Origin of the sequence: Streptomyces sp. NPDC059452 (assembly GCF_042750035.1) — a bacterium.
Classification (GTDB): Bacteria; Actinomycetota; Actinomycetes; order Streptomycetales; family Streptomycetaceae; genus Streptomyces.
In genome coordinates this window covers 37327-91950 of the sequence record NZ_JBHYVE010000027.1, presented here as the reverse complement: position 1 = coordinate 91950, position 54624 = coordinate 37327, and the positions used below count along the sequence as shown (strand labels likewise).

At 72.2% G+C, this 54624-nt stretch carries 56 protein-coding genes and 1 pseudogene (1 of these 57 only partly in view); 18 read left to right on the top strand and 39 right to left on the bottom strand.

The window, feature by feature from the left end; all coding sequences use genetic code 11:
- Together groES and ACFW9Z_RS29245 are read right to left on the bottom strand one after the other, a co-directional pair.
- On the bottom strand, nt 1-102 hold the start of the coding sequence (gene groES, locus ACFW9Z_RS29250) for a co-chaperone GroES (protein ID WP_003966899.1). It extends 207 nt beyond the left edge of the window; 102 of the gene's 309 nt are visible here — the first part of the coding sequence; it begins with the start codon at nt 100-102; its stop codon lies off the left edge, out of view.
- A gap of 291 nt (nt 103-393) precedes the next feature.
- Entirely contained in the window at nt 394-1314 is a 921-nt protein-coding gene (locus ACFW9Z_RS29245) for a polysaccharide deacetylase family protein (protein ID WP_384645575.1), read from the bottom strand.
- Nucleotides 1315-1518: 204 nt separating this feature from the next.
- Here ACFW9Z_RS29245 and ACFW9Z_RS29240 point away from each other — a divergent pair, with 204 nt between their 5' ends.
- The gene (locus ACFW9Z_RS29240) at nt 1519-2784 is read left to right on the top strand and encodes a methyltransferase domain-containing protein (protein ID WP_384645574.1); all 1266 of its coding nucleotides are present in this window, start codon (nt 1519-1521) and stop codon (nt 2782-2784) included.
- A 767-nt stretch (nt 2785-3551) separates the two neighbouring features.
- On the top strand, nt 3552-5627 hold the full coding sequence (locus ACFW9Z_RS29235; RefSeq protein ID WP_384645573.1) for a serine/threonine-protein kinase: 2076 nt from the start codon (nt 3552-3554) through the stop codon (nt 5625-5627).
- A gap of 73 nt (nt 5628-5700) precedes the next feature.
- Here the strand turns inward: ACFW9Z_RS29235 and ACFW9Z_RS29230 are convergent, their stop codons facing one another.
- Nucleotides 5701-6165, bottom strand: coding sequence for a VOC family protein (locus ACFW9Z_RS29230; protein ID WP_384645572.1), 465 nt, complete (start codon nt 6163-6165; stop codon nt 5701-5703).
- 90 nt (nt 6166-6255) lie between these two features.
- A complete protein-coding gene (locus ACFW9Z_RS29225; RefSeq protein ID WP_384645571.1) occupies nt 6256-7767 on the bottom strand; it encodes an MFS transporter in 1512 nt (503 codons plus the stop codon).
- Nucleotides 7768-7881: 114 nt separating this feature from the next.
- Here ACFW9Z_RS29225 and ACFW9Z_RS29220 point away from each other — a divergent pair, with 114 nt between their 5' ends.
- A complete protein-coding gene (locus ACFW9Z_RS29220; RefSeq protein ID WP_384645570.1) occupies nt 7882-8583 on the top strand; it encodes a TetR/AcrR family transcriptional regulator in 702 nt (233 codons plus the stop codon).
- A 33-nt stretch (nt 8584-8616) separates the two neighbouring features.
- Here the strand turns inward: ACFW9Z_RS29220 and ACFW9Z_RS29215 are convergent, their stop codons facing one another.
- From ACFW9Z_RS29215 to tsaB, 4 genes are read right to left on the bottom strand one after another with little or no spacing between them, the layout of a single operon-like run.
- Nucleotides 8617-8886: a hypothetical protein gene (locus ACFW9Z_RS29215; protein ID WP_384645569.1), complete on the bottom strand. Its 270-nt coding sequence runs from the start codon at nt 8884-8886 to the stop codon at nt 8617-8619.
- Nucleotides 8883-10001: a tRNA (adenosine(37)-N6)-threonylcarbamoyltransferase complex transferase subunit TsaD gene (gene tsaD, locus ACFW9Z_RS29210; protein ID WP_384645568.1), complete on the bottom strand. Its 1119-nt coding sequence runs from the start codon at nt 9999-10001 to the stop codon at nt 8883-8885. Before tsaD ends, ACFW9Z_RS29215 begins: the two co-directional genes overlap by 4 nt.
- Nucleotides 10001-10474, bottom strand: a complete 474-nt coding sequence (rimI, locus tag ACFW9Z_RS29205; protein ID WP_384645599.1) for a ribosomal protein S18-alanine N-acetyltransferase — start codon at nt 10472-10474, stop codon at nt 10001-10003. The genes tsaD and rimI overlap by 1 nt, the downstream gene beginning before the upstream one ends.
- Before the next feature lie 29 nt (nt 10475-10503).
- On the bottom strand, nt 10504-11154 hold the full coding sequence (tsaB, locus tag ACFW9Z_RS29200; protein WP_384645598.1) for a tRNA (adenosine(37)-N6)-threonylcarbamoyltransferase complex dimerization subunit type 1 TsaB: 651 nt from the start codon (nt 11152-11154) through the stop codon (nt 10504-10506).
- 210 nt (nt 11155-11364) lie between these two features.
- Between tsaB and ACFW9Z_RS29195 the strand changes: the two genes are divergently transcribed.
- Nucleotides 11365-11913, top strand: coding sequence for a hypothetical protein (locus ACFW9Z_RS29195; RefSeq protein ID WP_384645597.1), 549 nt, complete (start codon nt 11365-11367; stop codon nt 11911-11913).
- 71 nt (nt 11914-11984) lie between these two features.
- On the opposite strand, the gene ACFW9Z_RS29190 is transcribed toward ACFW9Z_RS29195, so the two are convergent.
- The 15 genes from ACFW9Z_RS29190 to ACFW9Z_RS29120 form a co-directional block, all read right to left on the bottom strand.
- Nucleotides 11985-12206: a hypothetical protein gene (locus ACFW9Z_RS29190; protein ID WP_384645567.1), complete on the bottom strand. Its 222-nt coding sequence runs from the start codon at nt 12204-12206 to the stop codon at nt 11985-11987.
- Nucleotides 12207-12364: 158 nt separating this feature from the next.
- Complete coding sequence (locus ACFW9Z_RS29185; protein ID WP_384645566.1) at nt 12365-14452, bottom strand: PQQ-binding-like beta-propeller repeat protein; 2088 nt, start codon at nt 14450-14452, stop codon at nt 12365-12367.
- A 112-nt stretch (nt 14453-14564) separates the two neighbouring features.
- Nucleotides 14565-16754 (bottom strand): PQQ-binding-like beta-propeller repeat protein, encoded by a 2190-nt coding sequence (locus ACFW9Z_RS29180; protein ID WP_384645565.1) that lies wholly within the window; start codon nt 16752-16754, stop codon nt 14565-14567.
- 6 nt (nt 16755-16760) lie between these two features.
- Nucleotides 16761-17711 (bottom strand): serine/threonine protein kinase, encoded by a 951-nt coding sequence (locus ACFW9Z_RS29175; protein ID WP_384645563.1) that lies wholly within the window; start codon nt 17709-17711, stop codon nt 16761-16763.
- 96 nt (nt 17712-17807) lie between these two features.
- Nucleotides 17808-18377, bottom strand: a complete 570-nt coding sequence (tsaE, locus tag ACFW9Z_RS29170) for a tRNA (adenosine(37)-N6)-threonylcarbamoyltransferase complex ATPase subunit type 1 TsaE (RefSeq protein ID WP_384645562.1) — start codon at nt 18375-18377, stop codon at nt 17808-17810.
- Nucleotides 18346-19659 carry an alpha/beta fold hydrolase gene (locus tag ACFW9Z_RS29165; protein ID WP_384645561.1) on the bottom strand — a complete coding sequence of 438 codons (1314 nt, stop codon included), beginning with the start codon at nt 19657-19659 and terminating at the stop codon, nt 18346-18348. The genes tsaE and ACFW9Z_RS29165 overlap by 32 nt, the downstream gene beginning before the upstream one ends.
- On the bottom strand, nt 19656-20918 hold the full coding sequence (gene alr, locus ACFW9Z_RS29160) for an alanine racemase (RefSeq protein WP_384645560.1): 1263 nt from the start codon (nt 20916-20918) through the stop codon (nt 19656-19658). Before alr ends, ACFW9Z_RS29165 begins: the two co-directional genes overlap by 4 nt.
- Nucleotides 20919-20989: 71 nt before the next feature.
- Nucleotides 20990-21376, bottom strand: coding sequence for a DUF488 domain-containing protein (locus ACFW9Z_RS29155; RefSeq protein WP_384645559.1), 387 nt, complete (start codon nt 21374-21376; stop codon nt 20990-20992).
- Nucleotides 21377-21601: 225 nt separating this feature from the next.
- On the bottom strand, nt 21602-23089 hold the full coding sequence (locus tag ACFW9Z_RS29150) for an NAD(P)H-hydrate dehydratase (protein WP_384645558.1): 1488 nt from the start codon (nt 23087-23089) through the stop codon (nt 21602-21604).
- A gap of 185 nt (nt 23090-23274) precedes the next feature.
- Nucleotides 23275-23643 carry a holo-ACP synthase gene (locus ACFW9Z_RS29145; RefSeq protein WP_384645557.1) on the bottom strand — a complete coding sequence of 123 codons (369 nt, stop codon included), beginning with the start codon at nt 23641-23643 and terminating at the stop codon, nt 23275-23277.
- A 51-nt stretch (nt 23644-23694) separates the two neighbouring features.
- The gene (glmS, locus tag ACFW9Z_RS29140) at nt 23695-25542 is read right to left on the bottom strand and encodes a glutamine--fructose-6-phosphate transaminase (isomerizing) (protein WP_384645555.1); all 1848 of its coding nucleotides are present in this window, start codon (nt 25540-25542) and stop codon (nt 23695-23697) included.
- A 196-nt stretch (nt 25543-25738) separates the two neighbouring features.
- Nucleotides 25739-27166, bottom strand: coding sequence for a M14 family metallopeptidase (locus ACFW9Z_RS29135; RefSeq protein WP_384645553.1), 1428 nt, complete (start codon nt 27164-27166; stop codon nt 25739-25741).
- 213 nt (nt 27167-27379) lie between these two features.
- Nucleotides 27380-28981: a helix-turn-helix domain-containing protein gene (locus tag ACFW9Z_RS29130; RefSeq protein WP_384645552.1), complete on the bottom strand. Its 1602-nt coding sequence runs from the start codon at nt 28979-28981 to the stop codon at nt 27380-27382.
- 96 nt (nt 28982-29077) lie between these two features.
- Nucleotides 29078-29890: an SAM-dependent methyltransferase gene (locus ACFW9Z_RS29125; RefSeq protein WP_384645551.1), complete on the bottom strand. Its 813-nt coding sequence runs from the start codon at nt 29888-29890 to the stop codon at nt 29078-29080.
- Nucleotides 29859-30734, bottom strand: a complete 876-nt coding sequence (locus ACFW9Z_RS29120) for a helix-turn-helix domain-containing protein (RefSeq protein WP_384645550.1) — start codon at nt 30732-30734, stop codon at nt 29859-29861. Before ACFW9Z_RS29120 ends, ACFW9Z_RS29125 begins: the two co-directional genes overlap by 32 nt.
- Before the next feature lie 404 nt (nt 30735-31138).
- Here ACFW9Z_RS29120 and ACFW9Z_RS29115 point away from each other — a divergent pair, with 404 nt between their 5' ends.
- Nucleotides 31139-31525, top strand: a complete 387-nt coding sequence (locus ACFW9Z_RS29115) for a hypothetical protein (RefSeq protein WP_384645549.1) — start codon at nt 31139-31141, stop codon at nt 31523-31525.
- A 128-nt stretch (nt 31526-31653) separates the two neighbouring features.
- The gene (locus ACFW9Z_RS29110) at nt 31654-32127 is read left to right on the top strand and encodes a DUF5707 domain-containing protein (protein ID WP_384645548.1); all 474 of its coding nucleotides are present in this window, start codon (nt 31654-31656) and stop codon (nt 32125-32127) included.
- Nucleotides 32128-32258: 131 nt separating this feature from the next.
- Here ACFW9Z_RS29110 and ACFW9Z_RS29105 read toward each other — a convergent pair whose 3' ends face one another.
- Entirely contained in the window at nt 32259-33518 is a 1260-nt protein-coding gene (locus ACFW9Z_RS29105) for an RNA polymerase sigma factor (RefSeq protein WP_384645547.1), read from the bottom strand.
- Nucleotides 33519-33523: 5 nt separating this feature from the next.
- The gene (locus ACFW9Z_RS29100; RefSeq protein WP_015610760.1) at nt 33524-33874 is read right to left on the bottom strand and encodes a YciI family protein; all 351 of its coding nucleotides are present in this window, start codon (nt 33872-33874) and stop codon (nt 33524-33526) included.
- 112 nt (nt 33875-33986) lie between these two features.
- Here ACFW9Z_RS29100 and ACFW9Z_RS29095 point away from each other — a divergent pair.
- Nucleotides 33987-34608: pseudogene (locus ACFW9Z_RS29095) on the top strand (transposase); the annotation flags it as partial.
- Nucleotides 34605-34922: a hypothetical protein gene (locus tag ACFW9Z_RS29090; RefSeq protein WP_384645546.1), complete on the top strand. Its 318-nt coding sequence runs from the start codon at nt 34605-34607 to the stop codon at nt 34920-34922. The pseudogene ACFW9Z_RS29095 and the gene ACFW9Z_RS29090, both read left to right, overlap by 4 nt.
- A gap of 150 nt (nt 34923-35072) precedes the next feature.
- On the opposite strand, the gene ACFW9Z_RS29085 is transcribed toward ACFW9Z_RS29090, so the two are convergent.
- Together ACFW9Z_RS29085 and ACFW9Z_RS29080 are read right to left on the bottom strand one after the other, a co-directional pair.
- Nucleotides 35073-35759, bottom strand: a complete 687-nt coding sequence (locus tag ACFW9Z_RS29085; RefSeq protein WP_384645545.1) for a hypothetical protein — start codon at nt 35757-35759, stop codon at nt 35073-35075.
- Nucleotides 35752-36273 (bottom strand): SigE family RNA polymerase sigma factor, encoded by a 522-nt coding sequence (locus ACFW9Z_RS29080; RefSeq protein ID WP_384645544.1) that lies wholly within the window; start codon nt 36271-36273, stop codon nt 35752-35754. The genes ACFW9Z_RS29085 and ACFW9Z_RS29080 overlap by 8 nt, the downstream gene beginning before the upstream one ends.
- A gap of 202 nt (nt 36274-36475) precedes the next feature.
- Here ACFW9Z_RS29080 and ACFW9Z_RS29075 point away from each other — a divergent pair, with 202 nt between their 5' ends.
- The 9 genes from ACFW9Z_RS29075 (at nt 36476) to ACFW9Z_RS29035 (ending at nt 43191) form a co-directional block, all read left to right on the top strand.
- A complete protein-coding gene (locus ACFW9Z_RS29075; RefSeq protein ID WP_384645543.1) occupies nt 36476-37147 on the top strand; it encodes an RNA polymerase sigma factor in 672 nt (223 codons plus the stop codon).
- Nucleotides 37135-38157, top strand: coding sequence for a CU044_5270 family protein (locus tag ACFW9Z_RS29070; RefSeq protein WP_384645542.1), 1023 nt, complete (start codon nt 37135-37137; stop codon nt 38155-38157). Before ACFW9Z_RS29075 ends, ACFW9Z_RS29070 begins: the two co-directional genes overlap by 13 nt.
- Nucleotides 38158-38369: 212 nt before the next feature.
- A complete protein-coding gene (gene coaA / locus ACFW9Z_RS29065; protein WP_384645541.1) occupies nt 38370-39365 on the top strand; it encodes a type I pantothenate kinase in 996 nt (331 codons plus the stop codon).
- 191 nt (nt 39366-39556) lie between these two features.
- Entirely contained in the window at nt 39557-39796 is a 240-nt protein-coding gene (locus ACFW9Z_RS29060; protein WP_384645540.1) for a hypothetical protein, read from the top strand.
- Between the two features lie 40 nt (nt 39797-39836).
- Nucleotides 39837-40298, top strand: a complete 462-nt coding sequence (locus ACFW9Z_RS29055; RefSeq protein WP_384645596.1) for a DUF6879 family protein — start codon at nt 39837-39839, stop codon at nt 40296-40298.
- 25 nt (nt 40299-40323) lie between these two features.
- Nucleotides 40324-41190: a helix-turn-helix domain-containing protein gene (locus ACFW9Z_RS29050; protein WP_384645539.1), complete on the top strand. Its 867-nt coding sequence runs from the start codon at nt 40324-40326 to the stop codon at nt 41188-41190.
- A gap of 251 nt (nt 41191-41441) precedes the next feature.
- Nucleotides 41442-41696 carry a DUF397 domain-containing protein gene (locus tag ACFW9Z_RS29045; protein ID WP_384645537.1) on the top strand — a complete coding sequence of 85 codons (255 nt, stop codon included), beginning with the start codon at nt 41442-41444 and terminating at the stop codon, nt 41694-41696.
- 172 nt (nt 41697-41868) lie between these two features.
- Nucleotides 41869-42273 carry a hypothetical protein gene (locus tag ACFW9Z_RS29040; protein WP_384645536.1) on the top strand — a complete coding sequence of 135 codons (405 nt, stop codon included), beginning with the start codon at nt 41869-41871 and terminating at the stop codon, nt 42271-42273.
- Between the two features lie 12 nt (nt 42274-42285).
- On the top strand, nt 42286-43191 hold the full coding sequence (locus tag ACFW9Z_RS29035) for a JmjC domain-containing protein (protein ID WP_384645534.1): 906 nt from the start codon (nt 42286-42288) through the stop codon (nt 43189-43191).
- A gap of 97 nt (nt 43192-43288) precedes the next feature.
- Here ACFW9Z_RS29035 and glmM read toward each other — a convergent pair whose 3' ends face one another.
- From glmM to ACFW9Z_RS29015, 4 genes are all read right to left on the bottom strand, one after another.
- A complete protein-coding gene (gene glmM / locus ACFW9Z_RS29030; protein WP_384645533.1) occupies nt 43289-44647 on the bottom strand; it encodes a phosphoglucosamine mutase in 1359 nt (452 codons plus the stop codon).
- 252 nt (nt 44648-44899) lie between these two features.
- Nucleotides 44900-45427 (bottom strand): 30S ribosomal protein S9, encoded by a 528-nt coding sequence (rpsI, locus tag ACFW9Z_RS29025; RefSeq protein ID WP_010058767.1) that lies wholly within the window; start codon nt 45425-45427, stop codon nt 44900-44902.
- Nucleotides 45428-45471: 44 nt separating this feature from the next.
- Nucleotides 45472-45915, bottom strand: coding sequence for a 50S ribosomal protein L13 (gene rplM / locus ACFW9Z_RS29020; protein WP_384645532.1), 444 nt, complete (start codon nt 45913-45915; stop codon nt 45472-45474).
- A gap of 512 nt (nt 45916-46427) precedes the next feature.
- Nucleotides 46428-48047 (bottom strand): ABC-F family ATP-binding cassette domain-containing protein, encoded by a 1620-nt coding sequence (locus ACFW9Z_RS29015; RefSeq protein ID WP_384645531.1) that lies wholly within the window; start codon nt 48045-48047, stop codon nt 46428-46430.
- 90 nt (nt 48048-48137) lie between these two features.
- On the opposite strand from ACFW9Z_RS29015, the gene ACFW9Z_RS29010 reads away from it, so the two are divergent.
- Nucleotides 48138-48986: a hypothetical protein gene (locus ACFW9Z_RS29010; RefSeq protein WP_384645530.1), complete on the top strand. Its 849-nt coding sequence runs from the start codon at nt 48138-48140 to the stop codon at nt 48984-48986.
- A 122-nt stretch (nt 48987-49108) separates the two neighbouring features.
- Here ACFW9Z_RS29010 and truA read toward each other — a convergent pair whose 3' ends face one another.
- The 8 genes from truA to map all read right to left on the bottom strand — a co-directional run bounded on the left by truA (nt 49109) and on the right by map (nt 54425).
- Entirely contained in the window at nt 49109-49963 is an 855-nt protein-coding gene (truA, locus tag ACFW9Z_RS29005) for a tRNA pseudouridine(38-40) synthase TruA (RefSeq protein WP_384645529.1), read from the bottom strand.
- 102 nt (nt 49964-50065) lie between these two features.
- Nucleotides 50066-50584 carry a 50S ribosomal protein L17 gene (rplQ, locus tag ACFW9Z_RS29000; protein WP_384645528.1) on the bottom strand — a complete coding sequence of 173 codons (519 nt, stop codon included), beginning with the start codon at nt 50582-50584 and terminating at the stop codon, nt 50066-50068.
- Nucleotides 50585-50771: 187 nt separating this feature from the next.
- Nucleotides 50772-51794 (bottom strand): DNA-directed RNA polymerase subunit alpha, encoded by a 1023-nt coding sequence (locus tag ACFW9Z_RS28995; RefSeq protein WP_003966937.1) that lies wholly within the window; start codon nt 51792-51794, stop codon nt 50772-50774.
- Between the two features lie 139 nt (nt 51795-51933).
- Nucleotides 51934-52338: a 30S ribosomal protein S11 gene (rpsK, locus tag ACFW9Z_RS28990; RefSeq protein WP_003956432.1), complete on the bottom strand. Its 405-nt coding sequence runs from the start codon at nt 52336-52338 to the stop codon at nt 51934-51936.
- A 104-nt stretch (nt 52339-52442) separates the two neighbouring features.
- Nucleotides 52443-52823, bottom strand: coding sequence for a 30S ribosomal protein S13 (gene rpsM / locus ACFW9Z_RS28985; protein ID WP_018510587.1), 381 nt, complete (start codon nt 52821-52823; stop codon nt 52443-52445).
- A gap of 196 nt (nt 52824-53019) precedes the next feature.
- Nucleotides 53020-53133, bottom strand: a complete 114-nt coding sequence (gene rpmJ / locus ACFW9Z_RS28980) for a 50S ribosomal protein L36 (RefSeq protein ID WP_003956441.1) — start codon at nt 53131-53133, stop codon at nt 53020-53022.
- 60 nt (nt 53134-53193) lie between these two features.
- A complete protein-coding gene (infA, locus tag ACFW9Z_RS28975) occupies nt 53194-53415 on the bottom strand; it encodes a translation initiation factor IF-1 (protein ID WP_003956442.1) in 222 nt (73 codons plus the stop codon).
- Between the two features lie 173 nt (nt 53416-53588).
- The gene (map, locus tag ACFW9Z_RS28970; RefSeq protein ID WP_384645527.1) at nt 53589-54425 is read right to left on the bottom strand and encodes a type I methionyl aminopeptidase; all 837 of its coding nucleotides are present in this window, start codon (nt 54423-54425) and stop codon (nt 53589-53591) included.
- Nucleotides 54426-54624 lie beyond the last annotated feature (199 nt).

Genomic DNA, 54624 nt, shown 5'->3' with positions numbered 1-54624 from the left:
AATGACCAGGCCGGAGGCCGTGGTCTGCTCGGCGTCGAGCGGCTGGACCACAATGCGGTCCTCAAGCGGCTTGATCGCAACCTTGGAGCTGGTGGTCGACACGATCCGGTCTCCCCCTTCGGAGATCTCACGGGGTTTAGCAGTCATTGGGCGGCGACCAGACCGATCCGTCGTCGCGGGTGCCGGACCTGCCCTGTCGCACAGTGTGGTGCTGGCACTCTCCAGGGGGGAGTGCCAGACCCGAGACTATGACCGCGATTAGCACTCGGTCAAGCGGAGTGCCAATTCACCACCCCCGCGCCGCCCCTGGCCGCCATCCCAGCCGCTATCCCAGCCGCTATCCCGGCCGCCGGGTCGGCCGCAGGGTCGGCCGACCTCCCGGACGCAGTCCTCTCAGACGTAGTCCTCCAGCTTCGCCACCGCGTAGCCCTTGTCCGTGATGGTCTTCATGACCAGGCGGATCATGTCGGGCATCGTGCCCTTCCAGGCGTTCTTGCCCCGGAAGTGGGTGAGGACGATGTCGCCGGGGTGCAGGTCGCGGTCCCACTCGCGCCACTCCATGTGGTCGGCGAAGGCCTCGGCGGACCAGAGCGGTACGGCGGTGATGCCGCAGGACTTGGCGACGACGAGGGTGTCGCGGTTGTAGTTGCCGTAGGGCGGGCGGAAGAGGGTGGGCCGCTTCCCGTAGTGCTTGAGGATCTTCTCCTGCTGGCCGCAGATCTCCCGCTTCTGCTCGGCGTAGGAGAGGCCGGGCAGATAGCGGTGGTTCAGGGTGTGGTTGCTGATGGTCACCCCGCGCTTCTGCATCTCCTTGAAGTACCCGTAGTTGTCGTTGGTGACGTAGTCACTGAGGAAGGCGCTGTAGGGGATGTCCAGCTCGGTCATCATCCGCAGCAGTGCGGGGTCCTTCTCCGCACCGTCGTCCATGGTGAGGAAGACGACCTTCTCCTTGGTGGGGACGGTGGTGAAGACGGGCGGCAACCCCTTGTCGTCCCGGACCTCGAACCCTTTACGGGTGGTGATGCGCGGCTTCACCACCGGTGGTTCGGGGGCGGCGAGCGGGGTCTTGGCGAGCCCCCACTTCTTCGCGGCCACGGCCCGTGCGGCCTGCTTCCGCTTGAGCTCCTCGGCGTACGTGTCCAGGGCGGGCGCGGCCTGCGGGGCGGCCTCGCCCTGCTGGCCCGCGGCGGGCTTCGCCGGGCCGTCGGGGGCTCCCGTACCGCCGCCGTCGGCCGTCGCCGCCGCGCAGGCCGAGGTGACGGTGGCGGCCAGGAGGGCCGCCAGCACGACGGAGACCGGCCGGTGCCGCTTCATGGGTGATTTTCCTTTTTGTCGTACTAGTTGCATGGCGCCGCATCCTGCCAGCCGACCGCCCGCCTCCGGCCCCGACACCGCGAGGGGACCCGGCCCGTCGCCCGACCGGCCCACAGGGGCCACGCGTCGGCCTGTAGGGGCACGCGTCGGCCTACAGGAGCCGCGCGTCGGCCCCCGGGCGCCCGCCTCCCCGCACCGGACACAATGGGCCGGGTGAACGCATCGACCCCCGCCACCCCGGCCGACGACCCCGCCCGCGCCGCCTTCGCCGCGCTGCGCACCCCCGAGGGCGAGCGCCTGCTGGCCGGGCTGCGCGACCACGACCCCGCCGAGGAGCTGGCCACCGCGACCCGGCTGCGCCGCACGCACCCGGCGGAGCTGGTGTCGGCCGCCCTGGGTCAGGCCCGGCTGCGGCAGCGGGCGGTGGCGAAGTTCGGGGCGGAGGACGCGTACCGGATGTACTTCACGCCCAACGGGGTCGAGCAGGCCACCCGCACCTCGGTCGCCACCCACCGCGCGGCCCGGTTCGCCGCGCTCGGCGTGCGGAGCGTGGCGGACCTGTGCTGCGGGATCGGCGGCGACGCCATCGCGCTGGCCCGCGCCGGGATCGCCGTCCTCGCCGTGGACCGCGACCCGCTCACCGCCGAGGTGGCCCGCGCCAACGCGGAGGCGCTCGGCCTGGGTTCGCTCATCGAGGTGCGGTGCGCCGACGTCACGGAGATCGACACCTCTCCGTACGACGCGGTCTTCGTGGACCCGGCCCGGCGGGGCGGACGCGGCAGGATCTTCGATCCGGAGGCGTACTCACCGCCCCTGTCCTGGGCCACGGCCGCCGCCCTGAAGGCTCCTCGCGCGGCGCTGAAGATCGCGCCCGGCATCCCGCACGAGGCGATCGGCCCGGAGGCGGAGGCCGAGTGGATCTCGGACGGGGGCGATGTGAAGGAGGCGGTGCTCTGGTACGGGGAGGGGTTCGCGCCCGGTGCGTTCCGGGCCACCCTGCTGCCGTCCGGGGCCACCCTGACCGCCCCGGCCCCACTGCCCGCCCCGCCCGTGGGCCCGGTCGGGCGCTATCTGTACGAGCCGGACGGCGCGGTGATCCGGGCGCACCTGGTCGCCGACATCGTGGAGCGGTGCGGCGGGCGGCTGGTGGACGAGACGATCGCGTACGTCACGAGCGATGTGCCGTACTCCTCCCCGTACGTCGCCGGGTACGAGATCACCGATCAGCTGCCGTTCAGCATGAAGCGGCTCAAGGCGCTGCTGCGGGAGCGTCAGGTGGGCGTGCTGACCGTCAAGAAGCGGGGTTCGGCGGTCGAACCGGAGGAGCTGCGCCGCCGGATGAAGCTGAGTGGCCCGAACTCGGTGACGGTGTTCCTGACCCGGGTGGCCGGGGCGCCGACGATGCTGATCGGCCACCCGGCGGGCCCGTCAGGACACGCAGCACCCAGCGGCGGTGCGCCAACGCCTTGACGGCGCCGATGAGTCCGGTCAGCCAGGCGACCATGCCCAGGCCCATGATCATCGCGACCATGCCGTACGTGTCGTCGCCGGGCCGGGCGCTCGCCGGGCCGATCACGCAGAGCGCCAGCCCGGCCGCCGCCAGGACGAACGACAGCAGCAGCCAGACCAGGCTCACCCCGGGCAGCCGCAGCTCCCGGTCGCGCTCCGGGTCGCGCCCCAGCGCGCCCCACTCCACCAGCAGCGCGCGGACCTTCCGGTCGCGGGCCAGGTACAGGCAGACGAAGGCGACGGCGGGGATCAGCACCGCCGCCCCGAAGAGCAGGGAGAAGAATCCGGCGATCCCGCCGAAGAAGTCGCCCGCCTGCTCGAAGATGACGATCCCGGACCCCACGAGCAGCCACCCGAAGGCGGCGAGCCCGGCCCACATCCCCAGCACACCGAGCCGCCCCGGCCCCACATGCATCCGCACCAGCGCGCCCAGGACCAGCGCCCGGTCGGCGAGCATCGCCTCGCGGTCCGGCCAGGTCCGGATCTCCACGGGAGGCGGGGGCGGGGGAAGGGCGGCACGGCGTTGCATGTCCAGGACACTACCGGCCTCGGGAGCGCGGCCCCGAAGGCGGCCTTGACGGTCCCGCCCCGTCCGATGCCCCATCAGAAACCCTGTGACAGGAGGTCGGGGCGCGGTGCAACCGGCGACTCCCTGCCGCGTGTCTCCTGTTGCGGATACAGTACGGGCTCGTTTCGGGACCACAGGCGCCGTCGGGGGAAGCAGCACGATGACCAGTCAGCAGCAGGGCCGCGACGGGGTTTTCCAGCCGTTGGAGGAGAGCGATCCGCGGACGGTGGCCGGATACCGGCTGACCGCGAAGCTCGGCTCCGGCGGGATGGGCAAGGTCTACCTCTCGTACACGCCCGGCGGGCGGCCCGTCGCCATCAAGGTGATCCGGCCGGACTTCAGCGAGGACGCCGAGTTCCGCCGCCGCTTCCAGCAGGAGGTCCAGGCCGCCCAGCGGGTGCAGGGCCTCTACACCGCGCCGGTCATCGACAGTGACACCGAGAGCGCCCAGCAGTGGCTCGCCACCGCCTATGTCCCCGGCCCGTCCCTCGCCTCGGCGGTCGGCGAGCACGGGCCGCTCCCGGTCCCCGCGATCCTGCTGCTCGTCGCGGGCATGGCCGAGGCGCTGCACGTCATCCACGGGGCGGGCATCGTCCACCGCGACCTCAAGCCGTCCAACGTGCTGCTGGCCGCCGACGGGCCGAGGGTGATCGACTTCGGCATCGCACGGGCCGCCGACGCGACCTCGCTCACCGGCAGCGGGGTCACCGTCGGGACCCCGGCGTTCATGGCCCCGGAGCAGGCGGCGGGCAGGCCCGTGGCGGCGGCGACCGACATCTTCGCCCTCGGCCAGGTCGCCGCCTTCGCCTCGACCGGCGCGCCCGCCTTCGGTGAGGGCACCTCGCACGGGGTGCTGTACCGGATCGTGCACGAGGAGCCGGATCTGACGGAGGTCCCCGAGGAGCTGCGGGAGCTGGTCACCCGCTGCCTGGCCAAGTCGCCCGAGGACCGGCCCTCGGTGGCCGAGGTCATCGACATGTGCCGCACCGCCAACAGCGAGACCCAGTTGCGCCGCCCGGAGGACTGGCTGCCGCTCGCGGTGGCCGCCGACATCACCGTACGGGCGGCCGCACCGGCCCCCGACCGCACCCCGCCGCCTCCGTCCACCCCGCCGACGGCCCCGGTCACGGCACCCGGGACTCCCCTGCCCACCGCTCCCGGGACTCCCCCGCCCACGGCCCCGGTCACCACGCCCGGGACGCCTCCGGCGACCGCCCCGGTGACGGTGGCCCAGCAGCCGCCGACCGTGCCCGCACCGGCCGCACCGGCCACCCCCGCGGCCCCGCATCCGGCCGCGCCGGTGAACCCGGCGGCCCCCGGTGCGTACGGGTATCCGGCGCCGCCGCAGGGCGCGTACGGCTACCCGGCGCACGCGGGGCCCGCGCAGCAGCAGCCCGGTCCGTACGGATACCCGCAGGCGGGCACGCCCGCCGGGGGTTACGCCGCCGGTGGCTACCCGACGGCGTACCCGCCCACCGGCCCGCAGCAGACGCACCAGCAGCCCGGAACGCCCGGAACACCCGGGACTCCCACGACGGAGAAGCCGGAGAAGCCGACGAAGAAGCGCACCGGCCTCTTCGTCACGATCGCCGTCGTCGCGGCCCTCATCGCCGGTGCCGGCGGCGGGTACGCGCTGTTCGGGCCCGAGGACGACGCGGACGGCGGGAAGAACCAGAAGCAGGAGCAGAACCAGGCGGGCGGCCCCTCGAAGCAGCAGGAGAAGCCGCAGGGAAGTTCGCAGGACACGTCGCAGGAGAAGGAGCCCGCCGCGAGCACGCCGTCGAACAGCGCCGACGCTCCGGACGACGACGATGACGACGAGGGCAGCGGCGCCGCACCGCTGCCGGACCCCGAGCCCGTCCCGTACAAGTCGATCGATCTGACCAGCGGCTACCACCTGTCGCTCGCGGACAGCACGGACAGCCCGCGCAGCGGCAGCATGCGGGGCGACTTCACGTACAACGCGAGCGGCACCGCGGTGCGCACGGACGGGTCGATGGTGCTGCTGAACCCGGGGCAGGAGGGTGACCTGCAGACCTGCCGGTCCGAGACCCGGTTCTCCACGAGCCTGGCCCTGGACCGGCTGGTGCGGGGCACCCAGATCTGTGTCCGTACGGAGAACGGGCACCTGGGCCTGATCGTCGTACGGGCCCTGCCCTCGGCCACCGCGGCGGCCAACTACATGACGCTGGACGTGACCGTGTGGCGCAACGCCATCGCGGTCGAGGAGCCGTAGGAGTCAGCAGGAGGCGGCCCGCAGGCCCCGGTCCCGCCGGAGGACCGGGGCCCGGTACCGCCACAGGGCCCGGTCAGGCGTCCCGCAGCGCCTGGATGTCCAGTTTCCCCATGGAGAGCATCGCCTTCATGGTGCGCTGCGCCTTCGCCGGATCCGGGTCGGCCAGCAGCTTCGGGAGCTCGTTCGGGACGATCTGCCAGGAGACGCCGTACCGGTCCTTGAGCCAGCCGCACTGACCCTCCTCGCCGCCCTCGGAGAGCGCGGCCCAGAGCCGGTCCACCTCGGCCTGGTCCGCGCAGTCCACGGAGAGCGAGATCGCCTCGGTGAAGGGGAACTGCGGTCCGCCGTTGAGGCCCAGGTACTCCTGGCCCGCGAGCCGGAAGCTGACGGTGAGGACGGAGCCGGTCTCGCCGGGGCCGGATTCGCCGTAGTAGCCGATGTCCGTGATGCGGGAGTCGCCGCCGAAGATCGCGACGTAGTGCTCGGCCGCCTCCTTCGCCTTGCCGTCGTACCAGAGACAGGGGGTGATCTTCTGCATGGTCGTCTTCTCCTCGTCGGGCCGCCCCGGGTCCGGGGCGCGCAGGCCTCGTAAAGCGTCTGGTGGGTAGACCGGCCCGGACGGCAGAACTCATCGGCCGGCGGCATCCCCTTCATGCTCTGCCGCGATCGGCTCAGCAGCCACCGGGCCGCCTCCGGAGACCGGGCGCTCCCCCGGCAGCAGGACGTACGCGGCCAGCGCGGCGGCCGCCAGGAGCCCGGCCGCGACCCAGAAGGCGGCCGCGTACCCCGAGGAGAGCGCCGTACGCCCGGTGGCACCGCCCGTGACCTGGGCGGCGACGGTGACCAGGACCGCGAGGCCGAGCGAACCGCCGACCTGCCGGGAGCTGTTGAGCAGCCCGGACGCCATACCGGTCTCGCCGGGCACCACGTCGGTCGTGGCCGCCGTGCCGAGCGGGACGAAGCAGAGGCCGATACCGAGGGAACAGAGCAGCGACGGGCCGAGGATCGAGGCGAGGAAGGAGCCGTCGACCGTGGCGGTCGCCGCGAACCAGCCCATCCCCAGCGCCGCCAGCGCGCCGCCCGCGGTCATCAGCCGCCGGATGCCGAGCGCCGCGACCGCGCGGGTGGCCAGGATCGAGCCCGCGACGACGCCCACGCAGAACGGCAGGAACGCGAACCCGGCGGCGGTCGCCCCGTACCCGAGGACCAGCTGCATGTAGAGCGAGACGAAGTAGAACGCGCCGAACTGGGCCGAGGCCAGCAGCAGACAGAACAGGTTGGCGGTGAGCACCGGCCGCCCGCGCAGCAGGCCGGGACGGAGCAGGGGCGAAGCCGTACGGAGTTCGACGGCGACGAAGGCGGCCAGCAGGAGCACCGCCGCGCCGAGCGTGGAGAGCGTGACGGCCGAGCCCCAGCCGTCCTCCGAGGCCCGTACGAGCCCGAGGACCAGGAGCGTCGTCCCGGCGGTGGCGAGGAGGGCTCCGGCGAGGTCCAGCCGGGCGCCGGTCCGCCGCTGCCCGCCGACCGGTCCGGAGCGCGCGGCGGCGGCCAGGGCGAAGGCCACGATCGGCACGTTGACGAGCATCACGGCCCGCCAGCCCGCCGCGTCGGTGAGCACACCGCCCGCCAGCACCCCGACCGCACCGCCCGCCGCCCCCGCCATGCCCCAGAGCCCGAGCGCCCGGGAGCGGGCGGGCCCGGCCGGGAAGGCGAGGGTGATCAGGGCGAACGCCACCGGGGCGAGGGCGGCGGCGCCGACGCCCTGGACCGCTCGCGCGGCCACCAGCGAACCGGGGGACCAGGCAAGGCCCCCGGCCAGGCTGGCCAGGCCGAAGAGGACGAGCCCGGCCGTCAGGACGCGGCGCGGACCGGCGAGGTCGGCGAGCCGGCCGCCGAGCAGGAGGAGCCCGCCGAAGGCGAGGGCGTACGCGTTCACCACCCAGAGCAGCCCGTCCCGGCCGAAGCCGAGGTCGCTGCGGATGTCGGGGAGGGCCACGTTCACCACGGACATGTCGAGCGACACCAGGAACTGCACGGTGAGCGCCACCACCAGCAGCCACCGCGCATGCCGCGCCGCCGCGCCCGCCTCGGTCTCCGCCTCCGGACCGCTTCCCGCCGAGCTGTCCACCGTGCCGCCCATGACGCGCCCTCCCCTTCGCCGAACCTCGCCGATCCCCGGCCAGAGAATTACCATACACGTATAGAAAATAAACCCGCCGGTACGGAACAGGACCCGAAAGGGGAGAATGCCCAGGTGCCAGGCAGCGAGAAGACCGAGAAGCAGACCCGGAAGACCGCGCAGAAGAAACCCGTGGGCCGCCCCCGCAGGCTGGACCCGGACGTGATGGTCGCCACCGCGCGCCGCATCGTCGAGGAGGAGGGCGTGGCGGCCCTGTCCATGCGGCGGGTGGCGAAGGAGCTGGGCAGCACGCCGATGGCGCTCTACCACTACGTGCAGGACAAGGACGAGCTGCTGATGCTCACCCTCTCCGGCACCGCGGCCGCCTTTCCGCGCCCGGAGCTGCCGGAGGACCCGCGCGAGCGGATGGTGGCGGTGGCCGTGCACATGCACGAGATCATCGGCAGGATCCCCTGGGTGCTGGACATCCTGGCGCTCGGCGAGCTGACGGACCGCAACGCCCTGTGGATGGTGGAGGAGATCATCGACTGCGCCCTGGCCTGCGGCCTCTCCCCCGCCCGCTCGGTGCGCGCGTACCGGACGATCTGGAGTTACGTCTACGGCGACCTGGTCTTCCGCAGGGCGGCGGCCCGCCGGGCGGAGCAGCCCTCGCGCCGGGAGTTCTTCCCGGAGATGATCACGGAGAAGGACGCGGCGGAGCTGCCCCGGCTCACCGAGGTGAAGGAGCACTGGCGGGAGTACGCCGCCGACTACGAGACCGCCGCCGAGCTGGACGCGATCGTGGAGGGGCTGATCAGCCGACGGGCGCGGGGCTGACGGGCCTCGTAAAGACGCCGCTGAAGGCGCCCCTCACCCCACCGCCTCGAACCGCCACCGGTGCACCGGCCGGGTGATCAGGGCGGCGTCGGGCTCGGGGAGTTCGGGGAGGTCGTCCCCGTACGAGGCACCCTCCCACCACGTCATGACCAGTACCCGGTCCTGCGGGGCGCGCAGGAGTTCGCGGCGGGCCGGTTCGCGGGAGAGCTCGGCGGACCGGGCGCGGGCCCACTCCAGGAGTTCGCCGCCCCGGCCGTCCACGGCGCGCGCCTCCCACATCAGGACGATGCTCGCGCCGCTCATGAGTACAGGTTGTCCTTGCTGATCTCGTGCACGTGGTCGTGATCGTGCGCATGCCCATGGCCATGCGCGGCCCCCGGCACATGCGGCTCCGTCACCGGCAGCGAGGAGTCCGCCGAGAGCTCCAGATCGGAGGGGCGCCGGTTGCGGGCGACCATCTCCGCGCCGAGCGCCGCGACCATCGCGCCGTTGTCCGTGCAGAGCCCGGGGCGCGGCACCCGCAGCCGGATACCCGCCCGCTCGCACCGCTCCTGCGCCAGCGCGCGGAGCCGGGAGTTGGCCGCGACCCCGCCGCCGATCATCAGGTGGTCGACGCCCTCGTCCTTGCAGGCCCGCACCGCCTTTCGGGTCAGCACGTCCACCACGGCCTCCTGGAAGGACGCCGCCACATCCCGTACGGGCACCTCCTCGCCCGCCGCGCGCTTCGCCTCGATCCAGCGGGCGACCGAGGTCTTCAGGCCGGAGAAGGAGAAGTCGTACGGGGCGTCGCGCGGGCCGGTCAGACCGCGCGGGAAGGCGATGGACTTCGGGTCGCCCTCCTTCGCGAGGCGGTCGATGACCGGGCCGCCGGGGAAGCCGAGGTTCAGCACGCGCGCGATCTTGTCGAACGCCTCGCCCGCCGCGTCGTCGATGGTCGCGCCGAGCGGCCGGACGTCGGCGGTGATGTCGGGTGCCAGCAGCAGGGACGAGTGGCCGCCGCTGACCAGGAGCGCCATGGTCGGCTCGGGCAGCGGGCCGTGTTCCAGCTGGTCGACGCAGATGTGCGAGGCGAGGTGGTTGACCCCGTAGAGCGGCTTGTTCAGGGCGTACGCGTACGCCTTCGCGGCCGAGACGCCGACCAGCAGCGCCCCCGCGAGCCCGGGGCCCGAGGTGACGGCGATCCCGTCGAGGTCGCGGGCGCCGACCCCGGCCTCCTTGAGGGCGCGCTCGATGGTGGGGACCATCGCCTCCAGGTGGGCGCGGGAGGCGATCTCCGGGACGACGCCGCCGAAGCGGGCGTGGGTGTCGACGCTGGAGGCGACGGCGTCCGCGAGCAGGGTGGTCCCGCGCACGATGCCGACGCCGGTCTCGTCGCAGGAGGTCTCGATGCCGAGTACGAGGGGTTCGTCGGCAGCCATCATTCAGTCCCGTTTTCCGATACGTGGTCTTGCATGGTGAGGCGCATGACCAAGGCGTCGATGTTCCCCGGCTGGTAGTAGCCGCGCCGGAAGCCGATCGGCTCGAAGCCGAAGCGCTCGTACAGCTTCTGCGCGCGGACGTTGTCGACCCGGACTTCGAGGAGCACGGTGGCGCACTCGAAGGCGGTCGCGGCCTTCAGCAGGTCGGTGAGGAGTTCGGAGCCGAGGCCGGTGCCCCACGCCTCGCGGCTGACCGCGATGGTCTGGACGTCGGAGAGGTCGCCGAGCGCGGCGAGCCCCGCGTACCCGGTGATCCGGCCGGTGGCCGGGTCCTCGGCGACGACGTAGTGGCGGGTGGCGCCGGGGCCGCGGGCGTGGGCCAGCTCGGACCAGAACATGCCGGGCGACCAGGCGTCGTCCGGGAAGAGCGCGTGTTCCAGCTCCAGCACCGGTTCGATGTCCCACCAGCGCATCTCGCGCAGTACGGCGGCGGTGGTGACGCTCACTTCGGGGTGACCACCTTGTAGTTCTTCGGGACCTGGGCGTCGGGACGGCGCAGATAGAGCGGCTGCGGCTCCAGCAGCTCCTGCCCGGCGGCGAGCCGTTCGGCGGCGAGCGCGGCGAGCGCCCCGGCGGCGACGTGCTCGGGGCCGCGCGCGTCCGGGAAGGCGTCCGGGTAGAGCAGCGCGCCCGCGCCGACCACGGGGAGCCCGGCGAGCGCCCCGGCGATGTCGGCGGGCCGGTCGACGGCCGGGTCCCCCGTACGGGTGCGGGCGTCCTCGTACCGCGCCCAGTAGACCTCCTTGCGGCGCGCGTCCGTCGCCACGGCGAAGGGCCCCTCCAGACCGCCGTCCTGCCCGGCGGCGTACGCGAGGCCGTCCAGGGTGCAGAGGCCGTGCACGGGTACGGAGAGGGCGGAGCCGAAGGTGGCGGCGGTGACCAGGCCGACCCGCAGCCCGGTGTACGGGCCGGGGCCGACGCCCACGACCACGCCCGTCACGGCGTCGAGCTTCACCCCGGCCTCGGCGAGGACCCGGTCGACGGCGGGGAGCAGCAGTTCGCCGTGGCGGCGGGCGTCGACCTGGCCGGAGGAGGCGATGACGGACGTACCGTCGTGCAGGGCGACGGTGACGGCGGGCGTGGCGGTATCCATGGCGAGCAAGAGCACACAAACAGCCTACGGCTCCGCCGACGGCGGTACGGCGCCCGTACGGCGTCCCGGCCTGCCCGTCCCCTGCTGCTACCGTCACCGGGTATCCGCGGGTACGACGTAAACGCTTGTACGACAACGTCGGTGTAGACAGTCGGTGTAGACATACGGCGGGCGAAAGGGGAGCTCACGGTGGCTAGGGGAAGCTCGGGAATGGTGGCCGGGCTCACTGCGGCGGCGGTCGTCGTGGTCTGCGTCCTCGCCTACCAGGCATCGGCGAACGCACCCGATTCGGTGGCGTCCCCCTCCTCGGCCGCCCCGAAGGCCTCGGCGTCCGCCACGGCCCAGCCCACCGCGAAGCCGAAGCCCACGAAGGACGCCCTCGCGGTCCCGGCGGACTCGGGCACCGGTGAGCGCGTCGTCTACGCGCTGAAGGACCGGCGGGTCTGGCTGGTGGACGGCAACGGCAAGGCGCTGCGCACCTTCACCGTGATGCCGAGCCCCGTCAGCCCGCCGCCCGGCGTCTACCAGGTCACCTCGCGCTCGGGCACGGTCCAGGGCTCCGACGGCGTACCGATCGAGCACGTGGTGCGCTTCGCCAACGTGGACGACGTGGCGATCGGCTTCAGCGCGGCGCAGGACGGCTCGATGGAGGCCCCGGACCCGACGTCGAAGACGGGCGGTGTGCGGATGAAGCGCGAGGACGGCAACGCGATGTGGACGTTCGCGACGGTCGGCGCCAAGGTGGTCGTCGTCCGGTAACAGCCGTCGTCCGACGACACCACCGGACGGCCTCCGACCACACCACCGGACAGCCGCGGACGGACGACGTCCTACGCGGCCCGGCGCCGCACAGTGCTCTCCCGCCCGGTCTCCTCGTCCCCGGCGGCCCCATCGGCCCTGTCCGCCGCGCCCGGCCCGTCCGCCGCATCGCTCGGCGGGGTGGAGACCGCGGTGGCCGCCGCGTACGAAGCCAGCAGGTCCTTCATCGACAGGGCGGACGGCGTCGGCTGCTGCGGCCGGGGCTGCTGCTCCGCGCGCTCGGGCGTCGGCATGGATGCCTCCTGGGGCTCCGGTGGAGGTCGTGGTTAGGTAGACCTAACCAGGTCTCGTACCCATGTGACCACGACCACCGTCCCGTGCGCAACAATTTACCGACACCCCGTCGGGAAGGTCCGGTGAAGGGTGCCGGAAGGCGCTCGTGCCGGGAGCCTCAGAAGACGGGCAGTGCGCTCAGCGATGTGCCGTCGGTGAGGAAGACCCGTCCGCCGTCGGCATTCAGCCAGTACCGGTCGGGGTGGTCGATCAGCCGGAACACCCAGGACGTACGGTCGCCGACCAGGTCCAGGACGTTGATCCCGCCCCCGGTGCTGCCGACCACCGGCGCCCAGAAGCCCTCGCCGTGCACGACGAGCGGGCCGTGCGGGTCGCACTCGACCAGCCCCTCGTACACCCAGTCGGTCCCCTGGCCGTCGGCCAGGGCCCGCCGTCGCGGAACACCCAGGACGGCCGCGTACACATGCGGCCCCACGATCGTCGGCGGCCCCCAGAACACCGTGAGGTCCAGGCCCTTCTTCAGCTTCGGCGCCTCGTGCCAGCGCTCCTTGCCGCTGGTGGCGTCGAGGGCGACCAGGCGGTGTCCGGTCACGACGGCGGTGTCCCCGCCGACCGCCAGGCCCGGCCTCCCCTCCGCCTGGTCGGGGAGCGTCCACGCCCGGCGGCCGTCCCCCGTGGCCAGCGCGACGACATCGCGGGTTCCGGCCAGCACCAGGCGCCCCGGGGCGAGCACGCCGCGCGCACGGGACGTGCCGGTCAGCTCGATGCCGGAGTCGGCGGTCCAGCGCACCCGGCCGTCCGACCGGCCGATGCTCCGGACCCGGCCGCCCTCGGTGACCACGTAGACCGCGTCGTCGTCCGCCGCCAGGAAGGTGGCCACCTCCGCCTCGTCGGCCGTCCACTTGGGTTCGCCCGTGGACGCCACGTAGGTGCGCAGCACGCCGTTGCGGTCGGCCGCGGCCACCAGCCGGTCCGAGAGCGACACATAGCGCCGGACGGCATCGGCGTCCGGCGCCTTCCAGGCCACCGAACCGTCCACGACCCGGCGCGCCACCAGTCCGCCGCCGGGCGCCCCGGCCACGATGACGTCGCGTACCGGCAGCGGTGCCGGGGTCTGCGCGTCCATCGCCGACTCGACGGTCCACAGCGGGTCGGGGGTCTGCCCGTGGACGTAGTCGCCCCGCTCGGCGGAGTACGGGCGGGCCTTCGGCGTCGCCACCGCGGGCGGGATGTCGAACGGGTCGTCCGCCCGCCCGCGCCACCACACCGCGCCGCCGCCACCGGCCGCCACCACCCCGCCGACGGCCAGCGCGGTCAGCACCCGGCGGCGCGTCACGGGCTTCCCGGTCCCCTGTGCGGGCAGCGTGGTCAGCAGGCCGAGGCCGCGCTCGCGCTCGGTGACGTCCTGGGCGATCGGCCCCTTCTTCCAGACCCGCCCGGCCCCGCGCGGCGGGTCGAAGGCCGGGATCAGCTGCTCCGGGGTGGGCCGGTGCGCGGGATCCTTGGCCAGCAGCGGGGCGATCAGGGGCCGTAGCCCGTCGGGGACGGCGTGCAGCCTCGGTTCGCCGTGGACGACCTCGTACTGCACCGCGGCGACATGCGCCCCCTCGTACGCCCGCTGCCCGCTCGATGCGTACACCAGCACGGCACCCAGCGAGAAGAGGTCGGCCGCCGGGCCCACCCGGTGGCCGAGCACCTGCTCGGGCGCCCCGTAGCCGGGGGTGACCGGGATCTGGCCGGTCGTGGTCAGGGTGAAGCCGTGCTCGGGCCGCGCGATGCCGAAGTCGATGACCCGGGGGCCCGAGGAGGTGAGCACGATGTTGGACGGCTTCAGGTCGCGGTGGACCAGACCGGCGGCGTGGATGTCCCGCAGCGCACGGGCCAGCGCCACGGCGAGGACCCGCACGGCGGGGTCGTCGAGGGGCCCGTGCGCCCGGACCGCCTCGTCGAGGGTGGGGCCGACGAGGAACTCGCTGGCGATCCACGGGCGGCCGCCGTCCGTCCGGGTGTCCAGCACCCGTGCGACGCCGTCGCCCGTGACGGCCTGGGCCATCCGCGCCTCGCGGACGAAGCGCTGCGTCAGGTTCTGGTCGTGGGCGAGGTGGGCGTGCAGGACCTTCACGGCGGCGGCCCGCCCCTGGGCGTCCTGCCCCACGTACACCCGGCCCATACCGCCCTCGCCCAGGACGCCGCGCAGATGGTACGGGCCGAGGCTGATCGGGTCGCCGGATTCCAGGGGGCGCATGTGCAGCGGTGCCTTTCGTGGGGTGGGTGGGCTCTGTTGGTTCGTGCCGTCGGTTCGTGTCGTCGGTCGTACGAGGGTGGGGCGCGGCGTGCGGTCGGCCCCGCCCGTCGGGTCAGCGCAGGGTGAACCCGGCCGCGTACGCGTCGCCCACGGCGACGAGCAGCCCCGAGGGCTCGTGCGGGAAGTACCGGCCGACCGCCGCCTTGAAGGGCCGGTCCGACCTGCCGTCGCTCCGCCGGGTGGCGACCAGCCCGGACGCGGAGGCGCTGTACAGGTGGCCGGGGCCGACGGCCGGTTCCACGTCGAGGACGATCTCGGTGTCCGCCCGGCCCTTCTCCGCCCAGCGCAGGGCCCCGTCCCCGGTGTCCACCGCGAGGACCCCCCGGCCCTGCTCCACGACGTACACCGTGTCGTCGGCGACCGTGGGCGGGCTCTGCCCCGCCCCCGGCCGCCCCTGGGTGAACCGCCAGGCCTGCTTGCCGTCGGCGAGCCGCCAGGCGGCCAGTCCGTCCGACGTCGTGTAGACATACCGGTCGTCCACCGCGAACCGCGCCCGGGCGAAGGCGGACTGCTTCCCTTCGAGCGGGCGCTCCCACAGCAGCCGCCCGGTGCCGGTGTCGCGGACGGACAGGGTGAGGCCGCCGTCCGCGTCCTGCCGGGTCAGGACCAGGTGGTCGCCCCGGACCTCGGCCGCCAGGAAGTGCCGCCGCTGCGAACCATCGGGGCGCGCGGGCAGGGGCACGGTCCAGCGCGGGCGGCCGGTGTCCAGGCCGAGCGCCACCAGCGACCAGGACTGGTCCTCGCGGAACGCCTGGGGCGAGACCGGCCCGCGTCCGCCCACCGCGTAGAGGGCCCCGTCCGCGACGCGGAGGAGCTGGTTCTGCCGGTGACGCCCCTGAAGGTCCGGGATCTCGGCGACGGGCTCACCGAGCTTTCCGTCCGTCAGGTTCAACGGTCGGACGACGAACGGATCGGTCTCCTCGAAGGGGTAGTCGATCACGTGGATGCGCCGCCCGTCCGAGGCGGTGTGGGGGAAGTGGTGCAGGTCCGGGTTGTCCCACCGGGCCTTGCCGGACTTCGGGTCGAGGGACTGGAGCTCGTTCGAGTCGACCGCGACCACGACCGCCTTCTCCAGCAGGTACGGCGCCAACGGCACCTCCGGATCGGGGCCGTAGTCGGCCTTCACCTGCCACAGCACGTCCCAGGCCGGGCTCTTGTCGGCACTCGGGCCCGGCCCGGCGGAGGTGTCCTGGCCGGGCCGGAACTTCACCCCCGCCCCGACCGCCGCCGCGCCGAGCAGGGCGCCGCCGCCCAGGGTGAGCAGTCGGCGGCGGGACGGCGCGGACCGCCCGGCCGGTGCGGTGGCCGTGCGGGCGGCTCCGTCCACCGGGTGGTCCGCGGGCGGCGGGAGGCGGTGCGGGGCCACGGACCAGACGGCGGCGGACCTGCGGACGGTCTCCATCACCAGGGCGGCGGGCAGTTGCTCCACGAAGTCACCGGTCGGCGGTTCGAGTTCGGCCGCGAGGTGTTCGGTGGACGGCCGCTCGGCGGCGTCCTTGGCCAGGCAGCGCGCCAGCACCGGGAGCAGGCCCGCCGGTACGCCGGTGAGGTCGGGTTCGGCGTAGCGGACGCGGTACAGGAGGTCCGCCGCCTGCCCGGAGCCGAACGGGCCGTGCCCGGCCGCCGCCAGGGTCAGCACGGCGGCCAGGGCGAACACGTCACCGGCGGCGGTGTGTTCCTGGCCGGTGGCCTGCTCGGGAGACATGTACGCGGGCGTGCCCGCCGCCGCCCCGGTACGGGTCAGCCGGTCGTCGCCGAAGGCACGGGCGATCCCGAAGTCGATGACCTTGGGGCCGTCGGCGGTGAGCATGATGTTGGACGGCTTGAGGTCGCGGTGGACCACCCCGGAGCGGTGCAGCTGGCCGAGGGCGGCGCAGAGCCGGGCGCCCAGGGCCCGTACCGCCGTCTCCGGCAGGGGCCCCGTCAGCTCCACCGCCTCGTCGAGCGTCGGCCCCAGGACGTACTCCGTGGCCAGCCAGGGGGTTTCGGCGGCGGGGTCGGCGTCGAAGACCCGGGCGCCGTGCACCGGGCCGATCACCCGGGCGGCCTCGGTCTCCAGCCGGAAGCGGGTACGGAAGACGGGGTCGGTGGCGATCCGGGCGTGCATGGTCTTGAGGGCGACGACGCGCCCGCCGCCGGAGCGGGCCAGATAGACGGTGCCCATGCCGCCACTGCCCAGCCGGGCCAACGGCCGGTAGCCGCCCAGCCGCTGCGGGTCGTCGTGGGTGAGTGCGGAGAACATCGGCGATCAGCCCCGGTCCGTCGCGGGGAGGGCGGGCGAGCCCGCCGGACCGGGCATGCCCGGAACCGGCTCCTCCGGTACGGGCAGCTCGGCAGCGAGCATCTCCGCCGACTGCCGGACCAGCTCCGCGGCGACCCGGGCGGGCAGCGGTACGGGGAACACGCCGTCGAGCACGGTGGCTCCCGCTCCCCCACGGGTGGCCGCCCCGGCCTCGGCGAGTTCGGCCGCCAGGCGTGCCGCGTCGGGCCGGGCCGCCGGGTCGCGGGCCAGGCACCCGGAGACCGCGGTGCGCAGGGGGAGCGGCAGTTCGGCGCTCTCGGGGACGGTGTGGCCGGTGCTCGCGTACGCCAGGACCGTGCCGAGGGCGTACACATCGCCCAGCGGCCGGGGCAGACCGCCCGTCAGCTGCTCGGGCGCGATGCTCGCGGGTTCGAGGCCGGAGTCCGCCGCCGCGCCGGGCCCGGCCGCGCGGACCGCGCCGAACCCGGTCGTGCGGGGCCCGTCGGAGGTGATGAGGACGGTGGCGGGGCAGATCCCCGCGTGGGCCGCGCCGACTGCGTGGGCGGCGGCCAGCGAGCGGGCCAGCGCCACGCCCAGGGCCAGGACGAAGGCCACGGGGAGGGGGCCGCGGTGCGCCGCGAGCGCGGCGGGGAGCGGGAGGGCCGGGGTGTACGGGGCCGCGTACCAGGGCCCTCCGGAGGGGTCGTGGCCACTCTCGTGGACGGGCAGGAAGCCGGGTATGGAGGAGAGGCGGAGCGCGCCCCGCGCCTCGGCGGACCAGCGCGCCGGGTCGGCGCCGGGGCGGGGCAGGCAGAGGAGGACGGTGCCGTCCCCGTCGGCACGGCGGGCGAGGTAGCGGCGGTCCGGTCCGGGACGGCCGCCGTCCCGCGCGTCGAGGGCCGCCAGCAGGACGTAGGGCCCGACGCGCGCCGGATCGTCGTGGCGTAGGTGTTCCATGCGCGTTCCCCCGTGGTCAGTGCCGAACGGAGCAACACTACTGATCGTCCCGGCGCCCCACAGACGGGCCCTCCCCCGCCCCGGGCAGCGCTGCCGCTACGCCAGTTCCCCCCGCAGCCCCGCCCAGCGCGGGCCGATGCCCACCAGGGTCACCTCGCGCCGGTCGTCGTCCGTGTCGCCGGTCGCGCGGTCGATGAGGACCCGGAGGCGGTCCTCGGAGAGCTCCTCCACCTTGCCGTCGCCCCACTCCACGACCACCACCGACTCCGGCAGCGACACATCGAGGTCCAGGTCCTCCATCTCGTCGAGACCGCCGCCCAGGCGGTACGCGTCGACGTGGACCAGGGCGGGACCGGTGCCCAGCGGCGGGTGGACGCGGGCGATGACGAAGGTGGGCGAGGTGACCGCGCCGCGCACGTCGAGGCCCTCGCCGAGGCCCCGGGTGAGGGTCGTCTTCCCGGCGCCCAGCTCGCCCGTGAGCATGACCAGGTCGCCGGGGGCCAGGACCCTCGCGAGGCGGCGACCCAGGTCCTGCATCTGTTCGGGGGACTCGACGGTGATCGTCACGGTGACGGCCTCGGGGAGGTCCGTTGAGGGGGCCGTCGAGAGGTCCGAGGGGGCGCCCGGAACGGTCTCAGCGGCCGGGCTGCTGTGCGGTGCTTCCATGCTCGCCAACGTTAGCGGCAGCCACCGCCCCGCCGCGTACGAGCAGGTCGGCCAGCCGGTCGGTGACCGTCTCCGGGTGCTCCAGCATCACCAGGTGCCCGGCGTCCGGCACCAGGATCAGCTCGGCCTCGGGCAGCACCTCCGCGATGGCCTCGCTGTGCGAGCTGGGGGTGACCAGGTCCTTCTCCCCGGCCAGGATCAGCACCGGCACATCCCGGAAGGCGGGCAGCGCGCCGCTCTCGTCGTGCTCGGTGAAGGCCGGGTAGAACTCGGCGACCACATCGATCGGGGTCGACTCGATCAGCCGCTCCGCGAACCGGGCGACGGCCGGGTCCACGTCCCGCGAGCTGAACGAGTACCGCTTGATCAGCCCGGCGAAGAGGTCGGCGGTGGCCCGGCGCCCCTTCTCCACCAGCTCCGCCTGCGTACCCAGCGCCCGCAGCACCCCCGGCAGCACCCGGCGCACCGCCCGTACGCCCGCCACCGGCAGCCCGAAGGTGACCTCGCCGAGCTTGCCGCTGGAGGTGCCGACGAACGCCACGGCGGCGACCCGGTCGCGGATGAGGGCCGGGTACTGATCGGCCAGCGCCATCATCGTCATACCGCCCATGGAGTGGCCGACGAGCACGATCCGCCCTTCGGGGGCCGCCGCGTCGATGACGGCCTTGAGGTCGCGGCCGAGCTGGTCGATGCCGAGGCCCACCCCTTCCGCCTGGGCGCGCCCGCGCTCGGAGCGGCCGTGGCTGCGCTGGTCCCAGTAGACGGCGCGGACGAGGCCGCGCAGGGCGGCGCGCTGGAAGTGCCAGGAGTCCTGACCGAGGCAGTAGCCGTGACTGAAGACGACGGTGACGGGGGCGGGGGCCTTGCGCCCGAAGAGCCGACGGCGGCGGCTGCCGGAAGCGGTGGAGCCGGGGGCGGGGGAGCCGGGACCGTTTCCGGTGGAGCCACCGGGGCCGTTTCCACGGGAAACGGCCCCGTCCCCCGGCTGCGCGGGCTCCACCTCGTCGACCTCGTAGTACAGCTCGGTCCCGTCGTCGGCGACCGCCCGGCCCGGGGTGCCGCGCAGGGAGCCGTACGGTCCGGTGGCGTCCAGCGCGAGGCGGGCCTTCTTGCGCATCCCGCGCCCGACCGTCAGCCGCTCGACGGCGACCCCGGCCGCCGCACCCGCGGCGAGCACTCCTATCGCGGCCCCGGCCACCCCCGCCCGGCGCCAGCCCGCCGCCGTCGAAGCGGCAGCCGCCACGACGTCCCCCGCCGCCGCCCCCGCGCTGCTGTCGCTCACTGCGGTGCGCCCCCGGTCGGATCGTTCGGCCCGGCCGGATGGTTCGGTCCGGCCGAAGCGCTCGGGCCGGTCGCTGCGGCGAGACCTGCCGGAGCCGCCGGACCTCCCGGAGCCGCCGGACCTGCCGTCCCGTTCACGTACACCCTCGGTACCCGGCCGCCGATCCGGGTGACGATCTCGTACCCGATCGTGCCGGCGGCCACCGCCCAGTCCTCCACGCTCGGCTCGCCCCGGTCGCCCGGTCCGAACAGCACCGCCTCGGCGCCCGGTTCGGGCCGGTCGCCGCCGAGGTCCACCACGAACTGGTCCATCGCGACGCGGCCCGCCGCCGTACGGACCCTGCCGCCGACCAGGACCGGACCGCGCCCCGAGGCATGGCGCGGGATGCCGTCCGCGTAGCCGACGGGGATCAGGCCGAGCGTGGTCTCGGCGGGGGTGGCGTAGTGGTGGCCGTAGCTGACGCCGTGCCCGGCCGGGACGTCCTTGACCAGGGCGACGGCGGCGGCGAGCGTCATCACCGGGCGCAGCCCCAGCTCGGCGGGGGTGCCCAGCTCGGGGGCGGGCGAGATGCCGTACATCGCGATGCCGGTCCGTACGAGGTCGAAGTGGGCCTCGGGGATCGTGAGCGTGGCCGGGGAGTTGGCGAGGTGACGCACCTCGGGCTCCACGCCCTCCTTCTCGGCGTACGCGACCATGTCCCGGAACGCGGAGAGCTGGGTGGCGATCGAGGGGTGGCCGGGCTCGTCGGCGCAGGCGAAGTGGGACCAGAGGCCGGTGATCTTGATGATGCCGGTCCGCTCGGCGGCGCGGGCCTCGGCGACGAGTTCGGGCCAGTCGGCGGGCTGGCAGCCGTTGCGGCCGAGGCCGGTGTCGGCCTTGAGCTGGACGCGGGCCGGGCGGTCGGCTCCGGCCGCGACGATCTCGCGCAGCGCCCACAGACCGCTGACCGACACGTCGATGTCGGCCTCGATGGCCTCGCGCCAGGGCCCGCCCGGCGTCCAGAGCCAGCACATGATCCGGCCGTCGAGCCCGGCGGCCCGCAGGGCGAGGGCCTCGTGCGGGGTCGCGGTGCCGAGCCAGGTCGCCCCGGCCTCCCGGGCGGCAAGGGCGCACGGCACGGCCCCGTGCCCGTACGCGTCCGATTTCAGTACGGCCATGAGCTGTGCCCCGGCCGCCCGCTCGCGCAGGGCACGCACATTGGCGCGCAGCGCGGCGAGGTCGATCTCGGCACGGGCTCTCAGGGACGCTGTCTCGTTCATCGCGCCCAGTGTCTCAGAGGTGCCTGCCGCCTCCCCGGCACCGCACGCCGTTATCCACACCTATGTACGACCTATGTACGTTTCATCACATGCTTGAGGTGGTCGACGAGGACCGGGACATGACTGTCGGCGACATCCTTGACGGCGGTGATCAGCGTGACCGGGCCGCCCTCGCGCACGATCCCCACCAGCCGGTCGACGGCCTCGGTGTGGGCCGGGTCGGCCAGCTCGGTGCGGTAGCGGTCGACGAAGGTGTCGTGGCGGGCGCCGGAGCGGTCCTGGTGGTACCAGGACCGCAGCTCGTCCGAGGGGGTGATCTCCTTCAGCCACACATCGATCGCGGCCCGCTCCTTGGAGACACCGCGCGGCCAGAGCCGGTCGACGAGGACGCGGGTGCCGTCGCCGTCCTCGGGCGGGTCGTAGACCCTGCGTACGCGTACGGGTTCGCTGCCGCTCACGGCATGGACCGCCTTTCCGCCGGGGTCATCGAGGTCGTCGGGTCATCGGGGCATCGGAGTCATCGGGGCTATCGCGGCTATCGGGCTTCCACGATGGCCCCGGACCGCCACGCCCGCGAGTCGCACGCCGCCACGGACCCGCTCACCCCACCCGCGTACGCCGCATGTCAGCCCCCTACGCCGCACGCCCCCCGCCCCACCCCTCTCCTCACCCCGCCCCTCTCCTCACCCTGCCCGCACATCGCGCCAGGCCGCCGGGATGGAGTCCGCCACGTCCTGCGCGGAGACCGGGCCCCCGTCCGAGCCGTGCCGGGCGGCGAGTCCGTGCAGGTAGGCGCCGACGGAGGCCGCGTCGCGCGGGGCGAGCCCGGCCGCGAGCAGGGACCCCGTCAGCCCGGACAGCACATCGCCGCTGCCCGCCGTGGCCAGCCACCCGGTCCCGGTCGGGTTGACCCGTACGGGGGTGTCCCGGGCCTCCGCGACGAGGGTCGTGGACCCCTTCAGGAGCACGGTGGCGCGGTAGCGGGCGGCCAGCTCCCGTACGGCGGCGAGCCGCCCGGCCTCCACCTCCTCGCGCGCCACGCCGAGCAGCGCGGCGGCCTCCCCGGCGTGCGGGGTCAGCACGGTGGCGGCGGTCCGGGTCCGTACGGTCTCAGGGTCCAGCAGCCGCAGCCCGTCCGCGTCGACCAGTACGGGGACGTCGGCGGCCAGCACATCGGCGGCGGCCTCCTCCGCCCACCGCCCGTCCCCGAGCCCCGGCCCGACGACCCACGCCTGCACGCGTCCGGCCTTCGAGGGCGGCCCGGCGTGCACCAGGGTCTCCGGGAAGCGGGCGATCACCGCGTCCGCGCCGGGGCCCACGTACCGCACGGCCCCCGCCCCGCCGCGCAGGGCGCCCGCGACCGCGAGGACCGCCGCGCCCGGGTAGCGCTCGGAACCGGCGACGACGCCGACGACCCCCCGGCTGTACTTGTCGCTCTCGGCGCCCGGCACCGGCAGCAGCGCCGCCACGTCCGCGGACTGGAGCGCCTCCAGGTCCGGCGGCTCCGGCAGCTCCGGCCCGAGCCCGATGTCCACCAGCCGCAGGGCGCCCGCGTGTTCGGCGGCGGGGTCGATGAGGAGGCCCGGCTTGTACGTGCCGAAGGTGACGGTCGCGTCGGCCGTCACGGCCTCGCCGTGCACCTCCCCGCTGTCGGCCTCCACCCCGCTGGGCAGGTCGACGGCGATGACAGGGGTACGGTCCCGGCCCTGCCCCTTGCTCTGGGCCTGGCCCCCGTCCCGGGTCACCGCCCGCAGCAGGGCCACGGCGTCCTCGCGCAGCCCGCCGCGACCGCCGATCCCGGTGATGCCGTCCACGACGAGGTCGAGCGCGCCGCCGACTTCATCGGGCCCGTCGGCAATCCGCCCCCCGGCGGCCAGGAACGCGGCGAGTCCGCCCGCGTGCGCCCGGTCGGGCGCGAGGAGGAGGGCGCGCACTCCGGCGCCCCGGCGGGCGAGCCGCGCACCGGCGTACAGGGCGTCGCCCCCGTTGTCGCCGCTGCCGACCAGGAGCAGGACCCGGGCCCCGTACACCCGGCCGTTGCGCCGGAGCAGATCCCCGCAGGCGGCGGCGAGCCCGGCGGCGGCACGCTGCATCAGGGCACCTTCCGGCACCCGCTTCATGAGGGCGGCCTCGGCGGCCCGTACGGTCTCCACGCTGTAGGCACGTCGCATACCGCCAACCCTGGGCGATCACGGGCCCGAACGCCACCTCCACATGCGCGCACGCGCCCTCGTCGGCCGGAAGCGGCCCCCGACCGGTCACCCCGGGGGCCGGTGGACCCTCGCCCCTCCCGATCCGCCGGGCGGCGGGCCTCCCGGTCACCCCGGCCCCCGCGAACCTCAGCCCTCCGCGAGCCTCACCCCTCCGCGATCACCACCGCCGAAGCCACCCCCGCGTCATGGCTGAGCGAGACGTGCCAGCCCCGCACCCCCAGCTCGGCCGCGCGGGCGGCCACCGTGCCGCGCACCCGGAGCCGGGGCTGCCCGCTCTCCTCGACCCAGACCTCCGCGTCGCTCCAGAGCAGCCCGCCCGGCGCCCCGAGCGCCTTCGCCAGGGCCTCCTTCGCGGCGAACCGGGCGGCGAGCGAGGCGATTCCGCGCCGCTCGCCGCTGGGCAAGGTCAGCTCGCCCTCGACGAAGAGCCGGTCGGCCAACTGGGGCGTACGCTCCAGCGCGGCGCCGAACCGCTCGATCTCGGCCACGTCGATCCCGACTCCGATGATCACGAACCCACCCTCGCCATCCCCATCACTTCGCTCCGGGGCGCGCGCCCCGGCTCACTCCACGGTCACGGACTTCGCCAGATTGCGCGGCTGGTCCACTTCGTTGCCGCGGGCCGTCGCCAGCTCGCAGGCGAAGACCTGGAGCGGCACGGTGGCGACCAGCGGCTGAAGCAGCGTAGGCGTTGCGGGGACGGTGATGAGGTGGTCGGCGTACGGGACGACGGCCTCATCGCCCTCCTCGGCCACGACGATGGTGCGCGCGCCCCGGGCCCGGATCTCCTGGATGTTGGAGACGATCTTGTCGTGGAGGACCGAACGCCCGCGCGGCGACGGCACGATGACGACGACCGGCAGGCCCTCCTCGATGAGCGCGATCGGCCCGTGCTTGAGCTCCCCGGCCGCGAAGCCCTCGGCGTGCATGTACGCGAGTTCCTTGAGCTTGAGCGCGCCTTCGAGGGCCACCGGGTAGCCGACGTGGCGCCCGAGGAAGAGCACGGTGTCGTGGTGGGCGAGGGAGCGGGCCAGCTCGCGGACGGGCTCCATGGTCTCCAGTACGCGGTCGACCTCGGCGGAGATCGCGGAGAGCTGGCGCACCACCGTACGGATCTCGTCACCCCACTTGGTGCCCCGCAACTGGCCGAGGTACAGGGCGACGAGGTAGCAGGCGACGAGCTGGGTGAGGAAGGCCTTGGTGGAGGCGACGGCGACCTCGGGCCCGGCGTGCGTGTAGAGGACGGCGTCGGATTCGCGCGGGATCGTCGAACCGTTCGTGTTGCAGATGGCGAGCACCTTCGCGCCCTGCTCGCGGGCGTGGCGCAGCGCCATCAGGGTGTCCATGGTCTCGCCGGACTGGGAGATGGCGATGACGAGGGTGCGCTGGTCGAGGATCGGGTCCCGGTAGCGGAACTCGCTGGCCAGCTCGGTCTCGCAGGGCAGCCGGGTCCAGTGCTCGATGGCGTACTTGGCGATCATCCCGGCGTGGAACGCGGTCCCGCAGGCGACGATGACGACCTTGTCGACCTCGCGGAGTTCGGCGTCGGGGATGCGTACCTCGTCCAGACTCAGCGTTCCCTCGCCGTCGATCCGGCCGAGGAGGGTGTCGGCGACGGCCTGGGGCTGGTCGGCGATCTCCTTGAGCATGAAGGAGGCGTAACCGCCCTTCTCTGCGGCGGAGGCGTCCCAGTCGACGTGGTACTCGCGCACCTCGGCGAGCGCCCCGTCGAACCCGGTGACGGTGACGCCCTCGCGGCTCAGCTCGACGACCTGGTCCTGGCCCAGCTCGATGGCGGACCGGGTGTGCGCGATGAAGGCCGCGACGTCGGAGGCGAGGAACCACTCCTCGTCCCCCACCCCCACCACGAGCGGGGAGTTGCGCCGGGCGCCGACCACCACGTCCGGCTGGTCCGCGTGCACGGCGACGAGCGTGAACGCCCCCTCCAGCCGCCGGCACACCTGCCGCATGGCGTCCGCGAGGTCCCCGCCCGCCGAGAACGCCTCGGCCAGCAGATGCGCGACGACCTCGGTGTCCGTCTCCGACTCCAGGGCGTGCCCGCGCCCGGTCAGCTCGCGCCGCAGGGCCGCGAAGTTCTCGATGATCCCGTTGTGGACGACGGCGACCCGGCCCGCGTTGTCCAGGTGGGGATGGGCGTTCACATCGTTGGGCGCCCCGTGCGTCGCCCACCGCGTGTGCCCGATCCCGGTCCGCCCGGCCGGCAGCGGCCGGTCCCCCAGCTCCTTCTCCAGATTGACGAGCTTGCCCGCCTTCTTCGCGGCGGCGAGCCCGCCGTCCGCGAGCACGGCGACACCCGCCGAGTCGTAGCCCCGGTATTCGAGGCGCTTCAGTCCTGCGACGACGACGTCCTGCGCCGACTGCCCACCGACATAACCCACGATTCCGCACATAGTGGCACCATAAGGCCGGAACCCCTCCCGTGTACGGAACCCCTCCCGTGTACGGAACCCCTCCCGTGTACGGAACCCCTCCCGTGTACGGAAGCCCTCCCGTGTACGGAATGCGGGCGCTTCGCGGGCACTTCGCGGGCCGGGGCCGGTGCCGTGAAGCACCACCGGACCCGGCCCGCACTCGGCGGGAACCCCGTCACGAGCAGTACTGCGCCTCCTTGCCGATCGACCGGTACATGCAGTCCGCGTTCTCGATCAGTTGCAGTACCGCGTCCCGGTTGCGGGAGGTCTCGCGCTCGATGATCTCGTCGGGCGGGTAGAAGCCACCGCCGGAGGCCGAGCGCGGGTACATCTCGAAGGTGTAGCCGAAGATCCGCTGCGAGCCCCACAGCCAGTCGTCGATCGAGCCGTCGGTGATGTAGAGGTCGCTGGACTGCTCGGCGGTGTACCCGTTGCTCGCCGCCATCTTGCGGCCCACCGCCGCGAACGCGTTGCGGTCGTCGGCCGTCATGCCGGGGGCCGTGTCGGCGTAGGTGTAGCCGTACGGCCAGAGCACCAGCTCGCTGTACGAGTGGAAGTCGATGGCCGCCGTGATCTGCTGCTTCCCGCCGACCACCCGGCTCCGTACGAAGTCCGCCACGACCTTCGTCTCGGGCGCGGACTCGGCGGCCCTGCCCCGGTACGTCTCCGAGGACGGGCTGGAGGAGGAGCCGCCGCAGCAGCCCCACTTGAAGGCCCAGTTGCGGTTGAGGTCGGTGCCGACCGCGGTGGAGCCGGAGTTGGGCTGCCGGTTCTTGCGCCAGCTGCGGTACGAGCCGGTGGCGATGTCGTACTCGCCGCCGTCCGGGTTCATGTCCGGGATGATCCAGAGCTCGCGGCCGTCGACCGCCTGGGTGATCCGGGGGTCGGAGCCGTACCCCTCGGCGAACTCGCGGAGCAGGTAGAGCGACATCTCGACGGTCAGGTGCTCGCGGGCGTGCTGGTGGGCGGTGAACAGGACCTCGGGCTCGGCCTCGTCAGTGCCCACATTGTCGCTGATCTTGATCGCGACGATGTCGCGGCCCTGGTAGGTCTTGCCGATGACGCGCTTGCTCATGATCGAGGGGTTGGCGGCGATGCGGGCGTCGATGGCCGCGGTCATCTCGGCGTAGTTGTGGTAACGGGAGTCGGCCGGCGGGAAGTCGAGCGCGGTGGCCCCGTCCGAGCCGTGGTCGTGGTCGTGGGCGTCGGCGTCAGGTGCGGGCAGCGCCTCCAGGACGTGGCCCTTGGCCCGGAGCTTCCCGGCCTGGGCAGCGTCCGCGGTGATCACGATGCCGTGCTGGTGCACCTCGTCGATCGAGACGCCCGCGCGGGCGATCTCGGTACGGGCGGCGGGGGTGGTGCGCCCGGTGATCTCGTACTGGAGCGTCCGCTCGTCCGCGGCGACGGCCGCGTTCGGGGCGGAGGTCTCGGCGGTGGCGACGGCGGACGCCGGGGCGGCGAGGCCGAGGGCGAGCAGGACGGCGAGGGTGGCGTTCCTTCTGACCTTCGTCCTGGTCTTCGTCTTGGTCTTCGTCCTGGTCTTCGTCCTGGTCTTCGTTCCGACCTTCGCCGGGCGGGGTTTCCGTGTGCTGGCGAGTCGCATGCTGGCAGTCTCCTGAGTCCGTGGGGGTGGGGGGTGGAGCTGTGCGACGGGCACAGGATGAACCCATGTCATGACCGGGTCAAGAAGCGGATTTCGGCCACTCGCCCCGCGGGCGAGGACGGGCACGGTGACCAGGGCGGCCCGGGCCTCCTCGCGACGGAGCACGACGGAGCACGACGGAGCACGACGGAGCACGACGCACGGCGCGGGTGCTTACAGACGGCGGTACGTGCGCCCGCCCCGCCGGGGGAGGACCCTCGGGTCGTCCCCGTCCTTCGCGGTGGCCTCCAGGGCGAGGTGCAGTTCGGCGCGGACGGTGGCGTCGGTGAGGTTCTGCCCGAGGCGCTCGGCGCACTGGGTCAGCCAGACCGTCAGGGTGGTGCGGTGGACGTGCAGCTCGGTCGCGGCGGGGGCGGTTCGGGCGTGGTGGCGCAGCCAGCAGGCGAGCGCGATCCGGAGATGGGGGGCGAGCCCTCCGACCAGACCGACGGCCCAGGTGCGGGCCGCGTCGGTGTCCAGGATCCCGCCGGGCAGCGCCTCCAGGCGGGCCCGATCGCCGTTCTCCTGGCCGCCGCTCTCCGGCCGGGCCTCGCCGCCGGGGTCCCGACCGCCCTCCTGGCCGCTGCCGTTCTCCCCCTGGCCGGGGCCGGGGTCATCGCCCTGGCCGGGGCCGGGATCATCCCCCCGCCCCGGGCCGGGATCGTCGCCGCCGGTCGGGGCCCGGAGCGCGAGCAACAGGTGCGCCTGCACCGTGACATCGTCCAGGTCCGCGCCGAGGAGGGCGGCGAGGCCGCGGAGCCGGGTGCGGACCGTGCCGGGCGAGAGCCCGAGCGCGGCGGCGGCGCGGGGAGCGCTGCCGGTGCGGAGCCGGACCAGGAGCAGGTGCCGGTGTTCCGGGGCCAGCGGGCTCAGCACGGACCGCGCCCAGGTGGCGTACGGGCCAGGGGGGAGCAGCCGGGCGAGCTGGGTGGTGCCGACGGCGTCGGCGGGGACGATGCGGTGGGCGGGGGTGGCGCTGTGCCGGGCCGCCGCCGCGTCGGCGTGAGCGGTGGGCATCTCGGCCAGGGGCAGGGGTCCGGCCAGCCCCGCGAGGAGGCCGTGACGTTCGCTCACCCGGGAGACCAGGCGCAGGATCCGCCCGTCGTCGCTGCCGTGGTGGAGCTCGGCGACCAGGAGTTCGCCGTCCACCTCACCGATCAGGGCGCAGGATCCGCCGTGCCCGGCCAGGGACGGGCGGGCGGCCCGCCAGAGGACCTGGTGGGCGGTGGGGACGTCGGGGCCGCTGAGCCGGTAGACGGTGACATGCGTGAGCCCGCCCGCGCTCACGGTGTCCGTGACGGCGGCGGTGTGACCGGCCAGCAGCAGCCGGAGCAAGGTGCTGTGCAGCCGCATCTGTTCGGCGCGCAGCTCGGCGGCCCGCTGCCCGCGCACCTCCAGGAGGGCCGCCGTGGTGGCGGCGACGTGGCCGACGTGTTCGGCGGGCACGGTGGGCGCCGGGTGCAGGACGAGGACGGCTCCGGCCGCCGGGCGCTGCACGTGGTGCGGGCGGTCCTGCGGATGGGCCGCGGCGTGGACGCCCTCGGCGGCCGCGGTGGCGGGCGTGCTGTAGACGGCCCCGGCGATCGGGTCGGCCAGCACCGCCGCCCCCTGGACGAGAACGGCGGCCTCGCTGACCAGTTGCGCACCGGACCGCGTCGCGGCCCGCAGCAGCCGGTCCGCCACCGCTTCCCGCACCGTACGGGCATCCCCCTCCCGCACCGTACGGGCATCTCCCGGGCCGACGGCGTCGGGTCCGGCCGTATGCATGGCGCTCACACCGCACCCCCTCGGCGATCGGAACAAGACGGGACGAAGCGCGCCGCGCACCTGCGATCCGGGTGCGCGGCGCGGCGGTTACGGGAATGGGGCGGGTCAGGGAATGCGGGCGACGGCCCCCCACCCGGCCCGGGCGGTGGTGGTGCCGGTGTTCGCGTCGGGCCGCCAGTTCGGCCAGGACACCATCCCCGGCTCCACCATCTCCAGCCCGTCGAAGAACGCGATCGTGGTCTCCGGCTCGCGGAAGATGTACGGGATCGCCCCGCTGCTGTTGTACTCGTCCTGGACGGCCCGGTGGGCCTCGTCCGATGCGGTGGAGTGGGACAGGGAGAGGTAACTGCCCGAGGGCAGCCGCTCCACCAGCCGCCGCACCAGGGACAGGGCGTCGTCCCAGTCCACGATGTGCCCCAGCACGTCGGAGATCACCAGGGCGACGGGCGCACTCAGGTCCAGGGTCTTCGCCGCGCCGTTCAGGACGGCCTCCGTGTCGCGCATGTCCGCCTCCACGTAGGCGGTCGCGCCCTCGGCGCTGCTGGTCAGCAGGGCGTGGACGTGCAGCAGCACCAGCGGGTCGTGGTCGACGTAGACGATCTTCGAATCCGGGGCTATCCGCTGGGCGACCTCGTGCGTGTTGTTCGCCGTCGGCAGGCCCGCGCCGACGTCCAGGAACTGCCTGATCCCGGCATCGCGGGCGAGGTAGGTCACCGTACGGCGCAGGAAGTCACGCGACTCCTTCGCGAACGTCTCGATCAGCGGGTACTTCTCCCGGTAGGCGTCGCCCGCGGCCCGGTCCGCCGGAAAGTTGTCCTTCCCGCCGAGCCAGTAGTTCCACACGCGCGCGGAGTGCGCGACGCTCGTGTCGATCTGCGCGGGCAGTTCAGCCCCGTTTCCGTTCCCGGTCGTACTCATCCTGCAGGACCTCCCTCGTTCGGTCCGGACGCATCGCCATCACGCACGAAACGTCCAGCATCGCCTGATATTCCTGTACGGGCGGGTCGCTGTCCCAGACCTCCGCCGTTCCCGGCAACCCGCCCTCGCGCACCACATGATCCGCGATCTCGCGGATCTCCACGCGGTAAAGGCTCAATGCCGGAACCCCGGTCAGCGGATGGGGCGGTGCACTCTCGGGATGCAGCTGCACCATCACATCCCGCCGCTCCGCGGCCTCTTGGAGTGCGGCGAGCTGTTCGCGCATCACCTCGCCTTCGCCGACCCGGCAGCGCAGTGCGGTGACCGGCAGGACCGCCCACACCCGCGCCTGCTGCTCACGCAGCCGCCGCTGACGCATCATCAGCAGATCCGCGCGCCGCCGCCGGACCGCCGCGTCCAGCTCCGGCCGCATGACGGCGTCCACGGCCATGGCGTACGCCGGGGTGCGCAGCAGCAACGGCACGAGCGCCGGGTCCCAGGTGCGTACGAAGCTGGTGGCGGACTCCACGCTCATCAGGTCCATGAGCCAGGGGTCCATCGCATCGCGCCACGGATGCCACCAGCCGGGCATGTTGGCCGCGTTGAGCCGCCCCATGATGTCGTCGGTCTCGGACACCCCCGCCCCGTACTGGTCGAGCAGGGCGGACACCTGCCCCACGTCCAGGGACGTCTGCGCCTGCTCCAGCCTCCGCAGCGTCGACGGGTGCCAGCCGAGCCGCTTGGCGGCCTGGGGTACGGAGAGGCCGGCCCCTTCCCGCAGGTGCCGCAGCCGCGCCACCAGGACCAGGTGCTGCGCGGTCCGGCCGGACCGTTCACGTGCCACGGCTCCTCCTCCTGCTCCAGCTCGACATCCGACACTTCACGCAGCTTGTGCACAGTGCACACAGTGCACCTTGCGATGATCGCGCGCCGCTCTCATGGTGAGTATGTCCGACTCCACCGACCACAGGACGGCGGAGTGCTGCCACCGCCTCTCGCACCCTCGCGGAGCCCTCATGGCCACCCCGACCACCGCTCGCCGGCGCGCCCCGATCATCCCCGCGCTCGCCCGCCGCACCATCATCGCCTGCTCACGGGACCGCAGTTGAACGACGGGCACCCTCTTGGCCCACCACCTCCACCCTCGCCGCCCCCTTCCCCGTACAGCACCTTTCCTGCCCCCGCCCAGCACCCCTCCCCCGCCCCGAACTCGCCGGTCCCGTACGCGCGCACCTTGGAGTCCACCCCATGAACCACCCCAACCTGACCGACCCGGACCCTCACCCCGCCTTCGCCCCGCCGAGGCAGCTCCCCCGCCGCCCCCTGGACCTCCGCGTCCGCACCCGGCGCATCCAGATCGAGGAACTCATCGTCGACGACCCCGCCAAGGTCCTCGACCACGCCGGCCAGGCCGCCCTCACCGCCCCCGACACCGCCGCCGTCCTCGGGCACAGCTCCACCACCCCCCTCACCCTCCCGGCGGCGGCCGCCCTGCTCTGCGCCCTCCACGAACCGGGCGAACTCGCCGCGATGGGCCTGCGCCTCACCCGCCACACCACCCATGTCACCGCCTCGGACCAGCAGACCGAGCCCGTCTCCCTGGAGCTCTCCTACACTCCCGAACTGGACACCTGACCTGCACCACTGAGTACGAGGAATGAGCACGCGCACTCACGCCCCGGGCTCCCCGGCAGCCCCACCATGGCCACATAGCACCGATCGACCGCTGATCCGACCGGCCATCACTTCACCGAGGAGCCCTCATGCCCAAGCGTGTCGTCACCGTCACCGTCTCCGCCCTCGCCGGTGTCGCCCTGCTGGCAGGAGCGGGCACCTACGCCTTCGCCGGAACCGGGAGCACCGGGAGCACCGGGCCCGAGGTGACGAAGGCCTCCGCCACGTACGTCGCCCCGAGCGCGGACAAGGACGGCTCGCTCACCTTCACCGCCCGGGTGTCGGACGACTCCGGCATCCGGAACCTGAAGGTGCTGGCCTGGCCCCAGACCATGACGCCCGCCCCGGACGCGGAGGAGATGGCCCACGTGGAGTCCGCCACCTGTGAGCCCTCGGGCCCCTCGGGGGACAGGGCCGCGCTCTGCACGTACCGGGTGAAGGTCACCGGCGCGGAGGCGGCCGAATCGCCGAAGGGCGCCTGGAACGTGGCGGTCCTGGCCTCCGCGAAGGACGGCGGCAGGACGTTCGCGCTGAAGGCGGCCGGGTTCACGGTCAAGGACTGAAGGACTGACAGACACAGGCGGTCCTGGCACGACCGGACACGAGCGGCCCACCGCCCCTCCCGAAGGGCGAACCTACGGCCTCGTGGGACCACGCAGACGTGAAGTAACCCCCTGAGGGAGGGGCAGAAGGCTCACCCTCCCTCCCCCAGCTTCCGCCGCAGCGCGTCCCTCTCCGGCTCGGTGCCCGCCAGCTCCAGCGCCTCCCGGTACGCCGCGGCGGCCTCCCCCTCCCGCCCCAGGCGGCTGAGCAGATCGCCGCGCGCCACCGCGTACGGCTGGTACGCGCGCAGCCTCGGCTCCCCCGCCAGCGCGTCCAGCAGCGCCAGCCCCTCCCCCGGCCCGTCCCGCATCGCCACCGCCACTGCGCGGTTCACCGCGACCACGGGGGACGGGGTGAGGGTGAGCAGCACGTCGTACAGGGCCACGATCTGCGCCCAGTCCGTGGACGCCACGTCCGCCGCCTCGTCGTGCAGGGCGGCGATGGCGGCCTGCACCCCGTACGGCCCGGCGGGCCCCCCGGTCAGCGCCGCCACCACCAGCGCCCGCCCCTCCTCGATCATCGCCCGGTCCCAGAGCCCCCGGTCCTGGTCCTCCAGGAGCACCGGCTCCCCGCCCGGACCGGTCCGCGCCCCACGTCGGGCATGGACGAGGAGGAGCAGCGCGAGGAGCCCGGCGCTCTCGCGTTCGGCGGGGAGCAGGCGGCGCAGGATCCGGGCCAGCCGGATCGCCTCCTCGGCCAGGTCCAGCCGCTGGAGACGGGGGCCGGAGCTGGCCGCGTACCCCTCGGTGAAGACCGAGTAGACGACCTGGAGCACCCCGGGCAGCCGCTCGGGCAGCTCGTCGGGTCCGGGCACCCGGAACGGGATCCGGGCCTCGCGGATCTTCTTCTTGGCCCGCACGATCCGCTGGGCCATGGTCGCGGTCGGTACGAGGAAGGCCCGCGCCACCTCGGGGGTGGTGAGCCCGGCGAGGCAGCGCAGGGTGAGGGCGGTACGGTCCTCGGCGGCGAGGGCGGGGTGGGCGCAGGTGAAGAACAACTGAAGCCGCTCGTCCGGCAGTTCACCCAGCTCAGCCGGTACGGTGACGGCCTCGGCCCGTTCCGCGTCGGCCTGAAGAACGGCGAGCCGGGCCGCGTACGCCTGGTCCCGCCGCAACCGGTCGACGGCCTTGCGCCGCGCGGTCGTCAGCAGCCAGGCCCCGGGCCGGGCGGGAACCCCCTCGGCCGGCCAGTGCCGCAGGGCCGCCTCGACGGCCTCGGAGGTCACTTCCTCGGCCAGATCAAGATCCCCGAACCGCCGCACGAGGGAGGCCAGCAAAAGCCCCCGCTCCTCCCGGAACACCGCCTCAACAGCGACCTGAGCCTCCCCGGGAGACACACCCTCCTCCGCCACCGCTCTCAGCCCCCGAAGTCCGCGACCGGCCGCACGACGACCGAGCCCCCGTCCCGCGCCCCGGGACACCGGGCGGCCCAGTCGAGAGCGGTGTCCAGGTCCGGTACGTCGATGACGAGGAACCCGCCCAGCAGCTCCCGCGTCTCCGCGAACGGCCCGTCCGTCACGGTCCGCTCCCCGGCGGGCGAGACCCGCACGGTGGTGGCGGTCACCAGGTCGGCCAGCGACTCCCCGGAGACGAGGATCCCCGCGTCGCGTACGTCCTTGTCGTAGGCCATCCAGTCCTCGACGGTGCACTGCGGCGCACCGCCCTGCTCGTCGACGGCCCCGCTGTGGATCAGCAGCATGTACTTCATGGTCCGACTCCTGTCACCGATGTGTCGCGCCCGCCGTACGGGCCGCCTTACACGATGACGACGAACGGACCGGTCCCCGATCGACACGCCGCCCGAAATTTCTTCCGGACCTCAAGGAATCGGCCGGCTCCGTTCGGACCGGGTAATGCGGCGTGCGACACCCTCGCGCGCAGAGTTCCACCTGACCAATCCCAAGGGCGGCCGGCCGCCCAAGCACGGCGGCGAGTTCGTATTCGGCGACCGCGCAGGCATGGGACCGGCTGCACCCGCGGCTGACCCGCCGGGCCGCATGGCTCGACCACGACGGCCCGCTGCCGCTCATCGAGGGGACCGTCATCCGCCTGGTCGTTCAGAAGCTGCCCAGCGGCGGGGTCAACAAGCCGGTCTGGCTGTGGTGGTCCGGCACCGGCGCCACCACACTGGATGTCGACCGCTGCTGGCAGTCCTTCCTTCGCCGCTTCGACATCGAGCACACATTCCGCCTGTTCAAGCAGACCCCCGGCTGGACCAAGCCCCGACTCCGCAGCTCCGAAGCGGCCGACCGGTGGACCTGGCTCGCGATCGCTGCCTACGCCCAGCTCCGACACGACGTCGGGCGAGTCCTCGCCACCGGCGAGGCGTTCAGCCGTCCCGCCCACCACAAAGTCGGCGCCAAGCCCCGCCGCGGGGCACCTGAAGTCCCGTCCCGCCCGCCTGAAACGTCAGAAAGCCGACCAGGTTGGATGGCTCCATGACGAGACAGAAGCGGGAGAAGGAGAGGCGGCCTCCCTTCGGCATGCCGAAGGACATCATCCTGCTCGCGACGCCGGAAGGCTGGCGCCACAGTGTCCTCACCATGGACGGCGGGATGCACTGCGGGCGCCTCGCCGACGTTTCGGTCAACGCCGACCCAGCCGAGGCACAGGCCGCCGCAGCGGCCATAGTGGTGGGACTCGCGCGCGACTTCCACGAAGCGCGGGTCGACGTGACCTGGAATCCGCCCCGGAAACCCGGGTCCTGGACCGCCCAGGTCACCGTTGCCGCGTCCCCGCCGAACGACTTTGGTTAAACAACAAGTTAAAGGCAAGTACTTAAAAGCTTTTACGTCGTGGCCGACCGGGACGCGGTCACCCTCATCCCGGCCCACCACATCCCCGCCCACCGCATCCCGGCCCACCGGGTCGTGGCCCACCGGGTCGCGGCAGCCGAGGGGGCCCGGTCAGTCGTTCACGTCCGCCGGGAGCAGTTGCGTCTCCTGCACGGCGACCCACGCCCCCCAGGACTTCACGGTGACGACGAGTTGCGCGGCCGTCTGCCGGGTCACCCCGGAGTACTCGGCGTCCGCCGTCCCCTTGGCCCCCTCGGCCCGGTCCACCCCGCAGTTGACGAGCGTCGAGTCCAGTCGGCTCACGGCCTCGGCGGCTGCGGCCGGGGTCGCGTACTCGGAGACGCGGTAGCGGGCGCGTGCGCCGTCCTTGCCCACGTACCTCTGGGTGAACTGCTGCTCGGGCTCGGCCGCGCCACCGGCCCGCACCTCGCACGCGGCGTCCAGGCCCGCCTGCGGCAGGGGGGCGTTCTCGGCCTCGTCGTCGGTCTCCGTATGGACGGTCCTCCAGCGCAGGACCTCGTGGCCGGGCAGCTCCGAGGGGTCCGGGGTCTCCACCACCCCGTCGGACAGGAACGGGTTCGGGCCCGGGGCGGCCACCTCCGTACGGTCCGCCCCCTTCTCCTGCGGCAGGACCAGGCCCGCCCACACACCGAAGCCCAGCGACCCGGCGGCCACCACCGCCACCGCCGCCACGGCCGTCCGTTGCCTGGCCCGGCGGCGCTCGCCGCGGGCGCGGACCGCCGCGGCCGGGGCCAGCCGTACGGGGGCGTCGGTCAGGAGTTCCTCGATGTCAGCCATGCCGGGCCATCCCCTCGTCGTCGTACGTGTCGATGTGCGCGAGCCGTTCGCCGAGCTGCTTGCGGGCGCGGCTGAGCCGGGTCCGTACCGCGCCGCTGGTGGAACCCGTCTCGCGGGCCACCTCCTCCACCGGCAGGTCGAGCAGGTGGTGCAGCACGACCGCCCGCCGCTGGTCCGCGCTCAGCTCCCGCAGGGCCGCCACCAGCGCGGCCCGGTCGCCGGAGCGGCCGGACGGTCCCGGGTCGTCCGGGGCGGGCCCGTGGCGCAGCTGGGCGCGGAGCCGGTTGCGGGCGCGGCGCCAGGCGCTGACCGCGAGCCGGGACGCGACGGTCCGCACCCACGGGAGCGGGTCGCCCTCGCGGGTCAGCCGGTCCCAGCGCTGCCAGGCCCGTGCGTACGCCTCCTGGACCGCGTCCTCGGCCTCCCCCAGGTCGCCGGTCATCGCGTAGACCGTGGCGACCAGGCGTCTGGCCGTCGCCGCGTAGAAGGCGTCGAACTCAGCTTCCGTCGACATCCTGTTCCTGTCCCTGCCTGTGGTCGTTTGTTGTGATCGTTCGTTGTGGTCGTTTGTTGGGTCGTTGCCGCTTCTCTGCTGCTTCCTGTCATAGACACGCCCCGGCGGCCCGCGATGTTACAAGCGGGCGTGAACCTTTCCGGCCCCTGCGGACAACAGGGGTGACCGACACACCCACCGACCGACCAACCCTGGAGGCGCAGTGCCCGGACCACCTCCGGCCCGCCCCGACACCCAAGGCGACGGCAGAGAGGACAGCGAGGACAGAGGCGGCAGGGACGACGCCGACGTCATCACGCGGTCCCTCGCCGAGCCCGAGCTCTTCGCCGGGCTCTACGACCGGCACGCCCCGGACATCCACCGCTACGTGGCCCGCCGGCTCGGGGAGGGCCCGGCGGACGACATCACGGCGGAGACGTTCCTCATCGCGTTCCGCACCCGCGACCGCTACGACACCGCCCACCGGCTGGCCCGGCCCTGGCTGTACGGCATCGCCGCCAACCTGATCGGCAAGCACCGGCGTACCGAGGTACGGGCGCTGAAGGCCCTGGCCCGTACGGGACACGACCCCGTCGCCGCGTCCTGGAGCGACCGGGCCGACGACCGGATCGCCGTCCAGGCGCCGCTGGCAGGGGCGCTCGCGGCGCTCTCGCCCGGGGACCGCCACGTCCTGCTGCTCGTCGCCTGGGCCGACCTCGGCTACCAGGAGGTGGCCGAGGCGCTGCGGATACCGCTCGGCACCGTGCGGTCCCGGCTGAACCGGGCCCGCCGCAAGGTCCGCGAGGCCCTGAGCACCGATCCCGCGTTCACCTCGGCACTCGACCCGTCGCCCGCCCCGGCCGGACAGGAGCTGAACCCGTCATGGACGAAATGACCCGGCTGCGCGAGCTGCGCGCCGATGCCCCCGTGCCCGGCCGCGCCGACCTCGCCCCCGGCCGCAGGCGCCTCACCGACGCCATCGCGGGCCGGGGCGCAAGCCGTACCTCCGCCGTGAGGGCGGGGCTGGGGCGACGGCTGCGGGACTGGCGGATCGCCTCGCTCGGTGCCGTGGTGGCGGTCACCGCGGCGGCCCTCGTCATCACCCAGGTCGTCGACACGTCCCCGCCCGAGGAGACGGCCCCGGCGACCGTCGTGGGCGACCTCGACCTGTCCGGCCCGGCCGCCGTGCTGAACCGGGCCGCCGACCACCTGGAGCGGCAGAAGGTCCCGCCGGAACCGCGCCCCGACCAGTGGATCTACACCCGTGTCGTGGACGGCGCCTCCGAGAACGCGGAGGCGGTGAAGGAGCTCCAGGAGGCGGGCGTCGACGTGCCTCCGGGGTTCAGCCCGGACCGGTGGGTCCCGTACGAGGACACGTTCGCGGAGAACGACACGTCCGACACCGACTACCGGTCCGCCCGTGAGTCCTACCGGATCGCCACCGGGCTGCCGGAGGCCCCCGGGGCGCTGCTCGCGGAGCTGCGCAGGATCTTCCCCACCGGCAGCGGACCCGACGGGCCCCCCGAGGCAGAGGACGAGCACAGCTTCCGCGTCCTGTCCGTGCTGCTGGAGTCGTACCCGATCCCGCCGGACGCGCTCGCCCGGATCTACCGGGCCATGGCCACGGTGAAGGGCGTGGAGGTCACCGACCACCTGATCCGGGACGCCTCCGGCCGCGAGGTCATCGCGATCACCCGCGACCGCGACGAGGGCGACACCCGGCACGAGATCCTCATCGACCCGGTGGGGTACGGCTACGCGGGCGAACGCTCCGTCGTCACCAGGACGCACACCGTGCGTGGGGACAGCGGCGCCCCGGACGTCGTCCAGAAGCGCGGCGACGTCCTGATGGACCTGGCCCGCACCCACGCCGCCGTGGTCGACGCCAAGGGCCGGAAGCCCTGACCGTACGGCGCCGAAAGCCCTGGCCACAGGGCCGGGAGCTCCGACCGCAGGGCAGGAAAACCCGGCCGCACGACCGCACGGCCGCACGACCGGCCCGGTGTCCGGCACAGGGGAGCGGACACCGGGCCCACCGCGGCCCCCCGGGCACGGAACCGACACCCACGTGACCGACCCCACCCCCCACTCCGTTAAAACTCCCGCAACAATGAAGGGTGATCACATCGCCCGCACGGAGCCCTCAGCGTCGCACCGAGCATGCGCCGACCCCTTACGTCGACCTCTCGCGCGACGAGTGGAGCGCCCTGCGGGACAAGACGCCGCTGCCGCTGACCGCCAACGAGGTGGAGCGGCTGCGGGGGCTCGGGGACGTCATCGACCTGGACGAGGTGCGGGACGTCTACCTGCCGCTCTCCCGGCTCCTCAACCTGTACGTCCAGGCCACCTCCGGCCTGCGCGGCGCGCTGAACACCTTCCTCGGGGACGCCGGGAACGGGCACGGGGAACAGCGCGGCACCCCGTTCGTCATAGGGGTGGCGGGCAGTGTCGCCGTCGGCAAGTCCACCAGCGCCCGCATCCTCCAGGCCCTGCTGGCCCGCTGGCCCGAGCACCCGCGCGTGGAGCTGGTGACCACGGACGGGTTCCTGCTGCCGATGAAGGAGCTCCGGGCGCGCGGGCTGACCTCGCGCAAAGGGTTCCCGGAGTCCTACGACCGGCGGGCGCTGACCCGGTTCGTCGCGGACATCAAGGCGGGCAAGGACGAGGTGACCGCCCCCGTCTACTCCCACCTCATCTACGACATCGTCCCCGGCGAACGGCTCACCGTGCGCCGCCCGGACATCCTCATCGTGGAGGGGCTCAACGTCCTCCAGCCCGCGCTGCCCGGCAAGGACGGCCGGACGCGGGTCGGGCTCGCCGACTACTTCGACTTCAGCGTGTACGTGGACGCGCGCGCCGAGGACATCGAGACCTGGTACCTGAGCCGCTTCCGCAAGCTGCGCGACACGGCGTTCCAGGACCCGTCCTCGTACTTCCGCAAGTACACCCAGGTCTCCGAGGAAGAGGCGCTGGAGTACGCGCGCACCATGTGGCGGACCATCAACAAGCCGAACCTGCTGGAGAACGTGGCCCCGACACGCGGCCGCGCCACCCTGGTCCTCCGCAAGGGCCCGGACCACAAGGTCCAACGGCTCTCCCTGCGCAAGCTCTGACCGTTCGGCCCCGGGGAGGAGGACCGGCCGCGTACTGCATCTGCGCATCGTCGTGCCCGCCGGGACCACCGAACGAGGTCATCACCCTCCTGGGTTGTTTCAGCCGGTAGTAATCAAGAAGCAGCGCACCGGCCTCAGTTCGGTGCAAGCTGAAGACGGAGATCGCCAACCCAGCGATGATGGAGGTCGTCATGGCCCTGCATGTGCTCGGTAAGGACCCCGACAGCCCGGAAGGCAAGAGCGCGACGGTCTACTACGACGACGTACGGCACAGGTACTTGGTTCAGGGCCTCAAGGTTCTGGACCAAGAGCGCCTTGACCAGTTGGATCTGCCTGACCACGAAGGAGTCGTGGAGATTCCGACGTACATGGCGCAATTCTTCCGGGGGGTGGCTGGCAGTGGTGACGGAACCGGAGCCGACGTTCATTGAGCTGTTCAGGCTCGCGAAACGGTCTGCCGTGCATCTGGAGATGCGCGACGGGTACATGAGGTCCGATCCTCGGTTCATCGCGTGGCAGAAGGACCCCGGCAGCGTGTCTCCCGAGGACGACGGGGACCAGAGTGCCTGGCGCGAACTCATGCGCGAGATCACCAGCCGAGGAGTGGAGGTTCGGAGGGCGAGGATCATCTCCGAACCCGTCTCCGACTACATCCGTTTTGAGTACCATCTGACGGCGGACGGCAACGTCAGCGGGGAACACACTCGGTGGCTGCCTCGCCGAAAGGCGTCGGATCTAGCGCTCCCGGGGAACGACTTCTGGTTGTTCGACGGCGAGTTGGTGGTCTTCCTCCACTTCACCGGGGACGGGGAGTTGTCTCCGGAAGGTGACGAGGAGCGGACCCGGGAGCCGGGCCTGGTCAGGCTCTGCTCGCATGCCTTCGAGAGCGTGTGGGAGCGAGGCATCCCGCACGAGGAGTACGCCCCGTCCTGATCAGCTAGTCCAACTGGTGCAACCCGTGTCCCCGTCGACAGAAGCGCAGCACGCGGCCGAGAACGTCGCCCACGCGAAGAAGGCTCTCGGCGCGCGAATGCGTGACCTGAGGAAGCGGGCCGGCCTCACTGCACGCGAGCTGGCGGCGGGGGCCGGGTGGCACGAATCGAAGTGCAGCCGCATCCAGAGCGGTACCACCACACCCTCGGACCACGACATCCGGGTCTGGGCGTATCTCTGCGGTGCGGAGGATCAGATCACCGACCTGATCGCAGCAGCGCGCATGGTCGAGGGCATGTACGTCGAGTGGAAGCGCCTGGAACGCGGCGGCATCGAGCACGTTCAGGACTCGGTCAGGCCCCTCTTCGAACGTACCCGCCGATTCCGCTTCTACCAGTCCTGGGTCGTACCCGGGCTGCTCCAGACCGAGGACTACACCCGTGCGGTGCTCCAGACGGTCGTTTCGCTCCGTGATGCTCCGGGCGAGATCGAAGAAGCCGTCGCCATCCGGATGGAACGCCAGAAGGTGCTTCAGTCCGGACGCCAGAGCTTCGCCATGCTCGTCGAGGAGTGGGTGCTGCACACGGTGCTGGGAGACGGAGAGGTCTTGGCCGGGCAGCTCAGGCAGCTCCTGACGAGCGCCTTCCAGCCAGCCGTGAGCTTCGGCGTGATTCCGATGCGCCGCCCCCGCGGAGTCGGCTGGCCGACCGAGTCCTTCGCCATCTACGACGAGGACCGGGTTGCCGTGGAGCTTGTCTCCGGCAGCCTCACGGTGACGCAGCCCCATGAGGTACAGGACTACGTCACGACGTACGCCGAGCTGTCCCGGCTGGCCGTCGTAGGCGGCCAGGCACGAGACCTGATCATCTCAGCGATCAAGGCGCTCGGGTGAATCCATGCAAGTTCGCAGAAGGCTCTTGAGCCCTGTTGCCGGCGAGGCCGATGCTCTGAGGCGTCCCACCTCGGGCTGAGCCATGCGGAGCGATGATCATGAGCGACACGGTGGGACCCCGTGCGGCCTGGTGGCTGCACGGCAGAGCAAGTGAAGACCCTCGCGGACTGGATCAAGACCTACAACTCCTGACCATGCCCCGCAGACGGTCGTTCCACGGCGCGGAGAACGGGTCTCCGCACGGTCCTTGCATGAGGAAGGTCTACTCCATGACCCGCAACGGCATCTACTCGCTCCCGGTCGACGAGGGCGCGTTCGAGAACTTCTGCGGCGGCAACCTCCAGGGCGAGCACGAGTCCTGCGTCGAGATCAGCGACCTCGGCAGCGGGGCCTTCGCCGTCCGAGGCAACAAGCCGGAGGACGTCGGCCGCGAGCTGCGCTTCAGCACGGAGGAGCTGGACGACTTCGCCCGAGGCTGGGTCGCGAAGCGCAGCCTCACCGCGTAGCCACAGTCCCTCCTTTCGCGCCGGGCCGCCCGTGTGGCGGCCCGGCCCCTCTCTCCGAAAGGCCACGATGAACTGGACTGGCCACTGGCACGGGTACGGCCCGTGGGTAGGTTCCGCCAAGGTGTACGGGGCGGAAGGAAGCCGCAGGCCCCCGCATCCCAACGGACCCCCGATGATCACGAGCCCCGAAGACAAGGGGCAGCAGCGGGCGCTCGACCGATATCGAGAGGCCGCCGCGGAGTTCCAGTCGGGCAACGTGCCGCCGACCATGACCGGCTACTGGCTCATGAAGAAGGACCACGCCGCCCACGAACGTACGTGGCGCGACGTCGAAGGCTCCTTGGCATGGCTGACCAGGATCTATGAGTCCAGCCCGCCCATGGAGCGGCCGGACGGGCTGAAGGCCTACAGCAGCCTCGACACCAAGGTCGAATATGCCGCGGACGTCCTGCCGCACGGTGTGGACGTGAGCTGGGTCTACTACACCCCGTCCGACAACTTGGTCTCCTACTCCGTCGTCTGCTGCCCGAACCGGTTTCACCCTGAGATCTCTTGCCCCCTGTCTCCACCCGCGTAAGGAGGTAGCGTCATGTCGCTGCGTCTCCTGCTCCCCGAGCAAGGCGTCACCGACCTGCTGGACACCTGGCCCGATGAGCCTCGTGTGTACGACCGACAGAGCCGTGCGCTGGAAAGTCGGATCAGCGCACGTCTCCTCTTCGAACACATGGCCACGGGCTGTCTCCCCTCGGAAGAGATCGCGGTCGTACGGGCCCCGAATCCGTCGCTGAACGCGAAAACGTACACGAAGGAGGAAGGCAGGACCGATGCCACAAAGCTGATGAGGCTGTACAACGGCGGCCACACGGTCAGGGTCGGCAACCTGCAACGAATCCTCCCGCCCATGGCCAGGATCTCTCAGAACATCCAGACCGAGACGGGCTACTCGAACTACGTACACGCCTTCATGACGCCGAGCGGGAACCAAGGGCTGCGCCACCACTGGGATCAGCAGATGGCGGTGATCGTCCAACTGGCCGGGGTCAAGCGCTGGGACCTGTGGAAGCCACCCGTAGAGGCGCCCATGCGGGAGCACAACGAGAGCTTCCGGGTCTGGTGTGAGGAGTACGTCCCCCAGTGGGAGGCGGCCGGCCCGGACATGCGCGTCGACCTCCTCCCTGGGCAGTCGTTGCTCCTGCCCCGCGGATGGGTACACAACCCGTACGTACCCGAGGGGTACGAGTCGAGCGTCCACCTCACCTTCGCCCTTCGCGAGCGGACACCGTTGTGGCTGGCGGAGAAGCTGGCGGCCGGGCTGATCCAGGACCCGAAGTTCCGTCGCGTCCTGCTGCCGACTCAGGTGGGGACCTCAGAGCTGGGTGAGCATCTGCGGGATGCCCGGGACCGCATGGTCACGTATCTGGAGGACCTGGACACGGGCGGGCTTGTGGAAGCCGTGCAGAAGGCGTCTCGGACGGATCTGGAGTACAGCTCCTGAGCATCCGGGGCGAAGCCTGAAAGGCGAAGCCCCCGGCGTGCGCGTGCGCGCCGGGGGCTTCCGTCCGTACACGGAGCACGGAGCACAGAGCGGCGGCTCAGCCCAGCGCCGACTTCACCACATCGGCCAGCCGGCCCGCGACCGCGCGCGCCTGCTCGATGTCGGCGGCCTCGACCATGACCCGTACCAGCGGCTCCGTACCCGACTGACGCAGCAGTACGCGACCGGTGGAGCCCAGCTCGCGCTCCGCCTCGGTCACCGCGGTGGCCAGTTCGGGCGAGGTGGTGACGCGGGACTTGTCGACGTCGGGCACGTTGATGAGCACCTGCGGCAGGCGCTGCATGACCCCGGCCAGCTCCGCGAGGCTCCGGCCGGTGGCGGCGACGCGGGCGGCCAGCATCAGGCCGGTCAGCGTGCCGTCGCCGGTCGTGGCGTGGTCCAGGACGATGACGTGGCCGGACTGCTCGCCGCCGAGCGCGAAGCCCTCGGCCTTCATCGACTCCAGGACGTAACGGTCACCGACGGCCGTCTGGACGAGCTGGATGCCCTCGCGCTCCATGGCGATCTTGAAGCCGAGGTTGGACATCACGGTGCCGACGACGGTGTCCTTGCGGAGCTGCCCGGCCTCCCGCATGGCGAGGGCCAGGACGGCCAGGATCTGGTCGCCGTCGACCTCCTCGCCCGCCGCGTCCACGGCCAGGCAGCGGTCGGCGTCGCCGTCGTGGGCGATGCCGAGGTCGGCACCGTGCTCGACGACGGCGGCGCGCAGGAGGTCCAGGTGGGTGGAGCCGCAGCCGTCGTTGATGTTGAGGCCGTCCGGCTCGGCGCCGATGGTGACGACCTCGGCCCCGGCCCGGGCGAACGCCTCGGGCGAGACCCGGGCGGCGGCGCCGTGCGCCTCGTCCAGGACGACCTTCAGCCCGTCGAGCCGGTTGGGGAGAACGCCGATGAGGTGGGCGACGTACCGGTCGAAGCCCTCGGTGTAGTCGGTGACCCGGCCCACGCCCGCGCCGGTCGGGCGGCTCCACGGCTCACCGGTGCGGTGCTGCTCGTAGACCGTCTCGATCCGGTCCTCCAGCTCGTCGGCCAGCTTGTGGCCGCCGCGCGCGAAGAACTTCACACCGTTGTCCGGCATGGCGTTGTGGCTGGCGGAGAGCATCACGCCGATGTCCGCGCCGAGCGAGCCGGTGAGGTACGCCACGGCCGGCGTCGGCAGCACGCCGACGCGCAGGACGTCCACGCCCGCGCTGGCCAGACCGGCCACGACGGCGGCCTCCAGGAACTCTCCGGATGCCCGGGGGTCACGGCCGACCACGGCGGTCGGGCGATGGCCCGCGAAGGTGCCCGCCTCGGCGAGTACGTGCGCCGCCGCGACCGAGAGCCCGAGCGCGAGCTCGGCCGTCAGATCCGCGTTGGCGACACCGCGCACTCCGTCCGTACCGAAGAGTCGTCCCACTGGTGTCCTCCGAGGTGCTCCGAAACCACAAAAAACCAAAGCAAAGCGAAACTAAACAACCACAACCACGAAAACAGCAAAATGGCCGGGCAGGCGGCATGGCGCAGCTCGTCAGCCTCATAAGAGAGGTACGCGCGTGCGGGCCGATGAACGTCTCATGCCGTTATACGCCTGCGGGGCCCGATAAACGAACGCCCCAGCAGCACGGAGTGTGCCGCCGGGGCGTACGTGTGATGCAGACGAGCAGGCGATTTAGCGCTTGCTGTACTGCGGCGCCTTACGGGCCTTCTTGAGACCGGCCTTCTTGCGCTCGACCGCGCGGTCGTCGCGGGAGAGGAAGCCGGCCTTCTTCAGCGTGGCGCGGTTGTTGTCCACGTCCGCCTCGTTCAGCGCGCGGGCCACGCCGAGGCGCAGGGCGCCGGCCTGACCGGAGACGCCGCCACCCGAGATACGGGCGATCACGTCGTAGCGGCCGTCGAGCTCAAGCACCTTGAAGGGCTCGTTGACTTCCTGCTGGTGCACCTTGTTGGGGAAGTAGTCCTCAAGGGTGCGACCGTTGATCTTCCACTTGCCGGTGCCCGGAACGATCCGGACGCGGGCGATGGCGTTCTTGCGACGGCCCAGGCCGGCCGCGGGCTGCGGGTCGCCGAAGCGGCCCGCGAGCGACTCGGAGGTGTACTCACCCTCGACGGGGACCTCCGACTCGAAGGTGGTCACCTCGGCGAAGGTCTCCTCGCCCTCGGTGCCCTCGACAGGGTTCTCAACAGTGGTCTCGGCCACGATGCTCCTCAGATCTTTCTGTATGTCTTAGGGGGTGGCCGGAACTACTGCGCGACCTGGGTGATCTCGAACGGGACCGGCTGCTGCGCAGCGTGCGGGTGCTGGTCGCCCGCGTAGACCTTGAGCTTCGAGAGCACCTGACGGCCCAGGGTGTTCTTGGGGATCATGCCCCTGATCGCCTTCTCGACGGCCTTCTCAGGGTTCTTCGAGAGCAGCTCGTCGTAGCGCACCGAGCGGAGACCGCCCGGGAAGCCCGAGTGGCGGTACGCCATCTTCTGGGTCTTCTTGTTACCCGACAGGTGAACCTTGTCGGCGTTGATGATGATGACGAAGTCGCCCATGTCCATGTGGGGGGCGTAGATCGCCTTGTGCTTGCCTCGGAGGAGGTTCGCAGCCGTGGTGGCCAGACGGCCCAGGACGATGTCCTGAGCGTCGATGATGTGCCACTGGCGCGTCACATCTCCGGGCTTGGGGCTGTACGTACGCACTTCGTAGCCTTCGCTTCTTCAGTGGATGAGGTCCAGACAACACATGGCACCCCTGAAGCGATCATGCAGCTGGGGCTCACACTGCCGGGACGCTGCCCGTATGCGAGCCACTGGTAACTGCTCCAGAGAACCTACGTAAGGGCTTCTCGTACGAAAACGACGAAGCCGATACGCATAACAAACCTCGACACTACCCGCCCCGCCCCGGACGGGTCAAAACGGTCCCGCACCCCCAGCCCCGCAGCCGCACGGTCCAGCCTCGCCGCACACCTTCAGCCCGGCTGGCGCTTGAGGCGATCTCCTCACCCCCGCCTCACGCCCCCAGCCCCGCCGGCGCTTGAGGCGACCTTTCCAGCCCCGCCGGCGCTTGAGGCGGTCTTTTCAGCCCCGCCGGCGTTTGAGGCGCGGAGGCCCGGGGGCAGCGCCCCCGCAACGGCGCCGCACGGCCCCCCGCACCGCACCCCCACGGCCCCGGCCGCCACCACCCCCACCCCCGCCGCCGACCGCCAAGGTCACCGCGCTCGCTGCACCCGCCGCTCGTCCCACACCGGCTCCGACGTCTCCCGTACGACCCCGTCCGAGCCGAAGACCAGATACCGGTCGAAGGACTTCGCGAACCACCGGTCGTGCGTGACGGCCATCACCGTGCCGTCGTACACCTCCAGCCCGTCCTGCAACGCCTCCGCCGACTCCAGGTCCAGGTTGTCCGTCGGCTCGTCCAGCAGCAGCGCCGTCGTCCCCGCCAGCTCCAGCAGCAGGATCTGGAACCGCGCCTGCTGCCCACCCGACAGCCGCTCGAACGCCTGGTCCCCCTGCCGCTCCAGCTCGTACCGCCGCAGCACCCCCATCGCCCCGCCCCGGTCCTTGGCGTGCTCGGACCAGAGGATCTCCACCAGGGTCTTCCCCAGGAGCTCCGGGTGCGCGTGCGTCTGGGCGAAGTGCCCCGGCACGACCCGCGCCCCCAGCTTCCACTCCCCCGTGTGCGCCACCGGCTCCCCCGCCAGCAGCCGCAGGAAGTGCGACTTGCCGGACCCGTTGGAGCCGAGGACGGCCACCCGCTCCCCGTAATAGATCTCCAGGTCGAACGGCTTCATCAGCCCGGTCAGCTCCAGCCCCTCGCAGGTCACCGCCCGCACCCCGGTCCGCCCGCCGCGCAGCCGCATCCGGATGTCCTGCTCGCGCGGCGGCTCCGGCGGCGGGCCCGCCTCCTCGAACTTCTTGAAGCGGGTCTGCATCGCGTGGTAGCGGTTGGCCATGTCGGGGCTGTTCGCCGCCTGCTGCCGCATCCGCAGGACGAGCGCCTTCAGCCGGGCGTGCTCCTCCTGCCACCGCCGCAGCAGCTCCTCGAACCGCGCGAACCGCTCCTTGCGCGCCTGGTGGTACGTGGCGAAGCCGCCACCGTGCACCCACACATCGCTGCCCGCCGCGCTCGGCTCCACGCTGACGATCTTCTCGGCGGCCCTCGACAGCAGCTCCCGGTCGTGGGAGACGAAGAGGACCGTCTTACGGGTCTCCTTCAGCTTCTCCTCCAGCCACCGCTTCCCGGGGACGTCCAGATAGTTGTCCGGCTCGTCCAGGAGCAGCACCTCGTCGGGCCCGCGCAGCAGCGCCTCCAGCACCAGCCGCTTCTGCTCACCGCCACTGAGCGTGCGCACCTCACGCCACTGCGCCTTCTCGTACGGGACACCCAGCGCCGCCGTCGTACACATGTCCCAGACCGTCTCGGCCTCGTACCCGCGCGCCTCGGCCCAGTCGCTCAGCGCCTGCGCGTACGCCATCTGCGCGGCCTCGTCGTCGACGGTGAGAATGCGTTCCTCGGCCGCGTCGACGGCCTTCGCGGCCTCCCTGATCCGGGGCTGGGCCACGGACACCAGCAGGTCACGCACCGTACGCTCGTCCCGCACCGAGCCCACGAACTGCGGCATCACACCGAGCCCGCCGCTCACCGAGACCGTGCCGCCGTGCGGCTGGAGCTCACCGGCGAGGAGGCGCAGCAGGGTCGTCTTGCCCGCCCCGTTCGCCCCGACGAGGGCGACGACGGCCCCGTCGGCCACCCGGAACGAGGCGTCGCCGAGCAGCACCCGTCCGTCCGGCAGGTAGTACTCCAGGTGGCCTGCTTCTAGATGTCCCATACAGAGCATTGTCACGGCCCGCGAGGCCCTGGCCCAACCGGTTTACGACCGCCGGTCCTCCCCTCGAACGGAACGCTCTAGGATTCGCGCATGAGTTCATGGCAAGGGGGGCCCTCCTGGGGGCCAGGGGACAACGGGACTCCGGACTGGGCGGCGCTCGCCGAGGAGTCCGCCGCGCGCGCCCGCCGCAAGCGGTGGCTGATGATCGGCGGCGGGGTGCTGGCCACCGCGCTGGTCGGCGCGATCGTGGCCACCGCCGTGGTCAGCACGGGGGGCGGCAAGAGCGACCCGGGCAGCAGCGCGAGCAAGCTGCCCGCCCCGGCCGACCTCCCGGAGGACACCTCCGCGCCCGAGCCCTCCTTCTCCTCGGTGGCCCCGCCGCCCCCGCCGGACCCGAAGGAGTACATAGCCAGCGCGGCCAAGGACAAGGCGCCGATCACCGTCGACGGCTTCTTCCCCGGCGAGAAGCTCGCCATGGGCGACCGCATCCACCTCAAGGGCGCGACGAACCGCGTCACCAACTGCGCGAACGCCACCCAGGGCGCCCTCGGCGCGGTCCTCGCCGACAACGGCTGCGAGCAGCTCATCCGCGCGACCTACCGCAAGGACGGGGTCGCCGTCACCGTCGGCATCGCGGTCTTCGACACCCAGGCCCGCGCGGAGAAGGCGGTCGACCAGGCGTCGGGCGGCATCGCCTCCCTCGAAGGCGCGGGCGTACCCACCTTCTGCCGCGGCGGTACGGTCTGCCGACGGACCGCCAACTCCTACGGCCGGTACGCCTACTTCACCGTCGGCGGCTTCACCGACGGCACCCGCGTCACCGCCCAGGACAAGAACGTCTTCGCGGTCGGCGACGACCTGACGAACTTCGTCTTCCGCCAGATCCACCAGCGCGGCCGGCTCCAGGCCTCACAGGCGGCCGCGGAACCGGACGCGTAAAGCCTCCGCCACGCAAGCCTCAGCAGCAACCCGCACCAGCAGCGTCCTGACGTACTCAACACCCCGCCGCCAAGAGCACCTTGACGCCACAGCGGCACCCTGCCCCGGTCCGTCCCGACGCCTCAGCAGCACCCCGCCCCCGGCAACGTCCTGACGTTACGGGCCTCCTCGGCCCGAGCGACCAGCAACTCGTCCGCCGGGTACGCCACTTCCTCCAGCGTCAGCCCGTGCGGCCGCACCACGTGCACCGCCGGGTCGCGCACCTTCGCGGCCAGCACCTCGGCGGGCCAGGCCGCCGGGCGCCGACCGTCACCGACGAACAACGCCGCCCCGATCAGCGCCCGCACCATGTTGTGGCAGAAGGCGTCCGCCTGCACGGTCGCGGTGAGGACCCCGGAAGCCGGATCCCGTACCCAACTCAGCTTCTGGAGCGTACGGATGGTGGTGGCGCCCTCGCGCTTCTTGCAGTACGCGGCGAAGTCGTGCTCGCCCACCATCAGCGCGGCCGCCTCGTTCATCGCGTCCAGGTCCAACGGCCGGTCATGCCACAGCACATGACCGCGCGTCAGCGGGTCCACCCCGCCGGGCCGGTCGCCGACCCGGTAGGCGTAACGCCTCCAGAGCGCGGAGAAACGGGCGTTGAACCCGGCCGGGGCGGGGGCCGCGCGCCAGATCCGTACATCCTGCGGAAGCCTGCCCGCCAGCCGCCGCAGCAGCTTCTCCTCGTGCTCGGCCCACACCGCCTCCGGCATGTCCACATGGGCCACCTGCCCCCGTGCGTGCACCCCGGCGTCCGTGCGGCCCGCCACCGTCAGGTCGTACGTCACGGCCGACCGCGTCACGGTCCGCAGCGCATCCTCGATCTCGCCCTGCACCGTGCGCCGGCTGGTCTGCTTCGCCCAGCCGGAGAAGTCCTTGCCGTCGTAGGACAGGTCCAGCCGCACCCGTACGAAACCGGGCTCCGCCTCGTCACTCACCGCGTCATCCTCTCCACACCCCTGGTCCACACCCTGGTCAGCAGAACGGGCCCGCACCGCCCCGAAGGGAGATGCGGGCCCGTCCCGTGGTCGTCAGAACGCTCAGGCGTCCTTGGACTCCTCGTCGGCCTTCTCGACCGGCTTGGCGTCCTCGACGGCCTCGGTGGACTCGGCCGCGGGGGCCTCGTCCTTCTTGAGGGCGTCTTCCTTGACCGCACGCTTCGTCGCGGCCTCGGCCTCACCGGTGGCCTGCTGGGCCACGGTCAGCGCCTCGACCAGCTCGATGACCGCCATCGGGGCGTTGTCGCCACGACGGTTGCCGATCTTGGTGATACGGGTGTAACCACCGGGGCGGTTCTCGTATCGGGGGGCGATCTCGGTGAAGAGCGTGTGGACGACGCTCTTGTCCGTGATCGTCTGCAGCACCAGGCGACGGTTGTGGATGTCGCCCTTCTTCGCCTTGGTGACGAGGCGCTCGGCGACGGGGCGCAGGCGGCGGGCCTTGGCCTCGGTCGTCGTGATGCGGCCGTGCTCGAACAGCGACTTCGCCAGGTTGGCGAGGAGCAGACGCTCGTGCGCGGCGCTGCCGCCCAGACGGGCACCCTTTGCGGGACGCGGCATGGTGATTCTCCTTGTGTGCTGCACCGGCCGTATCAGGTACCGGTGTCAGTTCCCGCGAGGCGGACGCCTCACGGAAGTCGTAGCTGCCGGACATCGGCCAAAATCAAGCCCGTCCGGCGATTGAGGACAGAGCCTCGGCCCCGGCCCGGGGCACCCTCACATCAGGGCACCCCGGCCGGAAGGCGGCTCAGTACTGCTCGGTCTCCACGAAACCGGCGTCCGCGTCGTCGTCGGCGCCGAAGGCGTCGGCGGCGGCGGTCGGGTCGAAGCCGGGAGGCGAGTCCTTCAGCGCGAGGCCCATACCGGCCAGCTTCGCCTTGACCTCGTCGATCGACTTGGCGCCGAAGTTGCGGATGTCGAGCAGGTCGGCCTCGGAACGCGCCACGAGCTCACCCACGGAGTGGATGCCCTCGCGCTTGAGGCAGTTGTACGAACGGACCGTGAGCTCCAGCTCCTCGATCGGCAGCGCCAGATCGGCGGCGAGCGCGGCGTCCGTCGGGGACGGGCCCATGTCGATGCCCTCGGCGTCGATGTTGAGCTCGCGCGCCAGACCGAACAGCTCGACCAGGGTCTTACCGGCCGACGCCATGGCGTCACGGGGACGCATGGCCTGCTTGGTCTCGACGTCGACGATCAGCTTGTCGAAGTCGGTGCGCTGCTCGACACGGGTCGCCTCGACCTTGTACGTGACCTTGAGCACCGGCGAGTAGATGGAGTCGACCGGGATCCGGCCGATCTCCTGGCCCACCTGCTTGTTCTGGACGGCGGAGACGTAGCCGCGACCGCGCTCGACGGTCAGCTCCATCTCCAGCTTGCCCTTGCCGTTCAGCGTGGCGAGGACGAGGTCGGGGTTGTGCACCTCGACACCGGCCGGGGGCGCGATGTCGGCGGCGGTGACCAGACCCGGGCCCTGCTTGCGCAGGTACATCACGACGGGCTCGTCGTGCTCCGAGGAGACGACCAGCTGCTTGATGTTGAGGATGAGGTCGGTGACGTCCTCCTTGACGCCCGGCACGGTGGTGAACTCGTGCAGGACCCCGTCGATCCGGATGCTGGTGACAGCGGCACCGGGGATCGAGGAGAGGAGGGTACGGCGCAGGGAGTTGCCGAGGGTGTAGCCGAAGCCCGGCTCCAGCGGCTCGATCACGAACCGGGAGCGGAATTCGTCGACGACCTCTTCGGTCAGCGACGGACGCTGAGCGATAAGCATGGGGAGAGTCCTTCAGTCGTGGGCACCCACTATTTGATGCCCGACAGATGCAACAAGGGTACGGGCGGTACGCCCCGAATGAGGCGTACCGCCCGGACCCGGACGCTACTGACGCGCGGCCGTCACCGGCCGCGACGGATCAGACGCGGCGACGCTTCGGCGGACGGCAGCCGTTGTGCGGCGTCGGGGTGACGTCCTGGATCGAACCGACCTCAAGGCCCGTGGCCTGGAGGGAGCGGATCGCGGTCTCACGGCCGGAGCCGGGACCCTTGACGAAGACGTCGACCTTGCGCATGCCGTGCTCCTGCGCGCGGCGGGCGGCCGACTCGGCGGCCATCTGCGCGGCGAAGGGGGTGGACTTGCGCGAGCCCTTGAAGCCGACGTGGCCGGCGGAGGCCCAGGAGATCACGTTGCCCGAGGGGTCCGTGATCGAGACGATGGTGTTGTTGAACGTGCTCTTGATGTGCGCGTGGCCGTGAGCGACGTTCTTCTTTTCCTTGCGACGCACCTTCTTGGCTGCGCCCTGACGACCCTTGGGGGGCATGTCTTGACTCCAGATGGAGAGGGGAGGTGATCGGTCCTACAGCGAAGACCGCTGGTTGCTGCGCCGGTCCGGAGATCCGGTCGGCACAGTGCGTCCGCTGAGGACTACTTCTTGCCCGGCTTCTTCTTACCGGCGATGGCGCGACGCGGGCCCTTGCGGGTACGCGCGTTCGTGCTGGTGCGCTGACCGTGGACCGGCAGACCGCGGCGGTGACGAATGCCCTGGTAGCAGCCGATCTCGATCTTGCGGCGGATGTCACCCTGGACCTCACGGCGGAGGTCACCCTCGGTGCGGAGGTTGGCGTCCACGTACTCGCGGATCTTGACCAGGTCCTCTTCGGCCAGGTCACGAACGCGGGTGTTCGGGTTCACGCCGGTGGAGGCGAGGATCTCCTTGGACCGGGTGCGCCCGATACCGAAGACGTAGGTGAGGGCAACCTCCACGCGCTTTTCGCGCGGGATGTCAACACCTGAAACGCGTGCCATTCAATGGCTCCAGTTGTTATTTCGGGGGTCTTCCACAGAACCACTCCCGACCGCCGACCCCTCGCTGGGAGAGGTGGTACGCCCGGGTCTCCGGCCCCCGCCGGAGGTGTCGTCAGCCGTGGCTTGGACGGGCTCTGCGTATGTACGTGATTACGTGCGTCGCGCGAAGAACTGCGAGATGCAGGGGGGTCGTGCGTCAGCCCTGGCGCTGCTTGTGGCGCAGGTTGTCGCAGATGACCATGACCCGACCGTGACGGCGGATCACCTTGCACTTGTCGCAGATCTTCTTGACGCTCGGCTTGACCTTCATGGGATGTCAGGTTCTCCGGGTCAGTGCCATCACCGCGCCGAAACGGGGTGCGGGCAAGATCTACTTGTAGCGGTAGACGATCCGGCCACGCGTCAGGTCGTACGGAGAGAGCTCCACCACGACCCGGTCATCCGGGAGGATACGGATGTAGTGCATCCGCATCTTGCCGCTGATGTGCGCCAGGACCTTGTGACCGTTCTGGAGCTCCACCTTGAACATTGCGTTCGGGAGGGACTCGATCACGGTGCCCTCAATCTCGATGGCACCTTGCTTCTTGGCCACGCTTCGCCTTTCGAATCGGCTACCTTGATCGGCTCTCGCGATCCCGTGTCTTACCTGCGGACACACGGATGCACCAGAGCCGACGAGTCAGTCTACGTCAGCGGACTCCAAAAGACGAATCCGTCAAGTTTGCCCACTGCTGATGATCCTTAGACCTTCCGCGAGCGGACGGGTCACCCCAGCGGGTCCGGCGCGGCCGTGATTCCGTACTCCGCGAGCTTCGCCCGGCCGCAGTCCGGGGCGGTCAGGACCAGCGGTCCCTGCTCCGTCAGGGCGATGGAGTGCTCCCAGTGCGAGGACCAGGTGCCGTCCGTCGTCAGGACCGTCCAGTCGTCGCTGAGGGTCTCCGTCCGCGCCGTACCGAGCGAGACCATGGGCTCGATCGCCAGGCAGACACCGGGGACCAGCTTGATGCCCTTGCCGCGCTTGCGGGAGACGTAGTTCAGCAGGTGCGGGTCCATGTGCATCTCGGAGCCGATGCCGTGGCCGCCGAAGTCCTCGATGATCCCGTACTTGCCGGTGGCCGGGCGGGGCTGCCGGCGGATGTAGGACTCGATCGCCCGGGAGATGTCGACGAGGCGGTTGTTCACCTTCATCGCGGCGATCCCGGCCCACATCGACTCCTCGGTCACCCGGGAGAGCTCGACCAGCTCCGGAGCGTGACCGCTGCCCACGAAGGCGGTGTACGCGGCGTCGCCGTGCCAGCCGTCCACGATGGCCCCGGCGTCGATCGAGATGATGTCGCCGTCCTTGAGGACCGTCTTGTCGTCCGGGATGCCGTGGACGACGACCTCGTTGACCGAGGTGCAGATGGTCGCGGGGAACCCGCCGTAACCGAGGAAGTTCGACTTCGCCCCGTGGTCGGCGATCACCTTGCGGGCGACCTGGTCCAGGTCCTTCGTGGTGGCGCCGGGCACCGCGGCCTCACGGGTGGCCGCGTGAATGGCAGCGACCACCAGCCCCGCCTCGCGCATCTTCGCGATCTGCTCGGGGGTCTTGATCTGCACCATTGCTCGGCGCCTCTCTGCATCGTCGGTGACAAGTGACGGGTCCGCCGCGCGGCCGTACCCAACGATACGGGCGCAAACAGTCGGCCGCGGGGCCCGGGGGGGGCGCGGCCGGCGGTAGAGCGGGGGGGGGGGGGGGGGGGAGTGCTGGTGGGGGGGCGTGTTATAAGGCCGCCAGGGGGGCGGGGGGAACACGGGGAGC

What these genes read in the sequence shown, in the direction of transcription:
- ACFW9Z_RS29215 (WP_384645569.1), bottom strand. Translation starts at nt 8,886, where the DNA reads ATGAGCGGCGCGAGCATCGTCCTGATGTGGGAGGCGCGCGCCGTGGAC.
- tsaE (WP_384645562.1), bottom strand. Translation starts at nt 18,377, where the DNA reads ATGGAAGCACCGCACAGCAGCCCGGCCGCTGAGACCGTTCCGGGCGCC.
- ACFW9Z_RS29180 (WP_384645565.1), bottom strand. Translation starts at nt 16,754, where the DNA reads ATGTTCTCCGCACTCACCCACGACGACCCGCAGCGGCTGGGCGGCTAC.
- ACFW9Z_RS29175 (WP_384645563.1), bottom strand. Translation starts at nt 17,711, where the DNA reads ATGGAACACCTACGCCACGACGATCCGGCGCGCGTCGGGCCCTACGTC.
- ACFW9Z_RS29115 (WP_384645549.1), top strand. Translation starts at nt 31,139, where the DNA reads ATGAACCACCCCAACCTGACCGACCCGGACCCTCACCCCGCCTTCGCC.
- ACFW9Z_RS29240 (WP_384645574.1), top strand. Translation starts at nt 1,519, where the DNA reads ATGGGCCGGGTGAACGCATCGACCCCCGCCACCCCGGCCGACGACCCC.
- ACFW9Z_RS29150 (WP_384645558.1), bottom strand. Translation starts at nt 23,089, where the DNA reads ATGCGACGTGCCTACAGCGTGGAGACCGTACGGGCCGCCGAGGCCGCC.
- ACFW9Z_RS29070 (WP_384645542.1), top strand. Translation starts at nt 37,135, where the DNA reads ATGGACGAAATGACCCGGCTGCGCGAGCTGCGCGCCGATGCCCCCGTG.
- ACFW9Z_RS29185 (WP_384645566.1), bottom strand. Translation starts at nt 14,452, where the DNA reads ATGCGCCCCCTGGAATCCGGCGACCCGATCAGCCTCGGCCCGTACCAT.
- ACFW9Z_RS29225 (WP_384645571.1), bottom strand. Translation starts at nt 7,767, where the DNA reads ATGGGCGGCACGGTGGACAGCTCGGCGGGAAGCGGTCCGGAGGCGGAG.
- tsaB (WP_384645598.1), bottom strand. Translation starts at nt 11,154, where the DNA reads ATGGATACCGCCACGCCCGCCGTCACCGTCGCCCTGCACGACGGTACG.
- ACFW9Z_RS28995 (WP_003966937.1), bottom strand. Translation starts at nt 51,794, where the DNA reads ATGCTTATCGCTCAGCGTCCGTCGCTGACCGAAGAGGTCGTCGACGAA.
- ACFW9Z_RS29100 (WP_015610760.1), bottom strand. Translation starts at nt 33,874, where the DNA reads ATGAAGTACATGCTGCTGATCCACAGCGGGGCCGTCGACGAGCAGGGC.
- ACFW9Z_RS29015 (WP_384645531.1), bottom strand. Translation starts at nt 48,047, where the DNA reads ATGGGACATCTAGAAGCAGGCCACCTGGAGTACTACCTGCCGGACGGA.
- ACFW9Z_RS29090 (WP_384645546.1), top strand. Translation starts at nt 34,605, where the DNA reads ATGACGAGACAGAAGCGGGAGAAGGAGAGGCGGCCTCCCTTCGGCATG.
- ACFW9Z_RS29235 (WP_384645573.1), top strand. Translation starts at nt 3,552, where the DNA reads ATGACCAGTCAGCAGCAGGGCCGCGACGGGGTTTTCCAGCCGTTGGAG.
- ACFW9Z_RS29010 (WP_384645530.1), top strand. Translation starts at nt 48,138, where the DNA reads ATGAGTTCATGGCAAGGGGGGCCCTCCTGGGGGCCAGGGGACAACGGG.
- rpsM (WP_018510587.1), bottom strand. Translation starts at nt 52,823, where the DNA reads ATGGCACGCGTTTCAGGTGTTGACATCCCGCGCGAAAAGCGCGTGGAG.
- ACFW9Z_RS29045 (WP_384645537.1), top strand. Translation starts at nt 41,442, where the DNA reads ATGAGGAAGGTCTACTCCATGACCCGCAACGGCATCTACTCGCTCCCG.
- ACFW9Z_RS29195 (WP_384645597.1), top strand. Translation starts at nt 11,365, where the DNA reads ATGGTGGCCGGGCTCACTGCGGCGGCGGTCGTCGTGGTCTGCGTCCTC.
- rpmJ (WP_003956441.1), bottom strand. Translation starts at nt 53,133, where the DNA reads ATGAAGGTCAAGCCGAGCGTCAAGAAGATCTGCGACAAGTGCAAGGTG.
- ACFW9Z_RS29055 (WP_384645596.1), top strand. Translation starts at nt 39,837, where the DNA reads ATGCGCGACGGGTACATGAGGTCCGATCCTCGGTTCATCGCGTGGCAG.
- glmS (WP_384645555.1), bottom strand. Translation starts at nt 25,542, where the DNA reads ATGTGCGGAATCGTGGGTTATGTCGGTGGGCAGTCGGCGCAGGACGTC.
- ACFW9Z_RS29190 (WP_384645567.1), bottom strand. Translation starts at nt 12,206, where the DNA reads ATGCCGACGCCCGAGCGCGCGGAGCAGCAGCCCCGGCCGCAGCAGCCG.
- alr (WP_384645560.1), bottom strand. Translation starts at nt 20,918, where the DNA reads ATGAACGAGACAGCGTCCCTGAGAGCCCGTGCCGAGATCGACCTCGCC.
- rimI (WP_384645599.1), bottom strand. Translation starts at nt 10,474, where the DNA reads ATGCGCTGGTGGGACATCGAACCGGTGCTGGAGCTGGAACACGCGCTC.
- ACFW9Z_RS29060 (WP_384645540.1), top strand. Translation starts at nt 39,557, where the DNA reads ATGGCCCTGCATGTGCTCGGTAAGGACCCCGACAGCCCGGAAGGCAAG.
- rpsK (WP_003956432.1), bottom strand. Translation starts at nt 52,338, where the DNA reads ATGCCCCCCAAGGGTCGTCAGGGCGCAGCCAAGAAGGTGCGTCGCAAG.
- ACFW9Z_RS29135 (WP_384645553.1), bottom strand. Translation starts at nt 27,166, where the DNA reads ATGCGACTCGCCAGCACACGGAAACCCCGCCCGGCGAAGGTCGGAACG.
- ACFW9Z_RS29080 (WP_384645544.1), bottom strand. Translation starts at nt 36,273, where the DNA reads ATGTCGACGGAAGCTGAGTTCGACGCCTTCTACGCGGCGACGGCCAGA.
- rplQ (WP_384645528.1), bottom strand. Translation starts at nt 50,584, where the DNA reads ATGCCGCGTCCCGCAAAGGGTGCCCGTCTGGGCGGCAGCGCCGCGCAC.
- map (WP_384645527.1), bottom strand. Translation starts at nt 54,425, where the DNA reads ATGGTGCAGATCAAGACCCCCGAGCAGATCGCGAAGATGCGCGAGGCG.
- ACFW9Z_RS29085 (WP_384645545.1), bottom strand. Translation starts at nt 35,759, where the DNA reads ATGGCTGACATCGAGGAACTCCTGACCGACGCCCCCGTACGGCTGGCC.
- ACFW9Z_RS29035 (WP_384645534.1), top strand. Translation starts at nt 42,286, where the DNA reads ATGTCGCTGCGTCTCCTGCTCCCCGAGCAAGGCGTCACCGACCTGCTG.
- ACFW9Z_RS29040 (WP_384645536.1), top strand. Translation starts at nt 41,869, where the DNA reads ATGATCACGAGCCCCGAAGACAAGGGGCAGCAGCGGGCGCTCGACCGA.
- ACFW9Z_RS29110 (WP_384645548.1), top strand. Translation starts at nt 31,654, where the DNA reads ATGCCCAAGCGTGTCGTCACCGTCACCGTCTCCGCCCTCGCCGGTGTC.
- ACFW9Z_RS29245 (WP_384645575.1), bottom strand. Translation starts at nt 1,314, where the DNA reads ATGAAGCGGCACCGGCCGGTCTCCGTCGTGCTGGCGGCCCTCCTGGCC.
- ACFW9Z_RS29125 (WP_384645551.1), bottom strand. Translation starts at nt 29,890, where the DNA reads ATGAGTACGACCGGGAACGGAAACGGGGCTGAACTGCCCGCGCAGATC.
- tsaD (WP_384645568.1), bottom strand. Translation starts at nt 10,001, where the DNA reads ATGGCTGCCGACGAACCCCTCGTACTCGGCATCGAGACCTCCTGCGAC.
- ACFW9Z_RS29230 (WP_384645572.1), bottom strand. Translation starts at nt 6,165, where the DNA reads ATGCAGAAGATCACCCCCTGTCTCTGGTACGACGGCAAGGCGAAGGAG.